The organism is Luteibaculum oceani (assembly GCF_007995015.1).
Lineage (GTDB): Bacteria > Bacteroidota > Bacteroidia > Flavobacteriales_D > Luteibaculaceae > Luteibaculum > Luteibaculum oceani.
In genome coordinates this window covers 230,686-288,356 of sequence record NZ_VORB01000002.1, presented here as the reverse complement: position 1 = coordinate 288,356, position 57,671 = coordinate 230,686, and the positions used below count along the sequence as shown (strand labels likewise).

Annotated in this window: 48 protein-coding genes and 1 tRNA gene (2 of these 49 only partly in view); 36 read left to right on the top strand and 13 right to left on the bottom strand. The window is 40.1% G+C overall.

Annotated features, from left to right (window positions below):
- Positions 1–1,069, bottom strand: the 5' portion of a protein-coding gene (locus tag FRX97_RS03280) for a tetratricopeptide repeat protein (RefSeq protein ID WP_170227004.1). The gene continues 68 nt to the left of window position 1, outside the view; 1,069 of the gene's 1,137 nt are visible here — the first part of the coding sequence; it begins with the start codon at positions 1,067–1,069; the stop codon falls past the left edge of the window.
- A gap of 34 nt (positions 1,070–1,103) precedes the next feature.
- On the bottom strand, positions 1,104–3,626 hold the full coding sequence (gyrA, locus tag FRX97_RS03275; protein ID WP_147013351.1) for a DNA gyrase subunit A: 2,523 nt from the start codon (positions 3,624–3,626) through the stop codon (positions 1,104–1,106).
- A 202-nt stretch (positions 3,627–3,828) separates the two neighbouring features.
- Between gyrA and FRX97_RS03270 the strand changes: the two genes are divergently transcribed.
- A complete protein-coding gene (locus FRX97_RS03270; RefSeq protein WP_147013349.1) occupies positions 3,829–6,432 on the top strand; it encodes an ATP-dependent Clp protease ATP-binding subunit in 2,604 nt (867 codons plus the stop codon).
- Positions 6,433–6,495: 63 nt separating this feature from the next.
- Here FRX97_RS03270 and FRX97_RS03265 read toward each other — a convergent pair whose 3' ends face one another.
- Positions 6,496–6,858, bottom strand: coding sequence for a hypothetical protein (locus tag FRX97_RS03265; protein ID WP_147013347.1), 363 nt, complete (start codon positions 6,856–6,858; stop codon positions 6,496–6,498).
- Positions 6,855–7,127 carry a DUF493 family protein gene (locus FRX97_RS03260; RefSeq protein ID WP_147013345.1) on the bottom strand — a complete coding sequence of 91 codons (273 nt, stop codon included), beginning with the start codon at positions 7,125–7,127 and terminating at the stop codon, positions 6,855–6,857. Before FRX97_RS03260 ends, FRX97_RS03265 begins: the two co-directional genes overlap by 4 nt.
- 102 nt (positions 7,128–7,229) lie before the next feature.
- Here FRX97_RS03260 and FRX97_RS03255 point away from each other — a divergent pair, with 102 nt between their 5' ends.
- Positions 7,230–8,486: a metallophosphoesterase gene (locus FRX97_RS03255; protein WP_147013343.1), complete on the top strand. Its 1,257-nt coding sequence runs from the start codon at positions 7,230–7,232 to the stop codon at positions 8,484–8,486.
- Here FRX97_RS03255 and FRX97_RS03250 read toward each other — a convergent pair.
- Entirely contained in the window at positions 8,455–9,297 is an 843-nt protein-coding gene (locus FRX97_RS03250) for an alpha/beta hydrolase (RefSeq protein ID WP_170227003.1), read from the bottom strand. The two genes, FRX97_RS03255 and FRX97_RS03250, sit on opposite strands and share 32 nt — an antisense overlap.
- Before the next feature lie 46 nt (positions 9,298–9,343).
- Between FRX97_RS03250 and FRX97_RS03245 the strand changes: the two genes are divergently transcribed.
- From FRX97_RS03245 to FRX97_RS03230, 4 genes are read left to right on the top strand one after another with little or no spacing between them, the layout of a single operon-like run.
- Positions 9,344–10,078: a TerC family protein gene (locus FRX97_RS03245; RefSeq protein ID WP_147013339.1), complete on the top strand. Its 735-nt coding sequence runs from the start codon at positions 9,344–9,346 to the stop codon at positions 10,076–10,078.
- Positions 10,062–10,550, top strand: coding sequence for a hypothetical protein (locus FRX97_RS03240; RefSeq protein ID WP_147013337.1), 489 nt, complete (start codon positions 10,062–10,064; stop codon positions 10,548–10,550). Before FRX97_RS03245 ends, FRX97_RS03240 begins: the two co-directional genes overlap by 17 nt.
- Positions 10,534–11,337 carry a peptidylprolyl isomerase gene (locus FRX97_RS03235; RefSeq protein WP_147013335.1) on the top strand — a complete coding sequence of 268 codons (804 nt, stop codon included), beginning with the start codon at positions 10,534–10,536 and terminating at the stop codon, positions 11,335–11,337. The genes FRX97_RS03240 and FRX97_RS03235 overlap by 17 nt, the downstream gene beginning before the upstream one ends.
- Positions 11,338–11,339: 2 nt before the next feature.
- Entirely contained in the window at positions 11,340–13,433 is a 2,094-nt protein-coding gene (locus FRX97_RS03230) for a prolyl oligopeptidase family serine peptidase (protein WP_147013333.1), read from the top strand.
- A gap of 49 nt (positions 13,434–13,482) precedes the next feature.
- On the opposite strand, the gene lysA is transcribed toward FRX97_RS03230, so the two are convergent.
- Together lysA and FRX97_RS03220 are read right to left on the bottom strand one after the other, a co-directional pair.
- On the bottom strand, positions 13,483–14,646 hold the full coding sequence (gene lysA / locus FRX97_RS03225; RefSeq protein WP_223266548.1) for a diaminopimelate decarboxylase: 1,164 nt from the start codon (positions 14,644–14,646) through the stop codon (positions 13,483–13,485).
- Positions 14,647–14,649: 3 nt separating this feature from the next.
- Positions 14,650–15,969: an aspartate kinase gene (locus FRX97_RS03220; protein ID WP_147013331.1), complete on the bottom strand. Its 1,320-nt coding sequence runs from the start codon at positions 15,967–15,969 to the stop codon at positions 14,650–14,652.
- 157 nt (positions 15,970–16,126) lie between these two features.
- Here FRX97_RS03220 and FRX97_RS03215 point away from each other — a divergent pair, with 157 nt between their 5' ends.
- From FRX97_RS03215 to FRX97_RS03185, 7 genes are all read left to right on the top strand, one after another.
- Positions 16,127–17,458 (top strand): PhoH family protein, encoded by a 1,332-nt coding sequence (locus tag FRX97_RS03215; protein ID WP_147013329.1) that lies wholly within the window; start codon positions 16,127–16,129, stop codon positions 17,456–17,458.
- A 10-nt stretch (positions 17,459–17,468) separates the two neighbouring features.
- Complete coding sequence (locus tag FRX97_RS03210) at positions 17,469–18,422, top strand: isopenicillin N synthase family dioxygenase (RefSeq protein WP_147013327.1); 954 nt, start codon at positions 17,469–17,471, stop codon at positions 18,420–18,422.
- Positions 18,423–18,608: 186 nt separating this feature from the next.
- Entirely contained in the window at positions 18,609–18,998 is a 390-nt protein-coding gene (locus tag FRX97_RS03205) for a helix-turn-helix domain-containing protein (protein WP_147013325.1), read from the top strand.
- A 48-nt stretch (positions 18,999–19,046) separates the two neighbouring features.
- Positions 19,047–20,642 (top strand): peptide chain release factor 3, encoded by a 1,596-nt coding sequence (locus FRX97_RS03200; RefSeq protein ID WP_147013323.1) that lies wholly within the window; start codon positions 19,047–19,049, stop codon positions 20,640–20,642.
- A 64-nt stretch (positions 20,643–20,706) separates the two neighbouring features.
- Positions 20,707–22,155 carry a TlpA family protein disulfide reductase gene (locus FRX97_RS03195; RefSeq protein ID WP_147013321.1) on the top strand — a complete coding sequence of 483 codons (1,449 nt, stop codon included), beginning with the start codon at positions 20,707–20,709 and terminating at the stop codon, positions 22,153–22,155.
- A gap of 79 nt (positions 22,156–22,234) precedes the next feature.
- Positions 22,235–22,861 carry a YdeI/OmpD-associated family protein gene (locus tag FRX97_RS03190; protein ID WP_147013319.1) on the top strand — a complete coding sequence of 209 codons (627 nt, stop codon included), beginning with the start codon at positions 22,235–22,237 and terminating at the stop codon, positions 22,859–22,861.
- Between the two features lie 68 nt (positions 22,862–22,929).
- Positions 22,930–23,478 carry a DUF2911 domain-containing protein gene (locus tag FRX97_RS03185; protein WP_147013317.1) on the top strand — a complete coding sequence of 183 codons (549 nt, stop codon included), beginning with the start codon at positions 22,930–22,932 and terminating at the stop codon, positions 23,476–23,478.
- 49 nt (positions 23,479–23,527) lie between these two features.
- Here the strand turns inward: FRX97_RS03185 and FRX97_RS03180 are convergent, their stop codons facing one another.
- Positions 23,528–26,332: a T9SS type A sorting domain-containing protein gene (locus tag FRX97_RS03180; RefSeq protein ID WP_147013315.1), complete on the bottom strand. Its 2,805-nt coding sequence runs from the start codon at positions 26,330–26,332 to the stop codon at positions 23,528–23,530.
- Positions 26,333–26,509: 177 nt separating this feature from the next.
- On the opposite strand from FRX97_RS03180, the gene FRX97_RS03175 reads away from it, so the two are divergent.
- Entirely contained in the window at positions 26,510–27,370 is an 861-nt protein-coding gene (locus FRX97_RS03175) for a hypothetical protein (RefSeq protein WP_147013313.1), read from the top strand.
- On the opposite strand, the gene FRX97_RS03170 is transcribed toward FRX97_RS03175, so the two are convergent.
- Both FRX97_RS03170 and FRX97_RS03165 read right to left on the bottom strand, forming a co-directional pair.
- Complete coding sequence (locus FRX97_RS03170) at positions 27,367–28,527, bottom strand: histidine decarboxylase (protein ID WP_147013311.1); 1,161 nt, start codon at positions 28,525–28,527, stop codon at positions 27,367–27,369. The genes FRX97_RS03175 and FRX97_RS03170 overlap by 4 nt on opposite strands.
- A 32-nt stretch (positions 28,528–28,559) precedes the next feature.
- A complete protein-coding gene (locus tag FRX97_RS03165; RefSeq protein WP_147013309.1) occupies positions 28,560–29,936 on the bottom strand; it encodes an exonuclease domain-containing protein in 1,377 nt (458 codons plus the stop codon).
- A 214-nt stretch (positions 29,937–30,150) separates the two neighbouring features.
- On the opposite strand from FRX97_RS03165, the gene FRX97_RS03160 reads away from it, so the two are divergent.
- The 3 genes from FRX97_RS03160 (at position 30,151) to dinB (ending at position 35,968) form a co-directional block, all read left to right on the top strand.
- Positions 30,151–33,240 carry a DUF2341 domain-containing protein gene (locus FRX97_RS03160; RefSeq protein ID WP_147013307.1) on the top strand — a complete coding sequence of 1,030 codons (3,090 nt, stop codon included), beginning with the start codon at positions 30,151–30,153 and terminating at the stop codon, positions 33,238–33,240.
- 773 nt (positions 33,241–34,013) lie between these two features.
- Entirely contained in the window at positions 34,014–34,508 is a 495-nt protein-coding gene (locus FRX97_RS03155) for a hypothetical protein (RefSeq protein ID WP_147013305.1), read from the top strand.
- 248 nt (positions 34,509–34,756) lie between these two features.
- A complete protein-coding gene (gene dinB / locus FRX97_RS03150) occupies positions 34,757–35,968 on the top strand; it encodes a DNA polymerase IV (protein WP_147013303.1) in 1,212 nt (403 codons plus the stop codon).
- Positions 35,969–36,029: 61 nt separating this feature from the next.
- Here dinB and FRX97_RS03145 read toward each other — a convergent pair whose 3' ends face one another.
- From FRX97_RS03145 to proC, 3 genes are read right to left on the bottom strand one after another with little or no spacing between them, the layout of a single operon-like run.
- The gene (locus FRX97_RS03145) at positions 36,030–37,229 is read right to left on the bottom strand and encodes a glutamate-5-semialdehyde dehydrogenase (RefSeq protein ID WP_147013301.1); all 1,200 of its coding nucleotides are present in this window, start codon (positions 37,227–37,229) and stop codon (positions 36,030–36,032) included.
- Positions 37,230–37,237: 8 nt separating this feature from the next.
- Entirely contained in the window at positions 37,238–38,029 is a 792-nt protein-coding gene (gene proB / locus FRX97_RS03140) for a glutamate 5-kinase (protein WP_147013299.1), read from the bottom strand.
- Complete coding sequence (gene proC / locus FRX97_RS03135; RefSeq protein ID WP_262711305.1) at positions 38,010–38,855, bottom strand: pyrroline-5-carboxylate reductase; 846 nt, start codon at positions 38,853–38,855, stop codon at positions 38,010–38,012. The genes proB and proC overlap by 20 nt, the downstream gene beginning before the upstream one ends.
- A gap of 395 nt (positions 38,856–39,250) precedes the next feature.
- On the opposite strand from proC, the gene FRX97_RS03130 reads away from it, so the two are divergent.
- The 19 genes from FRX97_RS03130 to FRX97_RS03040 all read left to right on the top strand — a co-directional run.
- A complete protein-coding gene (locus FRX97_RS03130) occupies positions 39,251–39,862 on the top strand; it encodes a flavin reductase family protein (protein WP_147013295.1) in 612 nt (203 codons plus the stop codon).
- A complete protein-coding gene (locus FRX97_RS03125; protein ID WP_147013293.1) occupies positions 39,859–42,126 on the top strand; it encodes an oxidoreductase in 2,268 nt (755 codons plus the stop codon). The genes FRX97_RS03130 and FRX97_RS03125 overlap by 4 nt, the downstream gene beginning before the upstream one ends.
- 11 nt (positions 42,127–42,137) lie before the next feature.
- Positions 42,138–43,769 (top strand): AMP-binding protein, encoded by a 1,632-nt coding sequence (locus tag FRX97_RS03120; RefSeq protein ID WP_147013291.1) that lies wholly within the window; start codon positions 42,138–42,140, stop codon positions 43,767–43,769.
- Positions 43,759–44,181, top strand: a complete 423-nt coding sequence (locus FRX97_RS03115) for an acyl-CoA thioesterase (RefSeq protein ID WP_147013289.1) — start codon at positions 43,759–43,761, stop codon at positions 44,179–44,181. Before FRX97_RS03120 ends, FRX97_RS03115 begins: the two co-directional genes overlap by 11 nt.
- Complete coding sequence (locus FRX97_RS03110; protein WP_147013287.1) at positions 44,171–45,136, top strand: carbon-nitrogen hydrolase family protein; 966 nt, start codon at positions 44,171–44,173, stop codon at positions 45,134–45,136. Before FRX97_RS03115 ends, FRX97_RS03110 begins: the two co-directional genes overlap by 11 nt.
- 1 nt (position 45,137) lies before the next feature.
- Positions 45,138–46,247 (top strand): cupin domain-containing protein, encoded by a 1,110-nt coding sequence (locus FRX97_RS03105; RefSeq protein WP_147013285.1) that lies wholly within the window; start codon positions 45,138–45,140, stop codon positions 46,245–46,247.
- Between the two features lie 16 nt (positions 46,248–46,263).
- Positions 46,264–47,175, top strand: coding sequence for a fumarylacetoacetate hydrolase family protein (locus tag FRX97_RS03100; RefSeq protein WP_147013283.1), 912 nt, complete (start codon positions 46,264–46,266; stop codon positions 47,173–47,175).
- Complete coding sequence (locus FRX97_RS03095; protein WP_147013281.1) at positions 47,172–47,924, top strand: maleate cis-trans isomerase family protein; 753 nt, start codon at positions 47,172–47,174, stop codon at positions 47,922–47,924. The genes FRX97_RS03100 and FRX97_RS03095 overlap by 4 nt, the downstream gene beginning before the upstream one ends.
- A 46-nt stretch (positions 47,925–47,970) precedes the next feature.
- The gene (locus tag FRX97_RS03090) at positions 47,971–48,558 is read left to right on the top strand and encodes an SRPBCC family protein (RefSeq protein WP_147013279.1); all 588 of its coding nucleotides are present in this window, start codon (positions 47,971–47,973) and stop codon (positions 48,556–48,558) included.
- A gap of 609 nt (positions 48,559–49,167) precedes the next feature.
- The gene (locus FRX97_RS03085; protein ID WP_147013277.1) at positions 49,168–49,374 is read left to right on the top strand and encodes a hypothetical protein; all 207 of its coding nucleotides are present in this window, start codon (positions 49,168–49,170) and stop codon (positions 49,372–49,374) included.
- Between the two features lie 9 nt (positions 49,375–49,383).
- Positions 49,384–50,076 (top strand): hypothetical protein, encoded by a 693-nt coding sequence (locus FRX97_RS03080; RefSeq protein ID WP_147013275.1) that lies wholly within the window; start codon positions 49,384–49,386, stop codon positions 50,074–50,076.
- 246 nt (positions 50,077–50,322) lie between these two features.
- Positions 50,323–51,027, top strand: a complete 705-nt coding sequence (locus FRX97_RS03075; RefSeq protein WP_147013273.1) for an endonuclease/exonuclease/phosphatase family protein — start codon at positions 50,323–50,325, stop codon at positions 51,025–51,027.
- Positions 51,028–51,126: 99 nt separating this feature from the next.
- Positions 51,127–52,176: a toxin-antitoxin system YwqK family antitoxin gene (locus FRX97_RS03070; RefSeq protein ID WP_147013272.1), complete on the top strand. Its 1,050-nt coding sequence runs from the start codon at positions 51,127–51,129 to the stop codon at positions 52,174–52,176.
- A 168-nt stretch (positions 52,177–52,344) separates the two neighbouring features.
- Positions 52,345–52,590: a DUF6364 family protein gene (locus tag FRX97_RS03065; RefSeq protein WP_147013270.1), complete on the top strand. Its 246-nt coding sequence runs from the start codon at positions 52,345–52,347 to the stop codon at positions 52,588–52,590.
- Positions 52,587–53,003, top strand: coding sequence for a type II toxin-antitoxin system VapC family toxin (locus tag FRX97_RS03060; protein WP_147013268.1), 417 nt, complete (start codon positions 52,587–52,589; stop codon positions 53,001–53,003). The genes FRX97_RS03065 and FRX97_RS03060 overlap by 4 nt, the downstream gene beginning before the upstream one ends.
- A 122-nt stretch (positions 53,004–53,125) precedes the next feature.
- The gene (locus FRX97_RS03055; RefSeq protein WP_147013266.1) at positions 53,126–53,641 is read left to right on the top strand and encodes a hypothetical protein; all 516 of its coding nucleotides are present in this window, start codon (positions 53,126–53,128) and stop codon (positions 53,639–53,641) included.
- 256 nt (positions 53,642–53,897) lie between these two features.
- Complete coding sequence (locus tag FRX97_RS03050) at positions 53,898–55,796, top strand: CocE/NonD family hydrolase (protein WP_147013264.1); 1,899 nt, start codon at positions 53,898–53,900, stop codon at positions 55,794–55,796.
- Between the two features lie 74 nt (positions 55,797–55,870).
- Positions 55,871–55,943 (top strand) — tRNA-Pro (locus FRX97_RS03045).
- Between the two features lie 441 nt (positions 55,944–56,384).
- Positions 56,385–57,671 carry the beginning of a DNA polymerase III subunit alpha gene (locus tag FRX97_RS03040; protein WP_147013262.1) on the top strand. The gene runs 1,665 nt beyond the window's last position, so 1,287 of the gene's 2,952 nt are visible here — the first part of the coding sequence; the start codon lies at positions 56,385–56,387; its stop codon lies off the right edge, out of view.

The following is a 57,671-nucleotide window of genomic DNA, read 5'->3' as shown; positions in this document are numbered from 1 at the left end:
AGCTAATTGTACTTTTATCCTCTGGATCTATATTATGTGCATTTTCTAAAAGAACCACAGCTTCCTTAAACTTTTCATTAGCCTTAGCGTTAAGCGCATCGATTTGCTTTCCTTTGGTTCTATAATCCAATTCGTTAGCTTGTTTAGTCAACTCAACTCCTTGGTTGTAAACCATTGCTCCATAGTTATATGCAGCGTCGAAATAATCTGGCTTTAACTCCAATGCCTTTTTGTAAGAAACCTTTGCTTTCTCAATGTTCCCCATGTTGTCATATGCAGAACCTAAAGCATAATGAAGAATCGCATTTTCTGGATCATTTTTAATCGCTAACTCAAGATTATCTGCTGCCTCTTGGAATTTTCTACCCTGTAGATAGATGTTTAGTTCTTCGATAATTAATCCTTGATCATTAGGATAAGCTGTTCTAGCTTCTTTCAAGGTATTAAGTGCTGCAGCAGTATCGTTTAAGTTTTCCTTATAGATTTTAGCCATAGAAAGGATAGAACTTTGAGTTTGATACTGTATCTCGCTACTTAGCTTGTACATTTCAATAGCATCTTCGAACTGCCCCGCTTTCTCTGCCGAAACTGCTGCATTGAAAATTGCTAAAGAATCGCTTTGGTCTAAAACGCTCGCCATGATGTTAGCTGTTTTAAACAACTCATAGGCTTCGGCAAATTTTTCCTCGTTATACATCTTAACACCCATGTTAAGAAGCATATTTTCTGTTTGAGGAATCTTCATTTTGATATCGTCGCTGTACTTTTCTTTAGTATCTAACTTAAGACACTTCTTCCAAGCTGCTACTCCTTTTTGCAAAGGGTCTTCAACGTATGTACGTTGCTCAACGTCCTGTGAACCTGCCATTGCCATAAGGATTTGCCCCATGTAATAGTAAGTTTTAGGATCGTTAGCAGTTTTTTCGTGTTCAGAAGCTTTTTTAATCATATCGTAAGCCTTGGTAAACTCTGCATCTTTCATGTAGTTATATGCAGTTACCTGAGCCGACTTCTGTCCAAAAGCAGCTACGCTTAATAAAATTGCCGTTGAAAAGGCTAATAATTTCATGTTCTTGTAATTTTTGAGTTTCAAAATTAACAGTTTACTCCGAAGCAGCATCATTATTTTCGTTGTCGGCAACATTGTTTTCGGCATCACTGTTTTCATCTTCGTGCTCATCCTCCTCCTGGTGCTCTACTTTGGCAATAGCAGCAATTTGATCTTTACCTTTAAGGCTAATCAAACGCACACCTTGGGTTGCTCTTCCTGCTACTCTAATATTTTCAACGGCCATTCTGATTGTAATACCATTTTTGGTAATAATCATTAGGTCATTTTCATCGGTAACAGCCTTAAGCGATACAAGTTCACCTGTTTTATCCGTGACATTCAGTGTTTTAACTCCTTTCCCACCACGGTTGGTAATCCTATAGTCCTCTAAAGCGGAGCGTTTCCCGTATCCATTTTCAGAAACCACAAGGATGGTTGCCTCCCCTTCCTTTACAGTAACCATGCCAACTACTTCATCTTTGTCATGGCCCAAGGTGATTCCTTTAACACCAGAGGCATTTCTTCCCATAGGTCTTACCTTCTCTTCTGGGAATCTGATCGCCTTACCAGACCTTAATGCCATTAGAATATCATCCTTACCATCTGTAAGCTTAGCTTCTAATAAAGTATCGCCGTCTCGTACAGTGATGGCATTAATACCGTTAGACCTTGGTCTAGAGTAAGCTTCAAGACTGGTTTTCTTAATAACTCCTTTTTTGGTAACCATAACCACGAAGTTATTTTCAATGTACTCTTGATCCTTAAGATCTGTAGCTTTAATAAAGGCCTTAATTCTATCGTCACTTTCGATATTAATTAAGTTCTGGATTGCACGCCCTTTGGAGTTTTTAGCACCTTCTGGAATTTCAAATACACGCATCCAATAACATCTACCCTTTTCGGTAAAGAATAACAAGTAGTTGTGGTTTGTAGCTACAAATAAGGACTCTAAGAAGTCTTCATCTCTAGTTGTAGATCCTTTAGATCCTACCCCACCTCTTGCTTGAGTTTTGTATTCAGATAACGGGGTTCTCTTAATATATCCTAAATGCGAAATGGTAACAACCACAGCTTCATCGGCAATGATGTCTTCAATTTTAAAGTCATCTGCAGAATAAACGATTTCAGATCTGCGCTCGTCTCCAAACTTATCTTTAAGTTCTAGCATTTCATCTTTGATGATCTGCATTCTTAGCCCTTCGTCTGCCAAAATGGCTTTCAATTTCTCGATAAGCTTCATTAGCTCGTCATACTCCTCCTTTAACTTGTCTATTTCAAGACCCGTTAATTTTTGAAGACGCATATCAAGGATAGCCTTGGCTTGAAGTTCAGAAAGCTCAAAACGCTCCATCAATCCGTTTCTAGCTTCTTCTGGGGTACGCGAACCACGGATTAATTTAATTACCTCGTCGAGGTTATCAACTGCAATTATTAATCCCTCTAAAATATGAGCACGCTCTTCGGCTTTTCTAAGCTCGTATTGCGTTCTTCTTGTTACTACTTCGTGTCTGTGTTCTACGAAGTAGTGAATCAAATCTCTTAGGTTAAGTGTTTCCGGTCTTCCGTTAACCAGTGCGATATTGTTAACACTAAAAGGAGTTTGAAGAGCGGTGTACTTGTAAAGTTTGTTTAGGACAACATTTGGAATGGCGTCTTTTTTCAACTCATAAACAATGCGCATACCGTTTCTATCCGACTCATCACGGATATCAGATATACCATCTAGTTTACCATCATTAACCAAGTCGGCGGTTTTCTTGATCATTTCCGCCTTATTCACTTGATAAGGAATTTCGGTTACGATGATCATTTCCTTACCGTTTGGCATTTCCTCCGTGGTAGCTTTTGCACGCATCACAACGCGGCCTCTACCCGTTTCGAAAGCCTCCTTTACCCCTTCGTAACCATAGATAATACCACCAGTTGGGAAATCAGGAGCTTTTACGTGCTCCATAAGACCAGCTACATCGATATCTCTATTATCGATATAAGCACAAATGGCATTGATGGTTTCGGTAAGGTTGTGAGGTGGCATATTAGTAGCCATACCAACGGCAATACCAGAAGCTCCATTTACAATTAAGTTCGGAAGCTTACCAGGCAGAACAATTGGTTCCTTAAGAGAGTCATCGAAGTTGGGTCTAAAATCAACCGTTTCCTTGTCGATGTCTGTTAACATCTCCTCGGCGATTTTTCTCAACCTAGCCTCGGTGTAACGCATTGCCGCCGGGCTATCGCCATCTACCGATCCAAAGTTACCCTGACCATCGACCAATGGGTAGCGCAAAGACCAATCTTGCGCCATACGCACCATAGTATCGTATACAGATGAGTCACCATGTGGGTGATACTTACCAAGAACTTCACCGACAATTCTTGCCGATTTCTTATAAGGGCGGTTGCTAAGAACTCCAAGTTCTTGCATCCCGAAAAGTACACGTCGGTGCACCGGTTTTAAACCATCTCTTACGTCTGGCAGGGCTCGAGACACAATTACCGACATCGAATAATCGATGTAGGCTGTCTTCATTTCCTCCTCTATTAAAACCGGAATTATCCTCTCGTCTCCTGTCATAATTACTTAAAATAAAATGTGCACAATGTTTGTAGGATAGGAAACGAAATTACATATTTATCAGGCGGTAACTACAATAAAGTTATCCTATATTACTAACAGATTTTTGTTAAAAATTGGGCGTCGACAAACTGAATACTTTTATGTTCGTTTCTACATTTGAAAGAATTCAGTTAGAGAAGCCAAAATCCAAGCATATATAATGGAAGCAAAATTTTCACCAAGAGTTAAGGATGTTATTACTTTCAGCCGAGAGGAAGCCTTGCGACTTGGTCATGACTATATAGGTGTGGAGCATCTGATGTTAGGCTTGCTGCGCGAAGGCGAAGGAACCGCAATTCAGATATTACGAAGGTTAGAAGTAAATCTTCAAACCTTGAGGAAATCTATAGAAGGTGGAATTCCTCAGAATACATCTATAAGTACTGTGAGCAATGCCGCACACATCCCCTTTTTAAAGCAAGCAGAAAATGTGATTAAAATCACCTATTTAGAAGCTAAACTTTACAAAAGCGAGATCATAGGCACGGAGCATTTATTACTTTCGATTTTGAAGAACGAAGACAATATTGCTACGAAGACTTTAAACCGAATGGACGTGGATTACGAAATAACACGAGAAGAATTAGAATCAATTTTAGCCGACCGTGGTGATGGCAATACCCCTCCCCGAGCTGAATTCCCAGGAACTCCATCCTCTGACGACGATGACGCTGGAGCGGGATTTTCAGGAGGTGGAGCCTCAAGAAGAAGCGGCGACACGAAATCTAAAACTCCAGTTCTAGATAATTTTGGGAGAGATTTAACCAAAATCGCCGAAGAAGGAAAGTTAGATCCAATAGTGGGAAGAGAGAAAGAAATCGAAAGAGTTTCTCAAATCCTTTCCAGAAGAAAAAAGAACAACCCCATACTTATAGGTGAACCTGGAGTTGGTAAATCAGCCATTGCAGAAGGTTTAGCTCTTAAAATTATCCAGAAAAAAGTTTCTAGGGTTTTATTTAATAAAAGGATAGTTGCACTAGACGTTGCTTCTTTAGTTGCAGGAACTAAATACCGCGGTCAATTCGAGGAAAGAATGAAAGCGGTAATGAATGAATTGGAAAAATCTCCGGATGTTATTCTTTTCATTGATGAGCTTCACACTATCGTCGGTGCCGGTGGTGCAAGTGGAAGCCTTGATGCTAGTAACATGTTTAAGCCAGCACTTGCGCGTGGAGAAATCCAATGCATTGGAGCCACTACGCTAGACGAATACAGACAATACATAGAAAAAGATGGCGCTTTAGAAAGAAGATTTCAAAAGGTATTGGTAGAACCTACCTCTATCGAAGAAACTATTCAAATCCTCCACAATATCAAAGACAAGTACGAGGATCATCATAGTGTTACTTTTTCGGATGAAGCCATACACGCATGTGTTGAGCTTACAAACAGGTATTTGGCCGACCGCCATCTGCCAGACAAAGCTATTGACGCCTTAGATGAGGCCGGATCTAGAGTGCATCTTAACAACATCAATGTTCCAAAAGAAATTTTGGACATTGAAAAGGCTATTGAAGAAGTTAAGGAAGAGAAAACTAAGGTTGTTAAATCTCAGAAATACGAAGAAGCAGCCAAACTTAGAGATAAGGAAAGAAACCTTATTCATGATTTGGAAAATGCAAAACTTCGTTGGGAAGAGGATGCTAAAACCAAACGTATTAAGGTAACTGAGGACCATGTAGCTGAGGTTGTAGCAATGATGACAGGAATTCCTGTGCAGCGAATTGCAGAAAACGAAAGTGGCAAACTTGCTAGAATGGCCGACGAGATGGATGCCGAGATAATTGGGCAATCCGAAGCGGTTAAAAAAGTGGTTCGCGCCATCCAAAGAAATAGAGCGGGACTAAAAGACCCAAAAAGACCTATTGGTTCTTTCATTTTCCTAGGCCCTACTGGAGTTGGTAAAACGCAATTAGCGAAAGCACTTGCTAAATACCTATTCGACTCGCAAGACGCGCTGGTTAGGATAGATATGAGTGAATACATGGAGAAATTCTCAATTTCTAGACTGGTTGGAGCGCCTCCCGGTTACGTTGGATACGAGGAAGGTGGACAGCTGACTGAGAAAATCAGAAGAAAGCCATACTCTATTGTATTATTGGACGAGATTGAAAAAGCACATCCAGACGTATTTAATTTGTTACTTCAAGCACTGGATGACGGCCAGCTTACTGATAGTTTAGGAAGAAAGATTGACTTTAGAAATACCATTATCATCATGACCTCCAACATTGGAGCCAGACAACTGTCTGACTTTGGAGCTGGAGTTGGGTTTAGCACAAAAGCTAAGCAGGCCTCTGCAGATGAAGACGCAAAAAGCGTAATTCAAAGTGCATTGAGAAAAACCTTTGCGCCCGAATTCCTAAACAGAATTGATGATGTGGTACTCTTTAACACCTTAACAAAAGAAGACATCCACAAGATTATTGATATAGAACTTAAAGAGGTTTACGCTAGAATTAGAACTCTTGGTTACGAAATAGAACTAAGCGACAAGGCTAAGAATTTTATAGCCGAGAAAGGGTTTGATGAGAAATTTGGTGCAAGACCGCTAAAAAGAGCTATTCAAAAGTACATCGAAGATGTTTTAGCCGAAGAAATTATCCATAGCAGGGTAAATGAAGGTGATAAAATCATTCTCGATTGCAATAAAACTGGCGATGGTATAACCATTTCTCTATCAGGAAACTCAAAACCAGCCACGAAAAAGAAATCGAGTAAAAACAAACCTTCGGAAGAAGATTCCACCGAAGAAAAGAAGTAAAACAAAAAAACCGCCTAATTGCTTAGGCGGTTTTTTTATTTCAATAGACGTTGTCTTCTTTATTTACTTCACAGTTTTCATCAAGTGTGTTCCCGGTGCCTTGAAAGAAATTTTATTTGAGGTTCCCAACGATTTGAAGGTGCATCGAATTTTATACAAACCAACTTCCTGAAAATCATTAAAAAAGACTTTGCCAGCAACCTGATCTATTTGCTCGGAAATTACAACCTTACCCGCCACTGGAAGTCTGTATTTAAGAAAAACCTCTGCACCGTTTTCCACAGGCGTCACCTCATATTCCTCAATAACAGCATGTCGGTTGGGCTCATTCTTTCCTATGTATTTTCTCCATAGGTACCTCCCCACTATATAAAGGGAAATGACAATTGCCGAACCGGCTAAAATTTCTAAAAGTGCCTTTATCATAATGACATTAATCCCTTTACCGATTTCAATTCGTGGTAACGCTGCATTACTGCATCCACACTTATCATTACTTCCTTTATAGAAATGGCCAAATATTTACCATTCCGAGATTTTTTGGTACTCACATCTGCCTTTTCTGAAAAGAATTTCAATACCTCATCCTTCTTTCCAGGCTCGTTAGGCACTATAAACTTAAACATGTATAAATCTGGAAAGTTGTGTAATTCAGCTAATTGAGCTCTTAGCTTAATTTCCTGCTCTATATTCATGATGCAAAGGTACAACTTGAATTGCGAGCGCTACAGTAAATGCAATTTTTAATAAGCTTCTTTTAACAATTACAAAAGTTCGCGCGATGTACCTTTGACCTTATGTCTAGGATGATTATTGTGTTCTTTTTCTGGTTGGCATTTTTACTGCTTGATTGGTACATCTACAGAGGATTAAAATACAGTTTCCCATTAGAAGGAAAACCCCTAATTAAAGTTATAAGCAATTTTGCGTACTGGTCGGTGCCACTGACTTTAACCGCAATGACGATTTATTTTTTCTTCATAAAAAATGGCGAAAAACCATCTACAACCTGGATACTAGGGTTTATGGGGGTTTTTATCCTATTTTATGTTCCTAAACTTATCCTATTACTTTTTAACCTAGTTGCTGACTTTAAAAACATATTATTCTGGATTGCAGCAAAATTTGAATTTGGGAGAAAACCAGATTTCAGCGGAGTTTTAATCACTCGACAAGAGTTTTTAAGAATACTCGGAACCTTTATTGCCGCACTACCCTTTGCATCCATTTTATATGGAATTGTTTTCGGAAGGTTTGCATTTAGAACGGAAAAGAAAACTATAAAAACTAGTAAACTGAATGCGGGAACTAGACTTCGAGTGGTTCAAATATCCGACGCTCATTTGGGTTCTTTTTTAGATCACAAAAAGCCCGTTAGAACAGCGATTAATGAAATTAACAAACTAGAGCCCGATTTAATATTATTCACAGGAGACCTAGTAAACGATATCGCATCGGAAGCGGAGCCCTGGGTACCTGAATTTTCCAAGTTACAAGCAAAATATGGGAAGTATTCCGTTTTAGGGAACCATGATTACGGAGATTACTACAAATGGGATTCTGTTGAGGAGAAAAGAGCCAATTTAGATCGCTTAAAGACCATACACGGAGAAATGGGCTTTACCCTAATGCTTAATGAAGGCGACTACATTGAAATAGAGGGTCAGCAGATTTATTTGGGTGGAGTTGAAAATTGGGGACTCCCTCCTTTTCCTCAGCACGGAGATATAGAAAGAGCTTTGGCAAAATACAATCCAGACGCTTTTGGAATTTTAATGTCGCATGACCCAACCCACTTTGATGAGCAGGTAAAAACCCACCAAAAAGCACCAGATTTAACGCTTTCTGGACACACCCATGGTATGCAATTTGGTTTGATATTAGGTAGTTTCAAATGGAGTCCTGTACAATACCGCTACAAGAAATGGGCAGGCACCTACATGCACCAAGACAAGATGCTATACGTAAACAGGGGCTTTGGTTACATTGGATTTCCTGGCAGGGTTGGTATGCCACCAGAAATTAGCTTGTTTGAAATTGAGGGACAAGCGTAGCCAGTCGCTCATTAATGAATTGACCTATGTTCTCGAGCACCTCCTTTTTATTGGGCTCGTTATGCATTTCGTGGTATCCACTATCGTATAAAATAAACTTAGAATTGGGCATGGCATCCGCTACAGCTTTAGTAGCCCATGGTGCTGTAAGTTGATCTCCACTACCGTGATACAATAAAGTATGGGTTCTAATTCGGGAAGCACGAAGTTGAACCATTGTAGCTACCCTACTCATTTCAACAAAAAGCCTGGGACTTACAGCGTCGTGTACTAATGAATCTGATTGATACTGATTTACAACCTCAATATCCTTACTTAAGATTTCTGGTGCCAGAGCATTTTTTTTGGTTGCCGCTGGAATCAGCTTTGAGGCTATGGTAGCCATTAAGCTTTTAAAAAAGCCCATTTTAAAGGTTAGTGCAACCCAAGGGGACGCCACAATGGCACCTACCAATTTTGGTTTTCTATACATCAACTCCCCCAAAACAATATTTCCCCCCATGCTATGTCCAAAAAGGAAACTTGGGACATTATAATCATTTAGTAGGCCAAGAAAATAATCTACACAATCTAGCACCTCATCGTAGCTTTTTATATGACCACGCTTCCCAGAGCTTAACCCATGTCCTGGAAGATCGAATCTTATTACGTTTAAGTCCTGCTCAACGAAATAATCTACCACATGATTATACCTCCAACAATGCTCTCCCATTCCATGCACCATGAGTATACAAGCTTTGGCATTAGCAGTTTCTTTCACCTCGAAAGCTACTTTATAAGGTCCAATATCTATGTAGTTAATCCCTTTCATTGGCATAATAATTGTTTAAACTTGCATGGTTTATAAAAGCCATAACATGCTAGAAATATTTACCCAGCCTGAGGCATGGATTGCCTTACTTACGCTTACTTTCCTAGAAATAGTTTTAGGCATCGACAATATAATTTTTATTTCGATGGTATCTGGAAAGCTCCCCAAAGAACAACAGCCAAAAGCGAGAATGGTTGGACTTTCACTTGCATTAATAATGAGGTTGATCTTGCTTAGTATGATTAGCTATATAACCCAGTTAACGCAGCCCATTACTGAGTTGTTTGGATACGCCATAACTTGGCGCGATTTAATACTTTTTGTTGGAGGATTATTCTTAATTGCTAAGTCTACAAAAGAATTACACCACAAAGTAACGGATGTGGAACACGAGGTTACCGCTAAGGCATATAACTCGTTTGCCAAGGCAATTTTTCAAATTATAGTGCTTGATTTGATATTCTCCTTCGATAGTATTCTAACCGCCATAGGCTTGACAGATCAACTCATTCTTATGATTATTGCTGTAATCATATCCATAATTATCATGATGGTTTTCGCTGGAAAAATTTCCGACTTTATCAATAAGTACCCCACACTACAAGTGCTAGCGCTTTCCTTTTTAATATTGATAGGGTTTACTCTGATTTTGGAGGTTGAAGCTCTGGGTATCCATATTCCAAAAGGCTATATTTACTTCGCGGTTTTCTTTTCACTAGCCGTAGAAACCATCAACATTAACGCAACCAAAAAAAGAAAGAAAAATGAAGCTAGCGCTTAAATTAATTGCTTTAAGCACCATCCTGCTTGCTGTAGGTATTAATGCCAAGGGCCAAACCTATTTAAAGCAGAGAAGTAAAACCTTCCTGATTAAATCAGCCAATATCATAAAGGAGTCTCACAAATTTTTGGGAGACATGGAAAAGCAACAATTAGATGGAACCTTTGACCAAGCTGTAATGCATCAGCGCTATGCCAGAAAGCTTTTTTTAGATGGTGAGTTTCTAAATGCAATGCACCACTCTGATTACGCTAGAAGGTTAGCTTTTAACGTATACCATGTAAAAAACGATGTTAAACCTAAACACTGGGAATACGGAGCTAGCGAAAAGAGTGCCATGAAAAACTTGCCCATGAATAATGAACTAGATCGCCGCTTAATGGATGCTTATCCAAAATTGGTATTCGACGATTTACCTTATTTAACTGACGATAAACTTTACGATTTAGAATTCAATGATCCTAAGTACTAAGGTTAAACTCATTCAATTAGCTGCGCTCGGTATTTTATCGGGCGTTTTTTTTGGGTGCAGCGACCCCCGAAAATCGACAAAGGATAAAGCACAAAAAACGGAGATTAAAAAGCCTGCTCCTAAAAAGAAAAAGGAAGAAAAAAAGGCATTTTTTCTCAACAATGAAAATGCTCCGAAGTTTTTGGGGGAATATTTTAAAAAGAACCCGGAAAGGGATTTTGTAATTTCCACTAAATACGGTGAAATTGAAATAAGACTCTCTGATAAAACCCCTATCCACACCGGAAACTTCTTGTATCTGGTAAAAGAGAAACAGTATTACGACTCCACCCTTTTTTATCGGGTTGCAGAAGACTTTATTATCCAGGGCGGAGACGCGGACAACTACCTAATTTCTGGACGCAAGTATTCCATTGGAGAATACGCTTTACCACAGGAAATTTCTCCTGACTTATACCATAAACCCGGAGCTGTAGCCATGTGCAGACATTACGATAATAAAAATGATGGTTTAAGTGTTAGCTATGATTTTTACATAGTAATTGGTAAAAAAGTAAGCGAACTGGCACTTCAGCGTTTGGAAAGAGAAAACAACATCACTTTCACATCACAACAAAGGAAGTTGTACAAAACTACAGGAGGAACCCCGCATTTAGACGGTAAACACACAGTATTTGGTCATGTTACCAGCGGTATGGATGTAGTTGAAAAAATTTCGAAATTACCCACAGATTCGCAGGATTGGCCTGATGAAAATGTATTTATGAAAGTTAAAATCAAACCCTAAAAATGAAAGCAAAATATCTAAGTTTAGGAGCTGTAGCCCTTTTGTTATTCGGATGCAAGGACCAAGCATCCAGCTTAAATTATCCCGAAACTAAAAAAGTAGATTCTACTAAAACCTACTTTGGAGAACAAATTGCAGACCCCTACGCCTGGCTCGAAGACGATTATAGTGAGGAAACCATGGCTTGGGTCGATCAACAAAATCAATTAACTCAATCCTACCTTAAAGATATCCCTCAACGTAAAAAGCTTGTAGAAATGCTTCCCAAATATTGGGATTATGAGCGCTACAGTTCACCTAAAAGAACCAAAGCTGGACTGGTATACAGTTATAACGACGGTAAAATGAACCACTCGGTTCTAAAGTTGATCAAGGACGGAGAGGAATCGGTTTTACTGGACCCCAATACTTTTTCAGAAGATGGAACGGCTTCGCTAAACGCCTGGAGTGTATCTAAAGATGGAAAATATCTGGCCTACGGAGTTTCCGCTTCTGGATCCGATTGGGTTACTATTAAGGTTAAAGAAATTAGCACAGGCAAACAATTACCTAACGAGATAAAATGGGTGAAATTCTCGGGCATTACCTGGGATGAAAAAGGCTTTTACTATGCTTCTTTCCCCGCTCCTAAAGAGGGTAATGAGTATTCTGCCAAGAATGAATACCACAAAATCTATTACCACAATTTAGCGGAGAATAAAAGCAGTTTAGTTTTCGAGGATAAAGAAAATGCGCAAAAAACCTTTGGAGCAGAACTTGATGATGACAAAAAATTCCTTTTCATCTACGGATCTCAAAGCACCAGTGGCAACAACGTGCTTTTCAGAGAAAAAGGTAAGACGGATTTCACTACCATGGTTAGTGGGTTCGACAATGACTTTAACTATCTAGGAAACTGGAATAAAGGTTTTCTTTTTATTACCAACGCAAAAGCGCCCAACAACCAAATTATTTGGGTGGATCCAAATAATCCTGACAAGCAAAACTGGAAAGTTATTGTAGAAGAGAAAGAATCACTGCTCCAAGGCGCTAAACTCACTCATAAAGGATTGGTTTTAAACTACTTACAAGATGTGGTTAACAAGCTTTATTTGTTAAATCTAGAGAATAACGAGTTGTCGGAGTTGGCCCTACCAGGAATGGGGAATATTGGTGGTTTACGCTTTGATAAGGAACAAAAACATTTGTATTTCACCTATGAAGGGTATGTAAATCCGAATAGCGTTTATGTGTATAAGGATTTTACGAAAAAACCAGAGCCGTTTAAGGAGGTACAACTTCCATTCAACCCAGCGGATTACACCGTAGAACAAAAATTCTACAACTCAAAAGATGGCACAAAAATTCCCCTATTCTTGGTCATGAAAAAGGGACTGAAAAAATCACCGAACACCCCTTGCTTTCTCTATGCCTATGGAGGATTTAATATATCTATACAACCACATTACAAACCAGATCGCATGGCCTTTTTAAATGCTGGTGGTATTTACGCTGTAGCCAATATTAGAGGTGGAAGCGAATACGGTGAGGCTTGGCACCAAGCAGGAACCAAGATGAACAAGCAGAATGTTTTCGATGATTTCATCGCTGCTGCAGAATATCTTCAAAAGGAAGGATACACATCTAAGGAGAAAATGGCGGTTCACGGTCGTAGTAACGGAGGCTTACTTATTGGAGCCGTGTTAACACAAAGACCAGATTTATTTGCCGTTGCACTTCCAAAAGTTGGGGTTTTAGACATGCTTAAATACCATGAGTTTACCATTGGATGGGCATGGGCAGGAGATTACGGAAGAAGTGATGAAAGCAAGGAAATGTTTGATTACCTAAAAGGATACTCCCCCATTCACAATGTGAAGGAAATCGAATATCCCGCTACAATGGTAATTACAGGAGATCATGATGACAGGGTTGTACCTGCACACTCTTTCAAGTTTGCAGCAACTTTGCAGGCGCATCAAAAAGGAAACGAACCCATTTTACTACGCGTAGATAAAAACGCTGGCCACGGAGCTGGAAAACCCGTAGAAAAACAGGTAGAAGAATTCGCCGACCAATGGGCATTTGTCATGCAACATGTTGGCATGAAGCTATAACAAAAAAGGGACCACGAGGTCCCTTTTTTTTTATGCAATTACAATTGAGCTATGGTCTAACCACTTTTCCATTAATAATGTAAGCGCTGGGATTTTGAGCTCTTAGATTATAGGCATTTGCCATACTTTCCCCGTAGGCCCCTGCACTGTATATAGCCAGCAAGTCCCCTCGCTTAGATTTCGGTAAAGGCATCTCTTTTCCAAAGCAATCGGTCGACTCGCAAATGGGGCCTACCACATCGTAATTTTGCTCTGCAGCTTCGGAACTAAGATTCTCTATAAAATGCTGTGCCTGATACAAGGCTGGACGCATTAGCTCCGTCATTCCAGCATCTACAATTAGAAAATCCTTGGTTTTACCTAATTTCTCATACAATACCTTGGTAATTAATTGACCACATTGCCCTACCAAGGATCGTCCCAATTCGAAATGAATTTCTTGGTCTTGATCTGCTTCTAAAAGCCCATTTATAGTTTCGAAATACAATTGGAAATCGGCGTGAGGGTTATCCTTTGGATTAACATAATCAATCCCTAATCCCCCTCCTAGGTTTAAAACATCGGGTTTCCAACCGTATTGCTTACAATTCTCATTTATCTCATTAACGCGTAGACAAAGGTTTTTAAAGGCCTCCATGCGGGTAATTTGCGATCCAATATGAAAATGTAGACCGCCCAACTTAATATGCTTTAGGTTTTCAGTAAGCTGAATTATCTCTTGGATATCTTCCGCGCTAACCCCAAATTTATTTTCGTTTAGCCCGGTAGTGATATTGGCATGTGTGTAGGATTTTACATTTGGATTTATCCTAATGTTCACCTCCGCTATTGCATTATACTTTGCGGCTAACTCGTTCAGAACTTCTAACTCTTGAACCGACTCCACATTAAATCTACCAATCCCAATTTCTAAGGCATCGGTAATTTCTTTATCGCTCTTCCCTACTCCAGCAAAGACAATGGCTTTTGGATCGAATCCACTTTGAAAAGCCTTTTTAACCTCATTACCACTAACACAATCTGCACCAAAACCTGCTTTTACAATTTCGCGCAGCACCATATCATTGGTATTGGCTTTCATTGCGTAATGCACGTGATAACCAAATCTATCTGCCTGAGTTTTGCACGCCGATAAAGAGGCGTTAAGCAAATCGAGATCGTAGAGATAAAAAGGAGTGTCGTAGGCCTTTAATTTATCTATATATGCTCTCAAACCCTAAAGTTTAAAGATTTCCTTATTAAAACTTTTTAATGCCGCCTGTTTGTATTCCGTCGGAATCAGAATACTCACGTTATGCTTACTTCCACCGTATGAAATCATTCGGATGGATACATCCTTTAAAGCGTGCATTACCATATTGGCCACTCCTTTCTGATCTCCAATGGAATTCCCCACAACAGATACAATACTTAGCTGATCATCTACCTCTACCATTCCGTAGGTTCGTAAATCATCTACAATCGCATCTAGATTGGTTGTATCGTCAATGGTAACTGATACAGCTACCTCAGAAGTGGTAATAAGGTCTATAGGTGTTTTATAACGTTCAAAAACTTCGAAAATAGCCCTTAAAAAACCATAGGCCATAAGCATGCGGCTCGACTTAATTGTAATGGCTACAATACCATCCTTAGCTGCTATTGCCTTAATTTTCCCCTTTTCACTATCTGAAGAGATTAGGGTACCCTCGGCATCAGGTTTAAGCGTATTTTTAAGTTTTACTGGAATGTTTGCAAAGCGAGCAGGTAAGATACTTGATGGGTGAAGGATCTTGGCGCCAAAATAGGCAAGCTCCGCTGCCTCATCATAGCTTAATCTAGATATTGGTTTTGTAGGCTCCACATATCTTGGATCGTTGTTGTGCATCCCATCTATATCCGTCCAAATCTGAATTTCAGTGGCCGAAATAGCAGAACCAATTAAACTTGCGGTATAATCGCTTCCTCCCCTTTTAAGGTTGTCTATTTCTCCAAATGCATTTCTACAAATAAAGCCCTGGGTAATGAATAGGCTTTTAGAAGCCATATCCTTTAACTGATTACCCAATTTCGACTTGATGTAATTTATTTCTGGTTCTGAATCCTCGTTGATTTTCATAAAATCCAAAGCGGGAATCAGAGCAGCATCTTTACCTTGTTCAGAAAGCAAAAGGTGAAACAACTTGGTGCTTAAAAGCTCACCTTGAGCAAGCACCGTTTTTTCCATGCGTGGATTATACTCTCCAAGAGCCACCTCTCGCAAGTAGGAAAAATGCTCGTCGATTACCTCATTACCAGATTTTATAAAGTCTTTTTTCTCAAAAAGCTCATCTACTGTTTTCTTATAATCCTGCTCTAGCGCCCATAGTAATTCTTGAGCCGCAGATTTATTGCCTTGATTTAAATAACTACAGAGGGAAACCAACTTATTGGTTGTTCCTGCCATAGCCGATAAAACAACTATTTTGTTGCCAGGGTGTTGCATTAAAATGTCAGCAACGTGTTTCATACGCTCAGCCGAACCAACTGAGGTACCACCAAATTTTAAAACTTTCATAACTAATTGTTGGGGGCGCAAATGTATCCGTTTTTGTTGTTTACTAGACATTTAGCTTAGGGAATTCGGGTTATTAAAAATTTAAAGTGAATAAGCCATTTTCCTCCCCACAAAAAGGGAAAGGGATAGCACTATCTTAAATGAAAATTCTTCGCCTATGCCTCGCACTAAAAAAACCAAGAAATTATTTGTTCTGGATACCTCGGTAATCCTACACGACCACAGGTCTATTCACGAATTTGAAGAGCACGATGTAGCCATACCCATTATGGTTTTGGAGGAGCTTGATAACTTTAAGCGAGGAAATGAATCAAAAAATTTCGAAGCACGTGAGTTTATTCGAATAATAGATAGGCTTTCGGAGAAAAACACCTTAAATAATTGGATCACGCTAGATCAAAAGCGACAAAGTAGATTTAAAATCCACTTTACAAAAAAGATGGAATCTACCGCCGAGCGATCTATGGGACAAAAAGCGGATCATAAGATATTAGATGCTGCCCTGGAGCTACAGGAAGAAAATAAAGACCGAATAACGGTACTTGTTACTAAGGATATAAACTTAAGATTAAAGGCCAAAGCACTTGGACTACAAGCGGAGGACTACGAAACGGGCAAGGTAAAGGTAGAAATGGAAACCTTTAAAGGTATTGAGACCATTAACGATGCCGACCCCGATGCGATCCGACAAGTATTTAAAGACAAAGTAAGCGACGACCTCACTGTGCTTAATGGTAATGTTAAAAACAACCAGTTTTACATCGTTAAAAACGGTTCCTCATCGTTACTGGCATACTACAACCCGTTAAACGAGTCAGTAGAACGCGTAGAAAAGCAGTTTGTATACGGTATTAAACCAAAAAATGCCGAACAAGCTTTTGCCATTCACGCCTTAATGAACAACAACATTAAACTGGTTACCATTACCGGAGTTGCGGGTACGGGAAAAACACTCATTGCACTTGCTTCGGCGCTAGAGCAACGCAATAATTACAATCAAATAGTATTGGCTCGCCCCATAGTTCCTCTTTCGAATAAGGAAATTGGTTTTTTACCAGGATCAGCGCACGACAAGGTAAATCCTTACATGGCTCCATTATGGGATAACTTGAGCTACATTAAAAATCAGTTTAAAGAAACGGAGAAAAAATACCAGCAAATAATGCAAATGCAGGAAGAAGGAAGAATTGTTGTTTCCCCCTTAGCATTTATAAGAGGTAGGTCCCTTACTGATGTTATCTTTATTATCGATGAGGCTCAAAATTTAACCCCTCACGAAGTAAAAACCATAGTTACCCGTGCAGGAGACAATACCAAATTGGTGTTTACTGGGGATGTAAGGCAGATTGATACTCCTTACCTAGATGAACACAGTAATGGACTTACGTATTTAATAGACAGATTACAAGGACAAGACTTGTATGCACATATTCACTTAGAAAAAGGAGAACGCTCCGAATTGGCTAATTTGGCCAACGAAATGTTGTAAGGAAATTGATATGAGTATTGTTGGGATTCCCGTTTTAAAATTGGAAGATTTTACCGGAGGAAGTGAGCAAAAAAGAAATGAATTCATACAAAATATAGGTAAGGCCTATACCGAAATAGGATTTGCCGCTATTGAGGACCACGGAATATCCAAAAAGCAGATTTCCGAACTATACAGTGCGGTAAAAGCGTTTTTTAAGCTTCCAGAAAACATTAAGAAGCAATATGAAATTGAAGGAATTGCGGGGCAAAGAGGGTTTACCAGCTTTGGGAAAGAGCACGCAAAAGACTCCAATGTAGGAGATTTAAAAGAGTTCTACCATTTTGGACAAGAGATAGACTCCAAACATCCAGATTACAAAAACCACCTTCCAAATGTTTACTGTGAGCAAGTTCCTGAATTTAATGAACGGTGTATTGCTATTTATAGAGACTTGGAAGCCATGGGCGCCAAAATTTTAAGAGCAATTGCTATTTACCTGAATTTGGATGAACATTTTTTCGATTCTCACATATTTCACGGTAATTCCATTCTACGCCCCATACACTACCCTCCTATAACTAGCGCACCAAAAGATGCAGTAAGAGCTGCAGCCCACGAAGACATAAATCTTATCACCTTATTAATTGGTTCTAGTGCCGATGGTTTACAAGTGCTAAGCAAAAACAATGAGTGGATAGATATTAAGGCTGGGGAAGAAATGATTGTAGTAAACGTTGGGGATATGCTTCAACGATTGACAAATGGCAAATTATCATCGACAACGCACCGTGTAATTAATCCACCTCGTGAAAAATGGAGCCAACCAAGATTTAGCATTCCATTTTTTCTACACCCTCGTCCTGAAATGCCATTGAATGCACTCCCAAATTGCGTAACTCCAGGAAATCCTAAAATATGGGATGACATCACCGCTGGCGATTACTTAACACAACGACTTAAAGAGATAGGTTTACTTAAGTAAACATTCGTCTAAACAGACCACATTCACACCCCACAACACCTATCTTTCATACATCCAATCCACTCACCTTATCTCCGAATAAAATTTGGACAGAACTATAATTGGCTAAATATCAGTTGATTATAAAGGTTAATTAATATTAGTTTTAACGCTTTATAGGGTAAATTTTAATGCTATTTTTGCCTTATGAGCGATCAGGGATTCATAAGCAGGTTACAAAAGTTAATAAGCGATGAGGGACACACGCCAAGTTCCTTTGCAAATAAGATAGATGTTCAGAGATCAACCCTTTCACACTTGTTAAATGGACGTAATAAACCATCGGTAGATTTGTTATTAAAGATTCATAAACACTACCCTGAATACAGCATGGATTACCTTATTTTAGGTAAGTATAGCGCCAAACCAAAGGAGTTCATAAATGAGCAAAATCTGTTTACAGCAGAAAACAAAAATGAACAAGATTCTACAACTACAAACGATACACTTGTAAACTCAGATCCTGCGACATTTGTATACAAAGAACTTGTGGTACTTAATCCTGATGGCACCTATACTAGATACAAAGCAGTTTAGTACACTCCTATTTAAAATTCTAAATTTGCCAGCTTAAAATACAGCAGTTTGAGCGCATTACTAGAAGAGATAAATAAACGGAAGACCTTTGCTATCATCAGTCACCCCGATGCAGGAAAGACTACTCTAACCGAGAAGTTCTTATTATTTGGAGGAGCTATTCATACTGCAGGTGCCGTTAAATCAAATAAGATAAAGAAGACAGCAACCTCCGATTTCATGGAAATCGAGAAGCAAAGAGGGATATCCGTTGCAACCTCTGTAATGGGGTTTGAGTATAAGGACACCTTAATAAACCTACTTGATACACCGGGTCACAAGGATTTTGCCGAAGATACCTACCGAACCTTAACTGCCGTAGACAGTGTTGTTCTGGTGGTTGACTGTGTTAAGGGTGTTGAGGAACAAACTGAGCGTTTAATGGAGGTGTGTAGAATGCGCGACACCCCAGTAATGATCTTTGTAAATAAGTTAGACCGTCCAGGGAAGGATCCATTCGATTTGTTAGATGAGCTTGAAACCAAGCTAGATATAAAGGTTAGACCATTGACCTGGCCTATAAATATGGGCGAGCGTTTTAAGGGAGTTTACAATGTTTACGACAATAACCTACTGTTGTTTTCTGTAAACAAAACAAAAGTTGCTGATGACCAGGTATTGATAGAGGATTTAAATGATCCAAGATTAGTAGGATTAATTGGCGAGGAGGATGCAGACCAGCTTAGAGAAGATATAGAATTAATTAACGGGGTTTACGAAGACTTTGATGCCAAGGACTACGAAAATGCCCGTATTGCACCTGTTTTCTTTGGATCTGCTGTCAATAATTTCGGGGTTAAAGAATTGCTTGAAGCCTTTGTACGCTATGCCCCTACTCCTGTTAGCAGACCGACAAATCAGGGAGAAATCGCTCCAACCGATAAAAAGTTCTCCGGATTTGTATTTAAAATCCACGCCAACTTAGACCCAAAACACCGCGATCGCATTGCGTTTCTTCGCGTTTGTAGTGGAACTTTCGAACGTAATAAATTCTTTCACCACGTTAGGCTAGGTAAAAAATTACGCTTCTCTAACCCTGCTTCTTTTATGGCTCAGCGTAAAGAAACCGTTGAGGAGGCCTATGCTGGAGATGTAATTGGATTATACGACACTGGGAATTTTAAAATTGGCGACACCCTTACAGAGGGTTCTGATTTTATGTTTAAGGGGATTCCTTCCTTCTCTCCAGAGATATTCAGGGAGCTTTTAAACAAGGATCCCATGAAAACTAAGCAGCTAGAAAAAGGTATAAGACAGCTAACAGAAGAAGGTGTTGCTCAGCTATTTATAATGAATTATGGTTCTGCAAAAATAGTTGGAACTGTTGGAGAATTACAGTTCGACGTTATTAAGTATAGATTGGAACACGAATACGGAGCGAAGTGTGAGTTTGTAGCTAAGTCATTCCATAAAGCTTGTTGGATCACCAGCGATGACCAAAAGAAACTAGACGATTTTAAGCGAGTTAAAGGAAACTTTATGGCAAAGGACAAAGATGACCTTGATGTTTTCCTTGCCCAAACTCCATGGATACTAAAGGTAGAACAAGAAAACAATCCAGATATTAAATTCCATTTCAATAGTGAATTTAAGTTAGCTGATTAAGAATTGTTAATCCCCCCTCCTTATTGGAGATGAAGTTTATTTTTGAAACCACTAATTGTACCCTATGAAAAAATTATTGCTCGGTTTTCTTTCACTATTTATCGGTGCTACTGTTTTCGGACAGTTAAGTAATTACAAATACACCTTTAAAATACAGGGAGCAAAGGACACCATTTTCCTTGCCAACTACTTTGGTAAACAGCTTTATTACAACGATACCGCTGTTGCCGACAAAAACGGAACTTTTATTTTTTCTAAAAAGAGAAGCATTAAGCCTGGAAAGTTTGCTATTGTCCAACCGGGTAAGATGTATTTCGAGCTAATCATTAACGAAGCAGAGTTCACCTTTAAAGGAGACACCAGCAACCTGATTGGAAATATGCAGGTGGAAAATTCTTTGGAGAACCAATTGTTCTATCAATACATAAAATTGATTAACAATAAGAAAACCGAAATAGAGGCGCTAAACAAAAAGTACCAAGCAAGTAAATCAGAAAAGGAGAAAAAGAAATTGTCCGATGAAATCACGGCAAAGAACAAAGAGGTAATCGATTTTCAGAAAAAGATGATTGCGGACCACCCTACTGCTCTTATTTCTGAAATTGTAAAGATGTCCATGGACATTGAAATTCCTGAACCACCTAAAAATGAAGATGGAAGTATAGATTCCACTTTTCAATATTACTATTACCGCGATCACTACTGGGACAATACCAATTTGAACAATGATGCATTGGTAAGAGACCCTTCTTACATTAAAAAGTTAGAGACCTATTTTGATAAGGTTGTTCTGCAACATCCAGACACTATTTCTAGATATGCCGACAAATATATCTCCCAGCTAGATCCTGAAAGCGAAATGTTTAAAATCACGGTAAACTGGTTAATAAACCATTACAGCAGATCTAAAATTATGGGGATGGATGCCGTGTACATCCACATGGCCAAGAATTACTATATGACAGGAAGAGCCTATTGGGCGGATTCTGCTACGGTAGCCAAATTAACCGAAAAGGTTATTGCCGCTAGTCCAACGTTAATTGGAAAAAAAGCACCTGCCATCACCTTATTTGATACTACCGGTAACAGGCTGGTATCGCTATACTCGGTTAAGGCTAAGTATACGGTTCTGTATTTCTGGGACTCCACCTGTGGGCATTGTAAAAAAGCTACTCCAAAACTTAAAAAGATATACGAAGAACTACATAAGTACGGTGTAGAGGTTTATGCTGTTGGAGGTGAATTAGAGACTGACTCTTGGAAAAAATACATTAAGAAGAATGAACTTCCATGGATTAATGTTTCGGATACTCCCGAGCGTCCAAATGGTTTTAGAACGGTGTACGACATCTTTGCTTATCCTAAGGTTTTCTTACTAGATGAAGACAAGAAAATTATTGCTAAGCAAATCGGAGTGGTACAACTTGGAGATATATTACTCGATAAGCTTAAGCTGAAAGGGCAAATAGACTTTGGTTTTGAGCCTGCTGATGAAGATGATGAGGCGCATTAATCATCTAACTGAAATTATAGAATTTAAAAGCCATCCTTAACGATGGCTTTTTTTATTTAATTAGGCAGAAAACTCCCATATGGGTCATTTGCCAGATTCCTTTAATCATTACATAGAAAACGGGTGCATGCGCTGCAAGTATGGCGCAACCCCTGATTGCAAAGTAAATAGCTGGCGGAAAGAAATACTGCTTTTACGAGAGATCATTCAACAAACCGAGTTGGAGGAATCCATTAAATGGGGAGTACCATGCTACATCCTAAAGGATAAAAACGTGTTGAACATAAGTGCTTTGAAAAGCGCTGCATGTATTGGTTTTTTCAAAGGTGCCTTAATAGAATCCCAATCTACTCTACTTGAAGCCCCTGGGGAAAATAGCCAGGCCGTACGTTTAATAAAATTCACATCGACTAAGGAAATAAAGGATAACGCAAAGGAAATATTGCGCCTTATTAATTTAGCTATAGCAATTGAGAAAGAGGGAAAGAAGGTTGACTTCAAGAAGGAGTCTGAACCCATTCCGGAGGAATTAATGCAAGCCTTTGAAAATAATCCAGCCTTTAAAACGGCATTTTACAAACTGACTCCAGGAAGACAAAGGGGTTACTTACTGCATTTTAATCAAGCGAAACAAGCTGCAACCCGTGTAAAACGGATAGAACGATATACAGTCAAAATACTTGATGGGCTTGGGTTTCACGATTAATAAGCATCATGCTCCTACAATCCAAAATAGATTTTTGCTACTTTGGCATTCAACCAAATTTATGTGCCATGAGCAAAGTAATTAAATGGGCTCTCATTATTGTAGGAGCCTTAATTGTAATCGGTTTTGTAGGTTTTAATATTCTTAAAAAGCAAACCAAAAAGCACAGTCCAGAGGCCGTAGAGGTTATAGCCATTAACGATACAGAAGTAGAGGTGAAATACTGCCGCCCCTTTAAGAAAGACCGAGAAATTTTTGGTGGACTTGTTCCTTATGGAGAAGTATGGAGAACGGGTGCAAATGAAGCAACAAGATTTAAGACCAATCAGGACCTTACCATAAACGGTAAAACATTAAAGGCTGGAGAGTACACGCTTTGGACTATCCCAAACAAGGATCAATGGGACATTATTTGGTCTAAAAAACTATATGATTGGGGGGTTGACTTTTCCGCCAAAGCGGCCCGCGAACCTAAGCATGACGCTCTAAAAGTATCAGTTCCTACAGAAGAGTTACCCCAGACTGTAGAACAATTCACCATTAAATTTAGCGACGATTTAACCATGCATTTAATGTGGGACAAAACAAGAGTTTCCGTTCCATTGGCATCATCTTAAAGGATTTGATGTGAAATAAAAAAGGCTGCCAAATGGCAGCCTTTTTTATTTAGTTGATTATCATCTTTTTCGGTGGAACATCCAGTCCATCCCCCGATATCACCACCAGATAATAACCTGGAGGTAAATGATCTAGCTTCAGTTGCTTCTCGTACTCGCCTTCCTGCTTAATCGTTTCGTGGACTAGTTTTCCAAGGGCGTTGTATACCTTTATTTCCGCGTTGGAATCATAGTCTCCAAAATTAAGCGTGCTTATACCCTTGCTTGGATTTGGGTATAATTTAATGGTTGTATTTTCAATTCCTGCATCAATTGCCGGCTCGGTTAAAGTAATATTAATAGGTGCAGAAATAGCAAAATTGTCAATTGCAATATCACTATAATAGCCACTACCCGTTGTAGCCATGAATCGCACCCTTATGTTGGAGTTGGTATATTGATAAATGGTTATGCTCTGCTTTCTCCAGTAATTACCTTGGTTTCCGGATCTTGACCATTTGTCCACCCACGAATTTCCTCCATCATCCGAAATTTGCATTTTCAAATTCCCCATGGTGGATCCGTACATGTGATAATCAAAGCTAATTACCAGGTCGAAGGGCATCAATGCATCTTCCCATCCTCTTGAGGTTCTAATCATCGGTTCTAAATCGAAACAAGGACTTACAAATCCAGCTGTTTTATTATACTGACCTGAAGCTTCTACATACATATATTTTAAACCCGAAGATGCTGCTGAAGGACCAGTGGAAGAACTTGGAGTACTCCCCTGGCGGGCGGTCCAGCTTATATCATCGTTGGTTTCTTGAGTCCATCCATGAATATTAGTTTCAAAATTTTCGTAATAAGGAAACACCTCCTCTGTTTTAGTACAAGGTGCACTTTGCACTCGAATATTATCTAAAGCCATATCACTTGTTACACCAGATCCTGTGGTTCCGACAAAACGCACTTTAAGAGAGCTAGAGGCGTATCTTCCTAGATCAACTACACCCTCAATCCATGGCTCTTGATGCGTTAAAGCCAATTCATAATCTGGGGTGAATCCAGGATCTATAACCTCTCCTATCCTATCCAAATAGCTTATTTGTGGCCCGTTGGACTGGTCTCCAGATTTGTACCAAACATTATAACTCCAAGTCTGCCCGCCATCTTCACTAACCTGTACCGCCAAAGTTCCCATATTGGCGCCATACATATGATAATCGAAACGCAACTCAGGACTACTCATATTGCTCACATCAAAACATGGGCTTTCTATAATGGCCTTTGCATAAGCCGGGGTTGGATAGGAAGATTCTATGTAAACATAGTATGATCCGTGTGAAGCTGAAGATGGTCCTGTACCCACCGTTGGTGTTCCGTTTGAATGCACTTTCCAATCGGTATCGTCACTGGTGGATTGACTCCATAAACCAATGTTATTGAATGAAAAGGTCTCTCTGTACATAAAGTTTGTTACCGTTACAGGACATGCACTTTTTGCACCCACTGCAATATAATCAATGGCAACATCACTGGTATAACTTGAACCCGTACTTACGTGCAACCTAATTTTTACCTGGTTAGATTTAAAACTTGATAAGTCTACAGATGCATCTAGCCAAACATTTCCTTGATTTCCGGATTTAGTCAAAACTCCCGTCGTCCAGTTTGCTCCACCATCAGAGCTAACATCAATGCGTAAAGTACCCATAGCAGATCCATACATGTGATAAGAGAATCTAAACTCTGGGCTGGCAACACTTGTTAAATCGAAACAAGGAGATTCGAATATTGCCGTTTTTGATGGATAATTAGGGCTTGAAGACTCTGTATAGATGTAATAATTACCTTCCTTGGCGGAACTTGGCCCAGTAGCTGTAGAAGGTGTTGACCCTGTTCTTCTCGTCCAATCAAAATCATCGCCCGAGGCATTAGTCCAGGCACCTAAACTAGCTTCAAAACCCTCGGAATAAGGGAAATTACTTACTGTTGCGACACAATTCCCTCCTCCTTGATTACATCCTAAATTTTGTCGTTGATTTAAAGCGCTGTACGCCACACTGTTATATTGGCCGGTGGTTAGCACATTTCGGCAAGATTTTCGCGAGTATGACATGATGTTATTCTCATCGGGTACATAAGTATCGCCATTTGCATCTTGCTCATTAGCGGTGTATTGACAAGCTGTATTCACCTTTCCACTAAGATTAGGATCCGCAGGGGTATCACAGATGTAATCTCCCTCTGTTGCACAATTAGATCCATCTACCAACTCATTAGGTGTTCCTCCATGGGTATGTCTCAGTGAGAAAAAGTGACCCACCTCGTGGATTAAAGTTGAACCGTTAAGTGCACAACTATTTTTCATTAGAATTCTATCCGGCCCGCCAGGATAATAAGCGTAACCACAATAACTACTAGAACCACTCATTACGGTATTCGCATAGTAAATGTTAATTACATTGGGAACTTCGTGGGCCGAAGCCAATGCAGATTCTTGGGATGTCTGAAAATCATAATAGGTGTCGTCATCAATGAAATTTACCGAAGAGCATTCGTAGAAATCGATATTAGCATTGGCGTAGTAGGTGTTTAGTTCATTCATCAAATTGGGAATCTCCGCTGGATCCAATCCTCCTGTGCCATTTGATCGCCTTATAATATGATGTTGAACCGGCAAACTACGCTGCGATTTCTGAGTAAAATCGACTGTAAATTGCTGTCGAGATTTTAACGTTGAAAGGAAGATTTGTTCTTGGGCTGGACTCATTTTTGAGCCGCATTCTTCAGTGAGCTCCTGGGCATAGATTGGGTGGGATAAAATTCCGCCCAAGCCTAGAAGCATCAAGCATTTTGAAAGCTTATTCATAGTGTAGGGGATTATTTATTTTGCAGGAATTTAACAAAATATACGCCTTGAAGTACTTTTTTAGTTCAGTTTTAATCTATTAAAACTGATTTTCCTAGTAATTACAATTGTTTTAAAAGGTATAGTTCACTTGCTATTCATTACTTTTACCCACCATAAATTACCACTACCCACCCCATGAGAATTTTCTTATTTATTGTAGGTCTAATAATTTTTTCCACCACCCATGCCCAAAGAATTAAGCGAAAGAAGGAGTTTAAAAAAGGTGAATTTATTGAATACCAATACTTTAAGAATGAGAATAAAGAAATCGTAAAGCACGGCACCTACGAGCATTTTTTATTTTATTCCTCGGAAAACAAAGTCTGCATAGAAAAGGGCTTGTATATAGACAACGAAAAGAAAGGAAACTGGACCTATTACGATGTAAGTGGAGATAGCATTTTTGGGTATAACTTCACGAATGATAAAATCACTTTTATCAATTTAGAAAGTAAATTTACTTACCCTACTTACTATTTCAACGGTATGGGAAGATTTGGCAGTTGCCATTATTACAGTCAGGAACGCTATCCGGACGAGCAAAATATATACCCACCTATACCACTCGGCAATTACACCGATTTTTACGATTGTATTTATAAATCCTTGATCAAGGCCATGCAGGAAGATGGATTTTACGCGTCTAACCTACGAGATTTCTTTTGGCAGGAAAATCATGTGGGGTTTATAGAATTCTCCATCGATGCATATGGCAATACCGAAAAATTGAAATTGATAGGCATCCCAGATTCCTATAAAGAGCGCATGAAAGAGCTTATTTTAGAGGAAGATTTAAGATGGATTCCAGCCATACAAGCAAATGGAAAAACCACCTTTTACAATTTTAGAATACCATTTATTGCAGGATTTATAAAGGATGAAGTATACGGGGATCGTGCTCAGTATTACTCCTTTTCCTTGTTTAACAAACCAGAGGAATACAAGTGGTACAACAAGGAAAACTATTATCGAGCCTTTAATATAGAGGAGGATTAAAAATCGAACTCGAAGTCGTCTTCGGCTTCCTCCTTAGCATTAATTAAATCCTCAAAAAACATATCCAGCTGATCCTTAGTAACATTTGGCATACAGATGATATGTGAAATATCGCCTTCGGTAGCCAACTGCCACTTTTCCCTGATTGTTTTAGGGACTTTGGGAATTACAACGGTTAATGCTCCGGGGTTTCGCCAGGCGTTAAGGCCTAAATCCTTTAATCTGGCCTCGCAGTATTTCGCCATTTCCAAACCGTGCTGATAGCGCGCTTTCATTCCCTCTAAGCCTAGCTTTTTAAGGGCATACCAAAGAAATAAAGGACTGTGACCATTTCTGGAGCCAGTTATGGTAGTGTCCGAAGAGCCTATATAGGAAATACCATGAGCGATGCGATCTCTATTTGATTTTTTCGCCACAATAACCCCTGAAGGAATTGGACAACCAATAAACTTATGACCACTGATAGATATGGAATCAGATCCATCTTTAAAATCGAAAGGCAATTTGGGTTCCATAAAAGCACCAAAAGAACCTGCTAGCGCTGCATCACAGTGAATGTAATGGTCTTGTATCGCTAGGTTTTTTATGATGGATTTAATCTTAGAAACGTCATCCTTAGCTTCTTTCATTGTGGTTCCAAACGTAGCCAGCACGATGACGGGCTTATGACGGTTCATTTTTATGGTATTCTCAAAGTCCTCATAATCCATTTCTCCATTTTCCTGAGATCGAATTACTATACTTGGAATATTTAAAAGGTGAATGTTCTTTTTAACTGAGTAATGGGTTGATTCTGAATAATATACTATCCCTTTGGGATGCAATTCACGAGCTAAATACAAACCATAAAGGTTACTTTCAGATCCTCCATTGGTTACGTATCCCCAATAGTCTTTTGGATTAGCTCTAAACAGCTTGGCGAAAAAACCTATAACTTCTCGCTCTAGCGGGTGGGTCTCAACCTTATAAGTACCCTCCTCAAATGGATCACCGATGTTATTGATGGCTAGGGAGAGAAAATCTGCTATTTCTGAATAATCGAAGTCTCTTGCTACCGGATACCCAATGCAAAATTCACTTGCGTTTTCAGTTTCCTTCTTTAGTTCAGTGATTCTTTCTCTATCCGCTGGTTTTAGCGATTTCAATACCTGTTCCATACTTACCTTCTAAGTGGTGCAAAGGTATCATCTTAATTCGGCTCTAACTGTACTTTTTCCATTTCATCCTGCAGATGATGTCTTTGAAGATAGCCTAACACTATACTTTGCGTGTCGGGGTCATTAATCTGCGGCTGAATAAAGTTGGCATACTCCTCTTCTTCTATTTCCATTGACATAAATCCGTAACCTGCATAAATGCCATTTTCCAGTTGCACTACCGCCTTTTCATCTTCGGTTCTACCCTCCAAAACGATAAACTCCTGGTCTAAATTTGGTTTTTGCTGGTTTAAAGCATCTCTAACTCTTTCATTATAATCTTTTACAGATTCTTTTCCAGCGCATACCCCTCTACATGCATCATGGTTTATCACCTCGGCATTTTTCTTCAGGGGTTGCATTGCTTGTTGGTGAATGCATAACTCGTACTCATCTATGAAATCTTGAATAAAACGGTATGCTGCACTTCGATTGGTAAATTGAATGTAGGGTTCGCGCGGTCGACCTACGAGCACTCCCAATTGAAGAATTCCCTTTTGGTTTTCATAAACAGCCAAGTTTAAAAGCTTGGTATACCTTTTCTGAGCACTATTGTATTTAGGATAATAGCGTTTAATGTCGTGCGTTTCCATCAGGAAACTCAAAAGCTCATTTCCACTCAATTGACACCGTATATCTGCAATCTCCAACTTCATATTAATGGATTTGGCCGCTTTACTGGTGAAATGGGAAGTAACTCGCTGCTTTATATTAAGGGCCTTTCCCACGTAGATTACTTTCCCAGATTTATTTAAGAAATGGTAAACTCCCGGACATTCGGGTAGACTATTAAACAATTCGAAATCGATGTTAGTAGGTAGCGTTGCTCCACGTAATCGGGGATTAAGCATTTTGTTGAGCTCCGTTTTATTCGCATCCTTTTTAAGACAACGACGCAGCAACTCCACCGTAGCTTCGGCATCACCTCGGGCCCGGTGTCTGTCGGTAATTTGAATTCCCAAATCGCGGCAAATATTCCCAAGACTATAAGATTGATGATCTGGAAAAACCGATTTAGCGTAGCGGACAGAGCACAGTTTTTTGCGCTTAAAACTTTTTCCAGCCTCTCTAAACTCGCGTTCTACAAAGGAGTAATCGAAATTCACATTGTGGGCTACAAATACGCAGCCTTGCGTAATTTCATCAATTTTATCTGCGATTTCCGAAAAATCAGGAGCCTCATCCACCATGGAATTGTCTATCCCTGTTAATCGAGTTATGCTATACGGAATCTTACAATGCGGATTTACTAGCGATGTATACTCATCCAGCACCTGTATCCCATCCGTTATAAAAACAGATATCTCCGTTATTCTATTAAAAAGACCCGAAAAACCAGAGGTTTCAATGTCGATTACTGCGTATTTCACAAAACAATTTTAGGCTAAAGAAATTTAGCGGTCCTCAATCTATTTACGGTGAATTCAAATTATTGTTTTCCAGCTTGGAAGCCAGTCTCCCGATTAACTAAAATTAGTTTAAAAACACGAAGGCAAATCTCGATTAATGGACTTCCAAAAGCACTGGTAAATTGAATATTAAATCCGTATTAATTGGAGGAAATTTGCACCAAGTTTATCACCTATGAAGCACCTTATTATTTTCCTATCACTAGGCCTATTTCTTATTGTTAATCAAGAGTCTAAGGCCCAACTGAGCGCATGGCAGCACAAAATTCCAATTAAGATTTCTAACAACCAAAATGTAGCCAAAAGCAACTACAGTCATTTGTTACTCATTGACACGCAAAGCTTGGTTGGAGACAATAAAATGGCTACCGATGGAAAAGACATTAGAATTGCGATGGATTGTGAAGGAAACGCTGTAATTCCTCACTTTTTAGAGTCTGGAATTAATACAACTAACACCAAATTATGGTGTCTTTTACCAGAAATTCCAGCTGCTTCCGACACCGTTATTTATCTTTTTTATGGTAATGCTGGTGCAGCAGACGTATCGGATTTCGACGCAACTTTCCCCAATCAATTACTCATTGAAACAACAGACACTCTAACGGGCTTAATCGCTGATTCGGTGTGGGAATACAACTACATTAAAATTGCTGAAGACGTTCTGGTTAAGTTCGATCCTACCCTAAGCTTGCCCTGGCAATTGCGTTTAACCGCGAGTAAAATTGAGATTTCAGGAACCCTTAATGGGGCGGGATTTGGATATCCTGGGACCATTTATGGCGATGGACAAGGACCTGGAGGTGGAACCATGGAAATAACTGGAGGAGGCGGTGGTGCCTACGGTGGTGACGGTGGCGATGGGTCTTATGGAAGTAACCAAACCTCTGCAGGGGTTGGTGGGACTGCATACGGAACTGCCTCAGGAAGAGATATTGAACCGGGATCTGGCGGTGGGGCCGCTGGTCTTGTTGGAGGTGGAAACCCAGGCGCTCCAGGAGGAATTAAATACGTTATCCGTTGTCAGGACCTTACGGTAAATGGAAAATTAATCGCCGATGGATTACCTGGATTAAGTACACAAGCATCGTATAGCCCCGGTGGAGGTGCTGGAGGGGGTATCCTTATAGAAACCCGATTTATTTCTGGAACCGGAACCATAACGGCAAAAGGCGGTCGCGGAGGTGATAGCGACAGAATTTATTACGCCGGTGGCGGAGCCGGTGGAGGCCGAATAAAGGTGTTTTACTCAGAAAGCAACAACTTTACTGGCAACCTGAAGGTAGACGGTGGTAGAGCTGGTATTGGAGGTATTACTGAGGCTCAAGATGGAATGTCAGGTACCATACATAATGCTCAGGACACTTTTAAAATTGCTACCGAAATTTTGGACAATTCGTTTGGAATTGATCTCATATCTACTATTCGTTGTGCTGAACAGGATATTACTTTGAGCGCAACCCCAGGAGCTAGCAATTATAATTTCAAGGTGGAGGGTGCTTCGGTTCAAAATGGAAGCAGCAATCTGTTAACAGTTAAGTTACCAGAAGGTAGATACGCCATTACAGCAACGGTAACCGTGGGGACATGTACTTTAGAAACAGATCCTTATGAATTATCTGTAAACCCCAATCCTACTCCATCCTTTGGCTTTATGGTAACTACCGTTGGGTTTTGCGACGGTGACAGCTTATTGGCCTTACCCATAGTAGAAAGTGGCAGTACCATAGCCTGGATCCACAACCAAACGGATACAACCTATACACAGCAGGATTTTTATATCAAAGAAGGTGGAGCTTACCAATTACACGAAATCAATGCAAATGGGTGCACAGGAACCAGCCTAGGACAAACGGTTGAGGTATTTCCTACCCCCGAGAATGAAATAAACCTATTGGATACCACCTATTGCACCGGGGATTCTATTCGTTTTTTCGAACCCAATGGCCTTGAGGTTATTTGGGAAAGAGCGGGTAGTGTGCTAGCTCATAAGAACGAATTATGGATTTCTTCACCCGGAAAATACGCCGCAACAGTCGTTACACCGAAAGGGTGTTTATCAGAAAAAAGATTTTTCAATGTTGCTGAACTTCCAGTTCCCAATGCAATTCTGGAAAATAAAACTGGTCCCTTTGTTTGTAAAGGGGTAAATGCACAACTCAGTCTCTTAGGTACGGAAAGTACCGATTCAATTGTGTGGTTATACAATGGCGTGGAAATTCCAAATGAAAATTCTACCGATTTATTTCCTGGTGCCCCAGGAACATACAGTGCTACCGTATACAACGAATTAGGATGCAGCAGCACTACCGTACTTGAAACCCTCGGAGAGTTTGCTCAACCTCAATTCGATATCGACGGGAGTTTAAGCATTTGCGAGGGAGAATCGAGAGAATTCCTTGTGAATTTACCACCCGAAAGCACCTTTAAATGGGTATTAAGTAATGGGCCTAACAATAGTGTAGACAGCCTAATTAAAATAGGTTACAGCACAGAGATATACCTGGTAGCATACAACGCATTCGGATGTTCGGACACCAGTAATACCGAAGAATTAAGGGTAAATGAAACTCCGGAGGCTACTTTAGATCTAAGTAACACAGACACGGAGCTTTGTGAGGGAGAAAGTACTACCATAACAAGTAGCAGTACTGGATTTTTCAAGTGGTACAAGAACGGAAGTCCTTTTAACGAAACCGATCTGGTTTTACAAATAAGTGACGCGGGCTATTACGCTATAGAAATATCCAATGCGGCAGGATGCTCAAACCTAAGCGACAGTGTAGTAATTAACGTAAATCCCAATCCGGTTCAGCCAAGCATCACTCAATCTGGCGACACGCTATTTGCCAATCCAGCTGGGGTATTACACACGTGGTACAAGGATGGAAACGTAATTGCTGGAGCCACCCAGTCTTTCTTTCTTCCTGATACGAATGGAACCTACACCGTAATCTCGGAAAACCAGTTTAACTGTCTTTCGGAGGAATCAGAACCATTTAATTTCAGTCCAACCACAGGAATAAAAAGAAAGGAGGCCTTTACTTTTGAGTTGTATCCAAATCCAAACAATGGGGCCTTTACCATAACCGCTGAGCTTGCATTTAGCATACAGGTGTTAGATATGACGGGTAAAGCAATTTATGCAGATGCAAAAAATACGCTGAAAAAAGAAATTGAATTATCAGTGGCACCTGGTTTATACACTGTTTTGGTTATGGATGGAAAAGGCAATAGCATCGCGAAACAAGTTGTATTGAGGTAGTTTTTAATAGTCAGTCTTTGCAAAAGGTCATCCAATTATGGGTGACCTTTTTTTGGTGGAAGGGACTACACCATATTTCTTTCTAAATGATGTCAATCCGCACCAGTTTACTGAAAACGGTCAACGCTAATCAGGGATGTACAATGTACAACTACTGACCACTAACCACTGACCACTAACCACTGACCATTAACTACTGACCATTAACCACTGACCATTAACTACTCACCCTTCACCCCCTGCTCCTAACCCTTAAACAAAAAATTTTCCAGTCCATGTAAAAGCGATTTTTTTCCGAAATACATTTGTGCCGTGCAATCTTTGATTAAACATTTCGGTCTTTTTATTTTCCTTATAGCCATTGGCTTTCTGGGTAAATCGGCCGTTCATAAAATCGAAGGGCCCTACCCATTAAAACATGGAAATAGCGGTAACATAATTACTGATCTGGAGTTAAAGCAGCTTTCCAAAGGACTATTATGCATCTCCACTAGTGGGAATGTTATTCATAGCACCCCAAGTAGCGAAAGCAAATCCTACAAAGGGCATAAATGGTTGGCAACTGGGTATTCAGCGCAAGATAATCAGCGTGTACCATTATGTCATCTTGTGTGGGTCCAAACTCATATTTCCCACAAAAAGCGAATTCTTTTGTATCCCTTCCACAGCTTTAAATAGCCCCCTTTCAATAGTTCTCAGGATGTTGTTTAACTGAGTTCCACGCTTGGTTAAATCAATTTTAAAGTGGAATAAACAATCAATATTTTTCTTAAATGGATATAGATGCAGGCACCATTTTAGTTGGAGCCTTGTCAATAATCGGGTGTACCCTTCCCTTTGTTATCACGAACAAAAAAAGGAAAGCAGTAGAACAAAAACTACTTCAAAAATTAAAAGAGGCTGCTGTCCAGTTTCAATGTAGCATAAATGAAACAGAGATTGTAGGTTCCTATGCCATAGGATTCGACAACATTAAAAAACACTTGTTTTTTTATAACCCAAGTGTGGGTATTGAGCAGGTGCTTACAGTGAATCTTCAGGAATTAGCAGGGTGTAAAATTTTAAATGTTTCAAGGAAAATTAATTATGACGGAGAAAATCACCGTGTAATAGATCGACTGGAATTATGTTTTACACCCAAGAACAGGAAAGAGGAAATTCGCTGGGAGTTTTACGATGCTGAAAAAAGCTTTCAGATGTCTGGGGAATTAATTTCATTAGAAAAATGGGTTAAAACCATCAACAAAGAAATAAAGCCCGCTGCATAACATTAAGCTCTCAGAAATGAGAGCTTTTTGGTATTAGATCCCCCCCTTTTTTCCTAGTGATTTCGAGTCACACTAGTTTACTAGTGTACTGGTAAACTAGTTTTCTGGTATAAAAGTAAAATGAAAACGGTCAACGCTATTACAGGATGTACAACCACTGACCATTAACCATTAACTACTGACCCCTCACTCCTAACCAAAAAATGACTATCTTATAAACGATTAAACGTCGATAAAATAGTCAAAATATGGAGCGCGCGATTTTACATTTAGATCTTGATACTTTTTTTGTATCCTGCGAACGCCTGATGGACAGAAAGTTACACAACAGACCTGTTCTTATTGGTGGAACTAGCGACCGTGGTGTTGTGGCTAGCTGTAGCTACGAAGCCAGAACCTATGGTATTCACTCTGGAATGCCCATGCGCATGGCTAGACAACTATGTCCACACGCCATTGTAATACGCGGAAACAGCGGTACGTACAGCAAGTTTTCGGATATGGTTACCGAAATCATTTCAGAAAACTCTCCGCTGTACGAGAAGTCATCTATCGATGAATTTTATGTTGATTTTACAGGGATGGATCGTTTTTTTGGAGCTTATAAATGGGCGCAAGAACTCCGCGAGAAAATCATTAAAGAAACCCACCTCCCCCTCTCCTTTGCGCTCTCTATAAATAAAACGGTTTCTAAGGTGGGGACAGGATTAGCCAAACCCAACAACCACAAGCAGATTATTCAGGGTACAGAAAAGCCCTTTCTCGCTCCTTTATCGGTAAAGAAAATCCCCATGGTTGGAGACCAGACCTACAAAATGCTCAGAAATATGGGCGTAGAAAAAATCTATACCGTACAGCAAATGCACCCCGATTTACTACGTCAAGTAATGGGAAAAAACGGTGTTTCGCTTTGGAAAAAAGCACAAGGCATAGACAACAGTCCTGTTATACCCTACCACGAAAGAAAATCCATTTCTATTGAGCGTACTTTTGAGAAAGACACCACAGACACGGTAAAACTAAAAAGCATTGTAACAGCTATGGCCGAAAATCTGGCCTATCAGTTAAGAAACGGGAACAAACTAACCGCCTGCGTTGCTGTACGTATTCGATATACCGATTTCCAAACCTACAGCAAACAAATGCGCATTCCCTACACCTCCTTAGACGATACGCTAATTAAAACCACTCTAGAACTTTTCGAAACGCTTTATAGCCGAAGAATGCTGGTACGCTTGGTTGGAGTGCGTTTTTCGCATTTGGTGCAGGGAAATTATCAGATGGACTTATTTCAAGATGCTCCAAAAATGCTTTCGCTATACCAAGCCATGGACAATATCAGAAATAGATACGGACAAGATGCTGTAAAGCGAGCAGTTGCCATGGGGTCTAAAGCCATAGGTAGAAGTAACCCCTTCAACGGTCAGCCCCCGATTATCCCTGCGCATAGACGAGCTTAAAATAAGAAGGGGCCGCTTCCATAATCGGAAACGGCCCCATCTCTCTATTGGTAACTAAACATTAATCCCTTATCTGCCCGTTACCAAACACGTAGTATTTATTGGTTACTAATTGTTCTAATCCAAGTGGTCCTCTGTGATGCAGTTTATCGGTACTAATAGCCAATTCTGCACCCACTCCCATCTGTCCTCCATCGGTAAAACGGGTTGAGGCATTATGATATACCGCAGCAGCATCTACCTTTTCCATAAATGCAGCGGCCTTTTCGGTATCGCTTGTTAGAATAGTGGCCGAGTGCCCTCCACTAAAGGTGTTTATCTTGTCCACGGCCTCTTCTAGTCCGTTTACCTGGCCAACAACCGCTTTTAGGGCTAAAAACTCCTCATACCAAACATCTCTGTCTTCTATTTCCTTGGCATGATCCAAGAAATTAAGACTTTCTTTATCAGCCAACAGCTCCACCTGATAATTGCGGAATTCGTTTTCTAGGTCTTTTAATTTTTCGGCTCTATGTGGTAATTTCTTATCCACCAAAATCTTGTCTAAGGCGTTACAACCAGAGATTTTATTGGTTTTAGCGTTGATGATCACCTTTTTAGCCATTTCCCAGTCGCTATCTTCGGCAACGTAGGCGAAATTGTTTCCTCTTCCACTTACCAAAACAGCACATTGGGCATGCTCCTTCACAAAAGCAATCAAACGCTCACCACCACGGGGCACAATGAGATCTAGTTTTTCGCTTGGGTTTCTTAAGAATTCCTGTGTTTCTTGCCTATTTAGAGTAAACAAGGTTATCCAATCCTTAGACAAACCGTTTTCCTCCAAGGCTTCGTGCCAACAGTCAACCAAAACTTTGTTGCTGTTAATAGCTTCTTTCCCCCCTTTAAGAAGGATTTTAGAATTGGCTTTAAAAGCCAAAACTGCGGCTTCTATGGTAACATCTGGCCTGGATTCGTAAATAATTAAAATGGTACCAAAAGGTGCGGTTTTATTGGTAATGGTAAGGCCATTATCCAACTTGCGTTCGGAAATAACTTTACCTACTGGATCTTCCTGAGACCGCACTTCGGCCACAGCCTGAATCATTCCATTAATCTTTCTATCATCTACCACCAATCGATCGTAGAGCGCTTGGTCGTCTTTACTAAAAGCCTCCAAGTCCAGTTTATTTGCTGCTAATATTTCTTCTCTTTTTGCATCGATAATACGCTCCATCGATGCCAACACTTTATTTTTAGTTTCTGTATTTAAAATTTTCATAGTTGATTTTACGATTTTGTAACTCGAGTTCCCACTTCTTTGCCATCTACAATGTCTACAATAACATTGTCCCACTTTCCATTGGCAATAAAAGTTGGAATGTCTTTTTTGGCTGCTTTTTGCGCAACTCCTAATTTAGACTCCATTCCTCCGCGACCTTCTCCTTCGCCTTTATTCGATTCTTGAATAAATTCCTTAACAGATTGATCGGCTTTTAAGTGCTTAATCAAATCGCTATCCTCATCGTCGGGGTGTCCGTTAAAAACACCATCGGTATCGGTAAGGAGGATGAGCATATCTGCGTTGATTAACTCCGCTACCAGAGAGGCGAGCTCATCGTTATCGGTGAACATAGACATGGATAACGATACGGCATCGTCTTCGTTTGCAATGGGGATAATTCCTTGCTCTAGAAGCGCCTCATAACAATTGATCATGTTTTCGCGGTGCTTTCCTGGGGCAAAATCCCGCTTTGTAGCTAACACCTGCGCACAACGCATTCCGTAGTCATGGAAAATACTGTAGTAATGGCGCATCATTCTAGGTTGTCCTACCGCCGAAAAAACCTGTCTTCGCGTGGCCTTATCCTCAATAGGCACCTGCAGTTTCCCCATTACTTCTTTACCGGCAATGGCAGAACCCGAGGAGACCAAAACGGCCATTATATCGCGCTCATATAGCACGGCAATCTGTTCTACTAACTTTTTCAATATCGGCTGAACGATGCGATTATCTCTGTTGGTCATCACATTGGTTCCAACCTTTATAACCACTCTTTTCTTATGCGTTTTCGCCGACATGATCGTACTCCTTTCCTAATTCTACTGCGCGCTCAAAGGCAGCAAACGCAGCTTCTTTAATAAGTTCTTTTACATTGTTATCGTCCATAGAATCTAAGGCAGCTCGGGTAGTCCCTCCTTTAGAGGCTACTCTATCCATCCAGGCATCTGGCTCTAGGTTTGATGAATTAAATAGCTCAACCGCCCCTTGGAATGTTTGTCCTACTAAAACACGCGAGTCGTGGTCTGAGAATCCCATTTTCAGCGCGGCTTCTATCATAGATTGCATGAAATAGAAAATGTACGCTGGACCAGATCCAGAGATACCCGTTGAGGCGTCTATATCATTTTCAGTATCTAATTTCACCGACTTTCCAGTGGTATCTAAAAGGTTTTCCACCGTAGATAATTCCAGCCTGGAGACCTCGTCTGACGCGGTAAACGATGTTAACCCCTGACCTACCTGGGCAGGTAAATTAGGCATTGCTCTTACCACTTTATCTATACCTAAACCTTCTTTGATAAAGGCAATGGTTACCCCGGCCATTAGAGAAATTACAATTTGCCCCTCGGCCATTAACGGTCGCATTTCGGTAAATAACTCCTCGGCATGGTAAGGCTTTACCGCTACAAAAATTACATCTGCTTTTGGAAGACAGTCGGTGAGATCTTCGTAGACATCGAAGTGACTCTTCTTTTTAAGTGATTCGGTTTTGTCCTTGGATGAATCTAAAATCATCACATCTTGGGACAATAAAAATTTGGATTTGGCAATGGCTTCGGCATAGGTTAATCCCATGTTCCCTCCGCCAATGACTAAAACTTTCATAGGCTTGATTTTTTGGATTAATGTTTAGTTTACGGTACATGTCAGTGCAATAACCATGCGAAAAGCCTTGATTTTAAAAGGTTTTTCGAAATAAGGTACCTTAATCACAAAAAGCGAATCTTCGCTATACACCACTATAGGTTGGATAGCAGGCTTTTTTTTATCGATGAATTTTGTTTAACCTGACATGATGTCGGATTAAACAAAACCTGACAGATCTTCGGGTTTTTTATAAAAATTTTTGCTTTTGTCAGGGATATCGAATTGATTTAAACCTAAATAAACAAAGGGTTAGCTTACCAAGTTGAGCACGAAAATGGATGCTCTTGTTAATTATTTCTCCTCTTCTCGTTCCAACAAAAATTCTAGGATTATTTAGTTTACAGCAACTTTAATATTGCAAACCCTACTAAATGCGATTCATTTCTAAGGAAACCGAAGGATCTACATTATATAAGTTGCTTACCGGTACGGTAATCCCACGCCCCATTGGCTGGATATCCACCCGAAGTAACTCTGGAAACCACAACCTGGCCCCATTTTCTTTTTTCAACGCCGTTGGCGAAGATCCTCCTCACGTTATGTTTTCTACGGTAAGGACGGGAGATAAAAACAAGGATACGCTTAACAATGTGTTGGAAAATAAAGAGTTTGTGGTTAATCTGGTAACCGAGGAATTGGTAGAAGCCATGAATGCTACCTCTGCTCCCCTGCTTCCAGAGGAAAATGAATTTGAATACGCAGGATTAACCACCCTTTCAAGCGATTTTATCAAACCCTTTCGCGTTAAGGAAGCTCTTGTGCATTTTGAATGTGAGATGGTGCACCACTACTTTCTAGAAGATCATAAAAATGGAGGCGCTTGTGTGGTGATAGGCAAGATTATCTGCATCCACGTAAACGATGAAATAGTAAATGAAAAATTTCACATCGATCTATCTAAATACCGACCTGTAGCCCGTTTAGCTGGCTCTAACTATTCGAAACTGGGAGAAATGTTCTCAATAAAACGACAATTAAAATGAGAATAGCAGTTATTGGCGGAGGTCCCGGAGGATTGTATTTCTCCATTTTAACAAAAAAAGCAAACCCCGATTGCCATATCGAGGTGTATGAGCGAAACAAAGCGGATGATAGTTTTGGATTTGGCGTGGTATTCTCGGATGAAACCCTAAGTGAGTTCTTAACAAGAGACCCTAAATCCTATGAGCTAATCCGAACCCATTTTGCCTATTGGGACGATTTGGACATAGCCAGGGATGGGAAGAAAGTTAGAATTACCGGTAACGGATTCTGCGGCTGCTCTAGAAAGAAATTACTTCAATTACTGCAACAGCGTTGCAAAGAAGAAGGGGTTCAATTGCATTTTGAGACAGAGCAAACCGACTTATCCATACAAGCTGAATACGACATTGTTGTTGCAGCAGATGGTATTGGAAGTAAAATAAGGGAACAACTACAAAAGGAACTTGGAACGCAGGTAAAGCTTAAATCCAACAAATTTGTATGGATGGGATCTACCCGCCCTCTTGATGCTTTTACCTATTGGTTTAAACAAACTCAAAACGGAGCCATGGTTGCCCATAGCTACCAGTACGAAAAAGGTAAAAGTACCTGGATATTTGAGTGTTCGCCAGAAACCTGGAAAAAATGGGGCTTCGATCAACTTAACGAGGATGAGTCCCAACAGCTTCTCGAAGAAATCTATAAAGACGAATTAGAGGGCCACAAACTCATTCAAAACAAGTCGTATTGGCGTCAATTCCCCCATGTTACAAATGCCAACTGGCACCATAAAAACATAGTTTTACTGGGAGATGCTAAGGCAACCGCCCATTTTTCTATAGGATCTGGTACCAAACTGGCCATGGAAAGTGCAATTGCCTTATCCGATGCTATTATTCAGTTCGGCGATCAGCCTAAACTCGCTTTTGAAAAATACGAAGAGAGCAGGCGGCAACGCGTTGAAATGATACAGCACGCCGCAAACGTATCGTTACATTGGTTTGAAAATATGGATAGGCATATACGCCACCCCTTCTACCAATTCGCTTTTGGAGTAATGACCCGTGCCAAAAAGGTAACCTTCGAAAATTTGCAATTGCGCGACAGTTCCTTTACTAAAAAGGTTCTGCAAGAGTTTATAGAACAGAATAATTATCCCGAATTAGCCCCGCCGGCTTTTACTTCTTTTAAGCTGGGAGCACTAAGCCTTAGCAACAGAATAGTCATGTTTGGTTTACCTCAAAATAAAGCCAAACAAGGACTTGTAAACGATTGGCATTTAACACATTATGGATCCAGAGCTTGCCAGGGTCTTGGATTAATTATAACCGAACCCATTGCGGTAAATAAAGATGGAGCTTGCGGTATAAATGCCCCAGGGTTGTATGAAAAGGAACAAACGAAATGCTGGCGAAGAATAACCGATTTTATACACCAAAATTCCAATTGTAAAATTGCAGCGCAACTAGCTCATGCAGGAAGAAAAGCCTCTCCCCAAGAAAATGAGGCCCCTCTCTTTTCTGCGTCGCCCATTCCATTTTTGAACACAGGCGTCCATCCAAAACAAATGGACGAAAAGGATATGGAATTTGTACGTAATGACTTTGTGCGTGCGGCTAAAAATGCAGTTGATGCTGGCTTCGATATGGTTGAGATAAAAGCGGATGAAGGGCAATTACTAGCAAGTTTTCTATCACCTTTAACCAATTTAAGAACAGATAAATACGGTGGGAAGGTTGAGAACAGGCTACGGTTTCCACTGGCCGTTTTTAACGCAATTAGGAAGGAATTAGATCAAAAAACACCCATCTCGGTGCGCATTTCAGTTGAAGACTGGGCCGAAGGAGGAATAAGCGCCGTAGATGCAGAAATGATTGCTAGAGCTTTTAAAAATGCAGGTGCTGACATCATAAATGTTACCACTGGAAACACTGTTAGCCATCAAAAGGTAGACGGAGGAAGAATGTACCAAACGCCCTATTCGGAAGAAATTAGAAACAAGGCGAACATTGCCACCATCACCTCTGGAAAAATTACGGATATAGACCAAATCAACACCATAATTCTTAACGGAAGAGCAGACCTAGTTGGTTTAGGCAAACCGCTATTGTTACATCCTGGCTTCGTAAATCACGCAGCAGCCCACGAAAATTATAAGGAGCATAAGGTTCCGCAGCCCTATGAAACTGCTAAGGGGTCGTTATTCCAAGAAAAAACAAAAGAACGCAGACAAATAGAACAAATGAAGAAGGCGCTTAAGCCGGAAAGCCATAAGAAATCCTAATCCCATTTTCCATGTCCCATTATCAAGATTTATTTGCGCAACAAAATCTCCCCAAAGAACATCTTCCTTCCTTTTTGTTGGATAATCCTCAATTTCAGCACCCGGAAGAATTGAATTGCGCGTACCGATTATTAGATCACCACATCGACAAGGGTGATGGCAATCGCATTTGTATTCGCAGCGAATATGGTAACTGGACCTACAAACAGTTACAGGAAAAATCCAATCAAATCGCCCATGTGCTTACCAAAGACCTTGGACTTAAAAGCGGAAACCGTGTTTTGTTACGGTCTGCAAATAACCCTATGCTCGTAGCTTGTTGGTTTGGGGTAATAAAAGCTGGAGGAATTGTAGTTACGACCATGCCGCTACTAAGAAGCAAGGAGTTAAATACCATTATTGAATACGCAGAGATAAGTCATGTTTTATGCGACAAGCGCCTTCATGAGGAAATTGATGCCTGCAATGGCACCTTTGTTAAGCACAAGGCCTTTTTTGACGGCACCCTGAGGGAGAAATTTTCCTTGGAAATGGCCATGGAAAAACATGCCACAACATTTTCTAATTTCAATAGCCTGCAAGATGATGTAGCCCTAATTGGGTTTACCAGTGGTACAACCGGAAAGCCAAAGATGACCGCTCATTACCATAGAGATATCCTTAATATTTGTGAGGCCTTTCCTCCCTTCGCCCTGCAGCCCCATGCCGATGATATTTTTACCGGCAGCCCACCACTAGGATTTACTTTTGGACTTGGTGGCCTGGTGCTTTTCCCAATGTATTTTGGTGCAAGCAGTTATCTAATTGAAAAACCTAGTCCAGACATCCTTTTATCGGCAGTTGAAAAGGAGAAAATCACCATTTGCTTTACAGCTCCTACCGCCTGGCGAATTATTCAGACAAAAGTGGGAGAATACGACATTAGCAGTTTAAGAAAATGTGTTTCCGCTGGAGAAAGTCTACCTAAAAAAGTATGGCACGACTGGCATAATGCAACGGGGTTAAAAATTATTGATGGAATTGGGGCAACGGAAATGCTGCACATTTTCATTTCAGCCAATGGGGAACACATGAAACCCGGTGCCACGGGGGTTGCAGTCCCAGGTTATGAAGCCAAGCTGGTGGATGATAATGGAAATGAAGTCCCGCCCAATACCGAGGGCAAGCTTGCGGTGAAAGGAATTACAGGCTGCAGATATTTAAATCGCCCTGAGAAACAGCGCGAGTATGTTAAAAACGGATGGAATTTAACCGGAGATATATTCACTAGAGACGAAGACGGCTATTTCTGGTATGTTTCTAGAAGCGACGACATGATTATCTCCTCGGGATATAACATTTCCGCTGTGGTAGTTGAGGCGACTCTGCTGGGGCATCCAGATATTCTTGAATGTGGAGTAATTGGAATACCCGATGAGGAACGTGGAATGTTAGTATGCGCGCATATTGTATTGAAGAATCAGGCATTGGGATCGGATGAAAAAGCCAAAGAAATTCAAGACTGGTTTAAACAAAATGCCGCCCCGTACAAGTATCCCCGAAAAATTGTGTTTACTTCCTGCCTGCCAAAAACCCAAACTGGAAAGATACAGCGATACAAGCTAAAGCAAGAGGCACCTAAAAGCGAAGCAAATGGTATTTGAAAAGGAGGAAAAAATAAGATTTCAGCATATAGACAAGGCTGGAATAGTATTCTACCCGAGGTTTTTAGAGATGCTAAATGCAACGGTTGAAGACTGGTTCGAAGAGGCACTTGATTACAGTTTTGCCCAAATGCATGACGACGCCGGAATTCCAACTGTAGATTTACATGTTCAATTTAAATCACCAGCCCGACTGGGTGAAATCATTACTAAGAGGTTGTGGGTGATAAAGTTGGGGAACTCATCAATGCGTTGTGGATTTCAATTTAAAAACCAATCAGACATATGCCTAGAAGGCGAAGTTAGCCTAGTAAATGTTGGGATTAGCGAGGATAGAAAAGCTATTGCCCCGCAGCCCTTTAGCGAATCGATTAGAGCCAAAATAAAACCCTACATAGCTAATGGAGTTTAAAAAATTTAAAGCCGCTGCAGTTCAAGCATCTCCGGTATTTCTAGATGTAGAAAAAACCATTGATAAGGTGATTACTATTTGCGAGGAAGCGGCCAAAAACGGTGCAAGTTTAATTGCCTTCCCCGAAGTATTTGTGGCTGGATACCCCTATTGGAATTGGGTACTTAATCCCATAGATGGTTCCAAGTGGTACGAAAGATTGTACAGAAATTCGGTGGAGGTAAATTCACCTCAAATCAATAGAGTTCTCGAAACAGCAAGGGAACTGAAGCTAAACATAGTTCTTGGAATAAATGAACGTGGAGAAAGCTATGGAGAAATTTATAATACCAACTTAATTATCTCTGATGAAGGAAAGCTTCTAGGGAGACATCGAAAACTAGTTCCAACCTGGGCAGAAAAGCTCACCTGGACCAGTGGCGATGGTTCGAGTTTAAAAGTTTACGACACTTCGGTTGGGCCTCTTGGAACCCTCGCATGTGGCGAAAACACCAACACGCTAGCCCGATTTACCCTACTAAGTCAAGGGGAATTGGTACATATAGCTAACTACATTTCTTTACCCGTGGCTCCACCCGATTACAACATGGCAGAAGCCATTAAAATACGTGCAGCAGCCCATGCCTTCGAAGGGAAATTGTTTACCATTGTCTCCTGTTCCACCATTTCACAGGAAATAATGGAAGCCCTAAAGCCCGAAGTGCCGGACATAGAGGAGCGATTTGGAAGAAAAAACTCGGCATTTACTGGATTCGTTGGCCCAAATGGAGCTTGCATCGGCGAGCCGCTTATTGATGATGAGGGAATTGTTTATGCCGAGATCGATTTATCAAAATGCATTCAACCCAAGCAAATGCACGATATATTGGGGCACTACAACCGTTTCGACATATTTGATTTGCGGGTAAACACCTCTCCTACCAAAAAGATAACATTCACAGAAAATCTCGATTAGTATGGATAATAAGTATAGCGATGATATTCTAGGTAGAGCAAGAGTTAAAGATAACGACGAACTTAAGGCCTACTACAAAGAATTAGAAGGACTTGGCGCCGGAGCCCTCTGGACCGTTGCCAACGATATAGAACCGTGGGAACCGAGAACCAGCTCCATCCCCATGTTATGGAAATATGAGGATTTAAGGGAACTTGTTTTAAGATCTTCTGAATTGGTTTCCCCGGAGGAAGCCGGGCGCCGAGTGGTTTACCTAGTAAACGATAAAAGAAGAGATGTTTCGGCGGCGGTTGGTTGGCTTTACACTGGACTTCAAGTTACTCGACCAGGCGAAAGTACTTCAGCACATAAACACAAGGCCTCAGCCCTCAGATTTATCATGGAGGGAGAAGGTGGTTACACTGTGGTAGATGGCAATAAGGTAACTTTCGAAGTAAACGACTTTGTTATTACCCCAAACTCCACCTGGCACGAACATGGAGTAGCAAAAGATGGTAAAACCTGTATTTGGCAAGACGGATTAGACATCCCGCTTGTAAATGCATTGGAGGCCAACGATTATGCTGTATACGACGGAAAACAACCAACAGATGTGCCTACCAATTATCTTCCAGATTCGTTTGGATCCGCAGCTGGATTGATGCCTGCGTATGAAAATTGGGACAAGCCATATTCTCCAATTTTTAAATACCGCTGGAAGGATGTTTATCCCGCCCTTAAGGAGGCGGCTAAATTCGGAAAGGCATCGCCTTACGACGGGGTGCTTATGCATTACCGCAACCCATGCACTGGAGGACATGTTATGCAAACCATGGGAGCATCCATGCAGATGTTAAGACCGGGTGAGCATACTAAAGCTCACCAACATACGGGCTCCTTTGTTTATCAATGTGCAAAAGGAAACGGCTATTCGGTAATTAATGGTACACGTTTCGATTGGAAAGAGCGAGACATATTTTGTGTACCATCATGGGCAGTGCACGAGCATGTAAACCTATCGGATACCGAGGATGCATGCCTTTTCTCCTTTAATGACCTACCAACAATTGAAAATTTAGGGCTATACCAAGAACGCCCTCACGAAAAAGATCACCAAGATATAATTGCATAATACACCACAATAAAAAATGAGATTACTTACATATAGACAGAATAACCAGGAAAACCTTGGTTTTAAGTACGATGGAAAAGTATACAACATGGAGGCATTTGGTAAGGCCATTGGTAAATCCTTGCCAAATTCTATGTTAGAATTTATAGATCTGGGGCTTGAAAAAGCAGTTGAGATTGGAAAGGACGTTAAACACGCATCTACAGGAGACTTGAGCAAGTGCGAGGTAAGTCAGAACGACTTTAAGGTGTTAGCCCCCATTCCAAAACCTCGCAAAAACATTATAGGAATTGGTCTAAACTACACCGAACACGTTGCCGAATCTGCCAGATCTTTAGATACCGATAAAGCACTGCCCCAACAACCCGTAATTTTCTGTAAACCAACCACGGCAGTTTGTGGACCAGACGATTACGTGCTTCTAGATCCCAAACTCACCAAACAACTAGATTGGGAATGCGAACTGGCCGTGATTATTGGCAAGAAAGGGAAGTATGTAGAAAATGCGAAGGCCTTGGATTATGTCTATGGCTATACCGTAATCAACGATATTTCTGCAAGAGATTGTAGAAGGCAGGGACAATGGATCGTTTCTAAAGGGCAAGACACTTTTGCTCCAATGGGACCCGAAATTGTAACGGCCGATGAAATAACAGACCCACATAACTTAAATCTCTGGTTGAAAAAGAATGGAGTAGAAAAGCAAAACTCCAATACCAAGTTTATGCTCTTTAATGTCAACGATTTAATAGAGGATATTTCCACCGTATTTACTGTAGAACCAGGAGATATTATTGCAACGGGTACCCCTGCAGGAGTTGGAGCTGGGAGAACGCCACAAGAGTGGTTACAGCCTGGCGATGTTATAGAATCTACCGTAGAGGGCATTGGAACAATCGTAAACACCGTAAAGGAGGTAGTGCGATGAAAACACGATTTAAAATAGGGCAAATTGTGCCCTCTTCTAACATTACGATGGAAACCGAAATCCCTGCTCTATTTAGAGGTAGAGAGGAATTGTTTCCAGAAAAATTCACCTTTCATTCCAGCAGAATGCGCATGAAAAAGGTGACCAAAGAGGAGTTGGAAGCCATGGATGCTGAAAGCTTGAAGTGTGCAACAGAACTTTCCGATGCTCAGGTGGATGTAATGGGATATGCCTGTTTGGTTGCAATTATGAGTATGGGTAAAGGCTACCACTGCGTTTCTGAGGAAAACCTCAATAAAAAGACTGTAGAGAATGGCTTTCCTACTCCTATTGTCACAAGCGCTGGTGCATTGGTGAGTGGACTAAAAACTTTAAAGGTTAAAAACATTGCGGTTATTACCCCATACATGAGGCCATTAACGGATTTAGTTGTGGAGTACATAGAGCATCAAGGGTTTAACGTAAAGGACAGTATTGCATTGGAAATACCAGATAATTTGGAAGTTGCAGCACAAGACCCTATGAACTTACTGGAAATATATAAGCGCCTAGACTTAACGGGCGTAGATGCCCTTGTAGCTTCAGCCTGTGTACAAATGCCATCTTTAGAAGCCATTGATAAACTCCAGGATGAAATTGGCATACCTGTTACATCTGCCGCAGTTTGTACAAGCTATGAAATGATGAAAAAATTAGGTCTTAAAGCCCAATCTACCATAGGCGGAGCCTTAATGAATGGAACTTATTAATACCGTTTAAAAATAATCCTAGTTTTAAATATAAATCCATAAGAACATGAAAGCATTAAAAATTGTCGGAATCAGCCTTCTGGTATTGATTTTAATATTCCTAAGCTTTGGCTTTTTGAAGCCTGAAATAGCCTACGAAAGCGAGGTAGTTATAGAAAAACCTATAGAAGAAGTATGGGCCATTATGCAGGATGAATCGCGCATAAATGAATGGTTAAAAGAGGTAAAGAAAATAGAACACATCAGCGGTGAAAAAGGAAAAGCTGGTGCGGAATCTAAAATCTATGTTGAGCAAAACGGTGAGGAAATGTTTATGGTGGAAACCATAAACTCCATTGAAGAACAAGACCACATGGAATGTACATTCACAATGGATTTTATGACCATGGATTATAGGATTCAGCTTGAAGACTTAGGTGGTAAAACCAGAGTAACGTCAAAATCTGTTACCACTGGGAATGGAATGATGGCTAAGTCTATGCTAGCCTTCATGGGCGGAGCTATGGAAGACCAAGAAAACCTTAACATGACTAACTTAAAAACTCTTGTAGAGAACAATACTGTTGATTACTTCCCTGAGGAAACCATGGAGGTAGTTGAATCTGACAGCACCGGAACGGTTGAGGAAATTTAGACCCATCCATTCAGCTATTTCTTAAAAAATGGGGCGTTTGGGGCTTATTTCTGGCCTTTATAGTGTTCGCCGTTTATTCTCGAACAGACACCTATATTTTTAAGATCGCAAACCAACATAATTTTGGAAAGATAACCGCGTGGATTCTAGGGTTATCTTTCCTTTTATACTCCCCCTATGTAAATGGAAAAGAATCTTTTGCAAAAAGCCTAAAAGGCATCCTAAAAAATACTGGGGCCATCAAATACTCTGGGATCTGTACCTTGGACTTCTTCTCCCTCTTTCCTTAATCTACCTTCATTTTGGCTTGGCGACCCTACTAATTTGGCTGCTCCCCATGCTTATTTACGCCAATCTTACCAGCTTTCTCTTTCTGGCCCTTAATTTCGACTCCATCATGGCTATTTTTTAATGCAACTGCATTATTACATTGCCACATTTCTCCATTAATACATTAATCCATTGTTTCATTGGTACATTGATACATTGGTACATTGGTACATTATTCCATTTCCGTGACATCCGACAGTTTTTTAAATCCAAAAGGAAGCTTTATTAATATTATACGCGTATACAAGTCCCTGTTAATCAACTGTAAATCCGACAACTATGAAAAAAACATTAGCGGTTCTCGCATTATCAACCCTCTTTTTTGCATGTTCTCAATCCTCGGATGCCACTAAGGATACCGAATTAGAAATGAAACAGCAAAAGGTGGAGCAATCAATAGAGGAGCTCGATAAAACCCTAGAATCAAGTGAAAGTAAATTGGAAGAAAACCAATCTGAAATAGACAGTTTGTTAAAGGATATTTAATCTAGAATTATGAAAAATCTCATTGTTATTGCCCTATTACTATTTGCCTTAAACCCAATGTTTGCACAAGAAAAGGCAAAGGGAAAATTGAAAAAGGTAGAAAAAGTAGAACAACAAAAAGAAGCTAAAGAAAAAGCCCAAGAAGAGAAAGAGAAAAAGGAAAAAGAGACTAAAGAAAAGTTTAAAAGAGAAAAAGCAAAGGTTAAAGACAGAGACGACGACGATGATGAGATAGACGACGATGACGACGACGATGATGACCGAGATGAAAAAATAAAAAAGGAGAAAAAGGCTGCTGCCGCTGCAAAAGGCAAAAAAGAGCTAGACGATGATGACGACGAGGACGACGACAAAGATGACTCCTCAAAAGGGAACGCCTATGGGAAAAATAAGGGTGAGTTAGAAGGAAAGGAATTCGGAAAAGCCAGATCTGACGCTGCCAGAGCTACTGCTGCGGCCAAAAAAGAAGAAGCCGAAAAGAAAATTAAGGAACAGGAAGACGAAATCCGCAATTACGAAGAAAAAATAGGACAAGCTAAAGCCAAAGTAGAAAAGGAAAAAGCGGAAGGGACAATAACTGCCGAGGAAGAAAAGAAAAAGGCGGAGAAAATAAAACAAGCCGAAGAAAAGCTAGCGGAAATGAAAAGTCTAGTAGAAAAGAATAAAGCACAATTAAAGGAGCTAAGCAAAACCATAGAATAGACACCGTTCAGCAGCCAATAACTAACTATCAACTATTTTAAAAAGGGCCCCAATGGGGCCTTTTTTATTGGGGTAGTTTTCTCAACCAAGTATCATAAACAGCAGATAATTTGTGGACTGAATCTGCACAAAATTTGGTGCGATTGAAAGGATTTACAACGTTATTTTATTACTACTTTCCGGGGAAAACAAATTCACCGGTAATCGCAAAAGACAAAGTGTACCACGAATGTAAAACCCAAATAGTTGAGATTATTGACCTGGAATTGTAATGGAGCCCTCAGAAAAAAGTTTCAATGGCTCAAAGATTTTGACGCTGATATAAACGTAATACAAGAGTGCGAAAACCCAAAAAAAACAAATAATGAAGCCTATAAACAGTGGGCTTCGAACCACCTTTGGATTGGAGATAACAAAAACAAGGGTTTAGGTATTTTTGCTAAATATGATGTTGACCTCCAACCTTTAGTTTGGTCTAATATTTACAAGGGCCATTCGGTTAAATACTTTCTACCAATATTGATAAATGGAAACCAGCAATTATTAGCAGTTTGGCTACACAAGAATAACTCTCCAAACTTCGGGTACATCGGACAAATGTGGAAATACCTTCAAATAAACAAGGCCGAATTTCAAAACCCTCTGGTTGTTGGTGACTTTAATAGCAATGTGATTTGGGATCAGTGGGATCGTTGGTGGAATCACTCGGACGTTTTAAGGGAATTTGGAGAACTCCATATTGAAAGCTTCTACCACAAATTCTTTAATGAAAGGCAAGGGAAAGAGAGCACTCTCACCCTTTACCTGCAAAGAAAACTAGATAAGCCTTACCATATCGATTATATATTTGGTCCAGAACACATTGCAAATGCCCTGAAAACATTTGAAATAGGTAATGCAGAAAAATGGTTAGAAATAAGTGACCATATGCCATTACTATCTTCTTGGTGAGTCATAGCCATTTCAATAGGAGTAATTGAAACAAAAATTTATTTTCCTGTATTTTCACCAACCAATCTCAAATACTTAAATACCCCAACTAATTACCTGATGAAAAATACAATTACCCTTCTATTAATTATTCTTTCAACCACCATCCTTGGTCAGGATTTCGATAAGCTTTATTACAATGAAATGTGGAATATTACCTCAATGGATAAGGCTACTTATTACCGAATTTCAGGGTTTAATGATACCATTCCCGCTTTTGATGGTAAGGTAACAGACTATTATGCTGAAACCAACCAAGTTCAGATGGAAGGCGTGTACAAAGATGGAATTAGAAATGGTGTTTTCCGTTTTTATGATCCAGCGGGTACAACCAGGCTCATTATGGAATTTAAAGATGGCGAAAGAGCAGGTGAGTGGAAAGAATTTTATCCGAATGGTAAACTGAGGCTCGCTTTGAATTATATCGAAGGAAAGGAGCTAGTTATTGAACTTAATGACGAGAATGGTAATAGCATTTTAGAAGGAAAAAAAATAGAATACAGCGTAAAAAAATCTGAGCTACATAACTTTTTTAGTTCTACCCAAGAGGATCAATATGAATTGCTGTACATGGGTGTGCTTAAAAATGGTTTACGCCATGGTAAATGGACAATTGACAAAAACCAGAAAAAGTATGTGACCCTTAAATACGATGAGGGAGAATTTTTAGAAGGATCCATGCTGGTTGGCAATAGGGAGTATCCTTTCGATAATGACAGGGCATTTTCTTTCATTTCAGATCCCGGTAAGCTAGAAATAACTGAATCCTATGTTTTCGAAAGAGGAGCTAGAATCAAAGAAAATTTCTTCACCGCGGGTCTTGCAAATTTCCGGCAAATGAATGCTCCTAAAGTTGTCATCAACTCAAGGGAGGAATTGGAAAGTTTCATCAAAAACAATTTTGACATCCGATCTAGAAAAACTGAGAGTATGATGAAAATTGAAATTACTGTGGTGGATGGAAAACCTACGGACTGTATAACTAAACCTAAAATTTCTGAAAAATCACTGAATAAACTAAAGTCCATACTTCAAACCGTTGACACTCTCAATTTCGATGTTCAGAATACTATTACCATTGATTATAAAATAGAAAAGATTGAGCTTTAATAAATAATAAGGATCCTCTCCAAGAACTTCACCTTGGTTCAAGTTTCAATGTAGAAAACAGATCAAACTGCTTCAAACACCAGCTCACAACCTACACAAAAGCAACTAGAGGTCAATACAAGTAGTTTTACGTGAATATTTATTTTTTTTACACGTATAACTATTATCATGGACAGAAAACTAACGCTAAGTCTGGATCAATCTGTAATTGAAAGAGCAAAAAAATACGCCAAGGCAAACAATATCAGTGTTTCAAAATTAATAGAATCTTACCTAAAGAGTCTAACCAGTACCAAGAGGAATTCCACCGAGATTACACCATTGGTAAAAAGCCTATCTGGGGTAATTAGTTTGGATAAAAAAGTAGATATCAAAAAGGATTACACAGACTACTTAACGTCCAAATACAAATGAATCGAGTTTTAATAGACACTAATATTGTCCTCGATCTTTTAGCACAAAGAGATGGATTCTACCAAGAGGCTGCGGAGATTTTTTCCTTAGCAGACAAGCATCAAATTGCCCTTACTATTTCCTCGCTTACTTTCGCCAATACTAATTACATTTTAACCAAACTGACATCAGCAAATGAAGCAAGGGAAATTCTGAGAAAATTTAAAGTACTGGTAGAGGTCTTAAATCTCAATGATAGAGTGGTTGATCTGACCCTAAGCGATAATAAGTTTCCAGACTTCGAAGATGGTTTCCAATACTATTCTGCTTTGGAAAATGATGTGGAAATTATAATTACGCGAAACAAAAAGGACTTCAAACATTCCAATATTCCAGTTTTATCTCCTAAGGAATATTTGGCCCAAATTCATTAATTCTATTCCAACGTTAATCTCGGTCGCTGTTGTTTCACAGCCCCCTCTCCGTACATCAAATCAGTTTAACCGACTATCACAAGTACATTGTACTGGGAAATACTGATTTTTAATTTAAGCATATGAAAACGATCTATTCCCTATTAATTCTTTTAGTCTTGGCTTCCTGCCAAACGGCTAATCCCGCCGAAGAAGTTCCAAATCCCGAACCAGCGCAGCTAGTTGGTTCCTACAATGTAGATTTCTCCCCCATCGTAGACCACGTTACAGAGGAGTTAAATGAAAATGAAAACATTGCAAAAATTGGGGAAGGCCTTGCAGGTCTCTTTCTGGATGCGGTAAAACTGAAGATTCATTTTTATCCGGAGAATAAAGGTAAGATGGAATTTGAAGGTGGCGTTTTTCAGTTTGCAGTTTCCATTTCAGACGAACCTTTAGACAGTGAACAGTCCTTTGAGTACAAACTAGAAAGCGATTCTATTCTGTGGTTAAAAGAGCAAAAAAATGATGAGTTTGAGAAATGGGCCGTGCTAAGAGAACCAACAAAAAATTACGACACGCTAAAACTGATGATGATTAATGAAGGTGAGGAAAACATATTCCTAAACCTGTATAGAATTAAATCCAACAAAAATTAGGGCATAAAAAAAGGAGACTAACAAGTTAATCTCCTTTTTCACTCTAACAAGCACCTACCACAGAGCTCGTCATCGTTGATGCTAAGATACGCGCTTTTTTCATATATCCAAGCACTTTTTCTCGATAATCGAAAAAAAATGTCGGTTGAGGCGTAAATCAACTGTAAACTAAACTTATTTATTTGGGCTTATCTATTTGTTTATCAAAGTCTTAACCTCAACACTATAGCCACAACATTTTCTCTAACTTGCCGCCATGAAAATTTTTGTTTCCTTAATTATATCCCTTCAATTGGCCATAATTGCCTCTGGTCAAAATGTTGATTCCCTCTACATGCGTGAGAACTACGACCAAGTAGAGCATTTTATCCCTATGCGGGATGGGAAAAAATTATACACGCTGTTATACATCCCAAAAGACCGCAGTAAATCCTACCCTATCCTGCTTAACAGAACTTGTTATAATGCATCTGGGTATAAAAATTGGAAGACGGGTGGTCACCCTTCTAAATATCTGGTGAGAGACGGCTACATCTTTGCATTTCAAGATGTGCGAGGAAGGTACCAGAGCGAGGGAGAGTTTACAACCATGACACCTAACATTCCTGGAAACGACCTCAACAATACGGAAGATATAGATGAAAGCTCCGACACCTATGACGCCATTGCATGGATGCTTGAAAACATCCCAAATAATAATGGTAAAGTGGGGCAATTCGGTATTTCATATCCTGGATTCTATACAGCCGCAGCCTTGCCCAATGCACATCCAGCTTTGGTAGCATCTTCCCCTCAAGCACCCATTTCAGATTTTTTCTTCGACGACTTTCATCACATGGGCGCCTATTTACAAAGTTACACCTATGCATATGCTGTTTTTGGCTACCAAAAAGACAGTTTAACGGATAAAGCCTGGTATACTGACCAGTTAAACCGTTTTGATAGAAATAAAGTGGTCAACGGTTATGAGTTTCATTTGAATCTTGGTCCGCTTAAAAACGTAACCGAGAAATATCACCACGATAACTTCTTTTGGAAGGAAACCATAGATCACCCGAACTACGATGAGTTTTGGCAAAAGCGCAATATCCTGCCACATTTGAGGGGCATAGACCATGCCGTTTTAACCGTGGGCGGATGGTTCGATGCGGAAGATTTATACGGACCACTGAACATATATAAGCACATAGAAAGAAATAACCCCAAGGCTAAAAACAGCCTAATCATGGGGCCTTGGTCGCACGGCGGTTGGGCGAGAGAACAAGGGAAACATTACCACAACCACATTTATTTTGGAGATAGCATTTCCACCCATTATTTAAGGGAAATTGAGCGCAAATTTTTTGCTCATCACCTTAAGGGTGCCGTTAACCCTAAACTTCCCGAGGCATACATGTTTGATACCGGCTTAAAGCAATGGAAGAGTTTTGAAAATTGGCCCAGCCCATCTATTCCACCTGTAAAATTGGGATTTACCGAGGGTGGAAAGCTGCTAATTAACCAAGATGGCTCAGATAAAGAAAAGTTTGCCTACACCAGCGACCCCAATAAACCTGTTCCATACAGGTCAGAAATTGAGGGTTTAACCTTTACCCCCAGAGCCTACATGACAGACGATCAACGCCATGCCTCTACCCGCCCCGATGTTTTAACATTTACCAGTGACGTACTCGATGAGAACCTGACTTTGGGTGGGGAGATTTTGGCAAAGCTGAAGGTTGCCATTAGCTCTACGGATGCCGATTTTATTGTAAAACTAATCGATGTGTATCCAGACACCACTGCGCAGGACCCCAATTTACCATCTAACATCGTTTTAAGTGGTTACCAGCAATTGGTTAGAGCAGAGGTATTTAGAGGTCGTTTTAGGGATAGTTTCGAAAAACCCCTTCCGTTTACACCCAATAAAAAGGATGAGGTGAGTTTTCCGCTACAAGACATCCTGCATACCTTTAAAAAGGGACATAGGGTGATGATACAAATTCACAGTACTTGGTTCCCCTACATCGACCGCAACCCTCAAAAATATGTGGAGAATATATACAAGGATGCAAAAAAGGAAGATTTTGTTAAGGCAGAAATCACCATTTTTGGGGACTCCAAAGTAATTGTAGGTGGAAATATAAATAGTGCTACTTCCGCCCTACCTAAGTAATAATTCCATCATAAAAAGGAATAGACAATTATTTTCTGATTTAAAGAAAACGATTAGTTTTGCGGCCACCCAATCGGGATGTAGCTCAGCTGGTAGAGTACACGTCTGGGGGGCGTGAGGCCGCAGGTTCAAGTCCTGTCATCCCGACTAAGATTTACAAGGGATTCAGAGTTTTTAGCTTTGAGTCCCTTTTTTTATTCACCTTTACACGTCTGGAGGCCATGCCAAGCGCGTGGAGGTTCATTTACTCTTATTCTTCTCACTTCTAACCTTCCACTCAAGACTCTTGCCTCTTAACCCTTAACCCGGAAAACAAAAAACCTCCACGATTTTTCGCAGAGGCTATCGAGGTTTGAGGGAGCAACGCTGGGAGTTACGGTTTACTTTAAGTTATTGTTGCGTTTTCGCTAGTTATCTCCCTCATGGTTAAAGAATACTTGTACGTGGCTATACTTTTATGGCTTTATCGGTTATAGATCGTTCATAGCCCGCGCTTTGAAAATATTTTTTTCACCAACAATCAATTTTAACTTGTAATGACATTTTTATGACTATATTATAAACAGATAAATGTCTATAATCTAGTCAATGCTGTTAAATTGCCATTCCTATTATAGTTTGGGATACGGGACTTTAAGTCCACACGCTCTTCTCGAAAAAGCTTCAAAACTGGGGCATAGTGATCTTTGCCTTACCGATATTAACAATACATCGGCCTGCCTGGAGAGTTTACGCATCGCCAAAGATTTTGGAATACGCTTACGAATTGGGATTGATTTCAGAAATGGGGTAAAACAGCAATTTATAGGCATAGCCAAAAACAACCTGGGCTTTATGGAGCTCAATCGCTACCTAAGTGCAGTATTAAAAAGCAAAGCCCCCTTCCCAGATCGCGCTCCAGACTTTGAGCACTGCTACATTGTTTACCCCTTTAATAAAATGCAAGATAGCCTACTAAAGGATTGGGAGTTTATTGGAGTAGGGCATCACGAATTGGGGAAACTAAAGTTTAGCCCCTTGCGATTAAAACCCAGCAAGCTTGTTGTTCATCAAGAAGTGTCCTTTAGCAATAAAAGGGAGTTCAACACACACCGTTTACTAAGAGCGATACACGACAACGTATTGCTGAGCAAATTACCCCCTGACCATCAAGCTAAGCCGAGCGAAAACCTCCCCCCTTATCACGAACTGAGATCCAGCTTTATCAATCACCCCGAGCTGATTTACAATACCGAAAAGCTCCTAGACAACTGTCAGGTACAGTTTGAATTTGGGGTTAACCAAAACAAGAAAACTTTTACGGGTAGTCCCCAAGCCGATTTCGAATTGTTGGAACGCGAGTGCTGGAAAGGGATGGACTACCGGTTTGGAGGAAGACCAAGACATGCAGTAGAACGGTTAAGACATGAGCTAGATGTATTGCAACAAAAAGAGTTTGCCGCTTATTTTTTAATCAACTGGGATTTGGTGCAATACGCCTTACACAAAGGTTATCCCTATGTGGGAAGAGGAAGTGGTGCCAATAGTTTGGCGGCTTATTTGCTGCGTATAACAGATGTAGAACCCATAGAGCTCGACTTATATTTCGAGCGTTTTATCAACCCCTACCGCGCCTCTCCTCCCGATTTCGACATTGATTTTTCGTGGACAGATCGAGACGACATCACCCATTATCTTTTTAATAAATACGGATACGACCACACAGTGCTCTTAGGTTCGTATATAACCTTTAAGCATAAATCGGTTTTTAGAGAATTGGGGAAAGTGTTTGGTTTACCTGGCGACGAAATTGAAAAGATTCAACGAAATCCCGACCCCAACCAAAGTGATAATTATGCCAAATGGATTATAAAATATAGCGAGTACATTGCGGGA

Coding starts and splice junctions, on each gene's coding strand:
- FRX97_RS03065 (WP_147013270.1), top strand. CDS start 52,345: ATGGACAGAAAACTAACGCTAAGTCTGGATCAATCTGTAATTGAAAGA.
- FRX97_RS03250 (WP_170227003.1), bottom strand. CDS start 9,297: ATGAAAGGGATTAACTACATAGATATTGGACCTTATAAAGTAGCTTTC.
- FRX97_RS03215 (WP_147013329.1), top strand. CDS start 16,127: ATGCCTCGCACTAAAAAAACCAAGAAATTATTTGTTCTGGATACCTCG.
- FRX97_RS03260 (WP_147013345.1), bottom strand. CDS start 7,127: ATGAATATAGAGCAGGAAATTAAGCTAAGAGCTCAATTAGCTGAATTA.
- FRX97_RS03125 (WP_147013293.1), top strand. CDS start 39,859: ATGAGAATAGCAGTTATTGGCGGAGGTCCCGGAGGATTGTATTTCTCC.
- FRX97_RS03110 (WP_147013287.1), top strand. CDS start 44,171: ATGGAGTTTAAAAAATTTAAAGCCGCTGCAGTTCAAGCATCTCCGGTA.
- FRX97_RS03245 (WP_147013339.1), top strand. CDS start 9,344: ATGCTAGAAATATTTACCCAGCCTGAGGCATGGATTGCCTTACTTACG.
- FRX97_RS03185 (WP_147013317.1), top strand. CDS start 22,930: ATGAGCAAAGTAATTAAATGGGCTCTCATTATTGTAGGAGCCTTAATT.
- FRX97_RS03095 (WP_147013281.1), top strand. CDS start 47,172: ATGAAAACACGATTTAAAATAGGGCAAATTGTGCCCTCTTCTAACATT.
- FRX97_RS03170 (WP_147013311.1), bottom strand. CDS start 28,527: ATGGAACAGGTATTGAAATCGCTAAAACCAGCGGATAGAGAAAGAATC.
- FRX97_RS03070 (WP_147013272.1), top strand. CDS start 51,127: ATGAAAAATACAATTACCCTTCTATTAATTATTCTTTCAACCACCATC.
- proB (WP_147013299.1), bottom strand. CDS start 38,029: ATGTCGGCGAAAACGCATAAGAAAAGAGTGGTTATAAAGGTTGGAACC.
- FRX97_RS03115 (WP_147013289.1), top strand. CDS start 43,759: ATGGTATTTGAAAAGGAGGAAAAAATAAGATTTCAGCATATAGACAAG.
- FRX97_RS03210 (WP_147013327.1), top strand. CDS start 17,469: ATGAGTATTGTTGGGATTCCCGTTTTAAAATTGGAAGATTTTACCGGA.
- FRX97_RS03050 (WP_147013264.1), top strand. CDS start 53,898: ATGAAAATTTTTGTTTCCTTAATTATATCCCTTCAATTGGCCATAATT.
- FRX97_RS03090 (WP_147013279.1), top strand. CDS start 47,971: ATGAAAGCATTAAAAATTGTCGGAATCAGCCTTCTGGTATTGATTTTA.
- FRX97_RS03255 (WP_147013343.1), top strand. CDS start 7,230: ATGTCTAGGATGATTATTGTGTTCTTTTTCTGGTTGGCATTTTTACTG.
- FRX97_RS03105 (WP_147013285.1), top strand. CDS start 45,138: ATGGATAATAAGTATAGCGATGATATTCTAGGTAGAGCAAGAGTTAAA.
- dinB (WP_147013303.1), top strand. CDS start 34,757: ATGGAGCGCGCGATTTTACATTTAGATCTTGATACTTTTTTTGTATCC.
- FRX97_RS03240 (WP_147013337.1), top strand. CDS start 10,062: ATGAAGCTAGCGCTTAAATTAATTGCTTTAAGCACCATCCTGCTTGCT.
- FRX97_RS03080 (WP_147013275.1), top strand. CDS start 49,384: ATGAAAAATCTCATTGTTATTGCCCTATTACTATTTGCCTTAAACCCA.
- FRX97_RS03155 (WP_147013305.1), top strand. CDS start 34,014: ATGGATATAGATGCAGGCACCATTTTAGTTGGAGCCTTGTCAATAATC.
- FRX97_RS03270 (WP_147013349.1), top strand. CDS start 3,829: ATGGAAGCAAAATTTTCACCAAGAGTTAAGGATGTTATTACTTTCAGC.
- FRX97_RS03160 (WP_147013307.1), top strand. CDS start 30,151: ATGAAGCACCTTATTATTTTCCTATCACTAGGCCTATTTCTTATTGTT.
- FRX97_RS03190 (WP_147013319.1), top strand. CDS start 22,235: ATGGGTCATTTGCCAGATTCCTTTAATCATTACATAGAAAACGGGTGC.
- FRX97_RS03180 (WP_147013315.1), bottom strand. CDS start 26,332: ATGAATAAGCTTTCAAAATGCTTGATGCTTCTAGGCTTGGGCGGAATT.
- FRX97_RS03060 (WP_147013268.1), top strand. CDS start 52,587: ATGAATCGAGTTTTAATAGACACTAATATTGTCCTCGATCTTTTAGCA.
- FRX97_RS03145 (WP_147013301.1), bottom strand. CDS start 37,229: ATGAAAATTTTAAATACAGAAACTAAAAATAAAGTGTTGGCATCGATG.
- FRX97_RS03265 (WP_147013347.1), bottom strand. CDS start 6,858: ATGATAAAGGCACTTTTAGAAATTTTAGCCGGTTCGGCAATTGTCATT.
- gyrA (WP_147013351.1), bottom strand. CDS start 3,626: ATGACAGGAGACGAGAGGATAATTCCGGTTTTAATAGAGGAGGAAATG.
- FRX97_RS03130 (WP_147013295.1), top strand. CDS start 39,251: ATGCGATTCATTTCTAAGGAAACCGAAGGATCTACATTATATAAGTTG.
- FRX97_RS03195 (WP_147013321.1), top strand. CDS start 20,707: ATGAAAAAATTATTGCTCGGTTTTCTTTCACTATTTATCGGTGCTACT.
- FRX97_RS03220 (WP_147013331.1), bottom strand. CDS start 15,969: ATGAAAGTTTTAAAATTTGGTGGTACCTCAGTTGGTTCGGCTGAGCGT.
- FRX97_RS03205 (WP_147013325.1), top strand. CDS start 18,609: ATGAGCGATCAGGGATTCATAAGCAGGTTACAAAAGTTAATAAGCGAT.
- FRX97_RS03055 (WP_147013266.1), top strand. CDS start 53,126: ATGAAAACGATCTATTCCCTATTAATTCTTTTAGTCTTGGCTTCCTGC.
- FRX97_RS03235 (WP_147013335.1), top strand. CDS start 10,534: ATGATCCTAAGTACTAAGGTTAAACTCATTCAATTAGCTGCGCTCGGT.
- FRX97_RS03230 (WP_147013333.1), top strand. CDS start 11,340: ATGAAAGCAAAATATCTAAGTTTAGGAGCTGTAGCCCTTTTGTTATTC.
- FRX97_RS03175 (WP_147013313.1), top strand. CDS start 26,510: ATGAGAATTTTCTTATTTATTGTAGGTCTAATAATTTTTTCCACCACC.
- FRX97_RS03085 (WP_147013277.1), top strand. CDS start 49,168: ATGAAAAAAACATTAGCGGTTCTCGCATTATCAACCCTCTTTTTTGCA.
- FRX97_RS03100 (WP_147013283.1), top strand. CDS start 46,264: ATGAGATTACTTACATATAGACAGAATAACCAGGAAAACCTTGGTTTT.
- FRX97_RS03120 (WP_147013291.1), top strand. CDS start 42,138: ATGTCCCATTATCAAGATTTATTTGCGCAACAAAATCTCCCCAAAGAA.